At 71.7% G+C, this 53,860-nt stretch carries 58 protein-coding genes and 1 tRNA gene (1 of these 59 cut by a window edge); 17 read left to right on the forward strand and 42 right to left on the reverse strand.

The window, feature by feature from the left end; genetic code table 11:
* Positions 1-105: 105 nt before the first annotated feature.
* A complete protein-coding gene (gene holA / locus ACYVJ3_RS11460) occupies positions 106-1,077 on the reverse strand; it encodes a DNA polymerase III subunit delta (protein ID WP_460853120.1) in 972 nt (323 codons plus the stop codon).
* 96 nt (positions 1,078-1,173) lie between these two features.
* Here holA and ACYVJ3_RS11465 point away from each other — a divergent pair, with 96 nt between their 5' ends.
* Positions 1,174-1,890: a hypothetical protein gene (locus ACYVJ3_RS11465; RefSeq protein ID WP_460853121.1), complete on the forward strand. Its 717-nt coding sequence runs from the start codon at positions 1,174-1,176 to the stop codon at positions 1,888-1,890.
* A 3-nt stretch (positions 1,891-1,893) separates the two neighbouring features.
* On the opposite strand, the gene ACYVJ3_RS11470 is transcribed toward ACYVJ3_RS11465, so the two are convergent.
* The 4 genes from ACYVJ3_RS11470 to leuS form a co-directional block, all read right to left on the reverse strand.
* Positions 1,894-4,233: a DNA internalization-related competence protein ComEC/Rec2 gene (locus ACYVJ3_RS11470; RefSeq protein ID WP_460853122.1), complete on the reverse strand. Its 2,340-nt coding sequence runs from the start codon at positions 4,231-4,233 to the stop codon at positions 1,894-1,896.
* A gap of 15 nt (positions 4,234-4,248) precedes the next feature.
* On the reverse strand, positions 4,249-5,178 hold the full coding sequence (locus tag ACYVJ3_RS11475; RefSeq protein ID WP_460853123.1) for a helix-hairpin-helix domain-containing protein: 930 nt from the start codon (positions 5,176-5,178) through the stop codon (positions 4,249-4,251).
* A 117-nt stretch (positions 5,179-5,295) separates the two neighbouring features.
* Positions 5,296-6,150 (reverse strand): DegV family protein, encoded by an 855-nt coding sequence (locus ACYVJ3_RS11480; RefSeq protein ID WP_460853124.1) that lies wholly within the window; start codon positions 6,148-6,150, stop codon positions 5,296-5,298.
* A 22-nt stretch (positions 6,151-6,172) separates the two neighbouring features.
* Positions 6,173-8,593, reverse strand: a complete 2,421-nt coding sequence (leuS, locus tag ACYVJ3_RS11485) for a leucine--tRNA ligase (protein ID WP_460853125.1) — start codon at positions 8,591-8,593, stop codon at positions 6,173-6,175.
* 76 nt (positions 8,594-8,669) lie between these two features.
* Between leuS and ACYVJ3_RS11490 the strand changes: the two genes are divergently transcribed.
* Positions 8,670-9,284 carry a DedA family protein gene (locus ACYVJ3_RS11490; RefSeq protein ID WP_460853126.1) on the forward strand — a complete coding sequence of 205 codons (615 nt, stop codon included), beginning with the start codon at positions 8,670-8,672 and terminating at the stop codon, positions 9,282-9,284.
* Complete coding sequence (locus ACYVJ3_RS11495; protein ID WP_460853127.1) at positions 9,281-10,060, forward strand: SDR family NAD(P)-dependent oxidoreductase; 780 nt, start codon at positions 9,281-9,283, stop codon at positions 10,058-10,060. Before ACYVJ3_RS11490 ends, ACYVJ3_RS11495 begins: the two co-directional genes overlap by 4 nt.
* 37 nt (positions 10,061-10,097) lie before the next feature.
* Here the strand turns inward: ACYVJ3_RS11495 and ACYVJ3_RS11500 are convergent, their stop codons facing one another.
* The 12 genes from ACYVJ3_RS11500 to ACYVJ3_RS11555 form a co-directional block, all read right to left on the reverse strand.
* The gene (locus tag ACYVJ3_RS11500; protein WP_460853128.1) at positions 10,098-10,511 is read right to left on the reverse strand and encodes a cupin domain-containing protein; all 414 of its coding nucleotides are present in this window, start codon (positions 10,509-10,511) and stop codon (positions 10,098-10,100) included.
* The gene (locus ACYVJ3_RS11505) at positions 10,508-10,801 is read right to left on the reverse strand and encodes a GNAT family N-acetyltransferase (RefSeq protein ID WP_460853129.1); all 294 of its coding nucleotides are present in this window, start codon (positions 10,799-10,801) and stop codon (positions 10,508-10,510) included. The genes ACYVJ3_RS11500 and ACYVJ3_RS11505 overlap by 4 nt, the downstream gene beginning before the upstream one ends.
* Positions 10,802-10,820: 19 nt before the next feature.
* Positions 10,821-11,273 carry an RrF2 family transcriptional regulator gene (locus tag ACYVJ3_RS11510; RefSeq protein WP_460853130.1) on the reverse strand — a complete coding sequence of 151 codons (453 nt, stop codon included), beginning with the start codon at positions 11,271-11,273 and terminating at the stop codon, positions 10,821-10,823.
* 42 nt (positions 11,274-11,315) lie between these two features.
* Positions 11,316-12,800 carry a hypothetical protein gene (locus ACYVJ3_RS11515; RefSeq protein ID WP_460853131.1) on the reverse strand — a complete coding sequence of 495 codons (1,485 nt, stop codon included), beginning with the start codon at positions 12,798-12,800 and terminating at the stop codon, positions 11,316-11,318.
* On the reverse strand, positions 12,797-13,561 hold the full coding sequence (locus ACYVJ3_RS11520) for a polyprenol monophosphomannose synthase (protein ID WP_460853132.1): 765 nt from the start codon (positions 13,559-13,561) through the stop codon (positions 12,797-12,799). Before ACYVJ3_RS11520 ends, ACYVJ3_RS11515 begins: the two co-directional genes overlap by 4 nt.
* Before the next feature lie 54 nt (positions 13,562-13,615).
* The gene (locus tag ACYVJ3_RS11525) at positions 13,616-15,535 is read right to left on the reverse strand and encodes a potassium transporter Kup (protein WP_460853133.1); all 1,920 of its coding nucleotides are present in this window, start codon (positions 15,533-15,535) and stop codon (positions 13,616-13,618) included.
* Between the two features lie 11 nt (positions 15,536-15,546).
* A complete protein-coding gene (locus ACYVJ3_RS11530) occupies positions 15,547-16,134 on the reverse strand; it encodes an LOG family protein (protein ID WP_460853134.1) in 588 nt (195 codons plus the stop codon).
* A complete protein-coding gene (locus ACYVJ3_RS11535) occupies positions 16,131-17,153 on the reverse strand; it encodes a nitronate monooxygenase (RefSeq protein WP_460853135.1) in 1,023 nt (340 codons plus the stop codon). Before ACYVJ3_RS11535 ends, ACYVJ3_RS11530 begins: the two co-directional genes overlap by 4 nt.
* Positions 17,153-17,413 (reverse strand): metal-sensitive transcriptional regulator, encoded by a 261-nt coding sequence (locus ACYVJ3_RS11540; protein WP_460853136.1) that lies wholly within the window; start codon positions 17,411-17,413, stop codon positions 17,153-17,155. Before ACYVJ3_RS11540 ends, ACYVJ3_RS11535 begins: the two co-directional genes overlap by 1 nt.
* Positions 17,414-17,474: 61 nt before the next feature.
* Positions 17,475-17,819: a TfoX/Sxy family protein gene (locus tag ACYVJ3_RS11545; protein ID WP_460853137.1), complete on the reverse strand. Its 345-nt coding sequence runs from the start codon at positions 17,817-17,819 to the stop codon at positions 17,475-17,477.
* A 1-nt stretch (position 17,820) separates the two neighbouring features.
* A complete protein-coding gene (locus tag ACYVJ3_RS11550; protein ID WP_460853138.1) occupies positions 17,821-18,786 on the reverse strand; it encodes an SRPBCC domain-containing protein in 966 nt (321 codons plus the stop codon).
* Positions 18,783-19,100, reverse strand: coding sequence for an ArsR/SmtB family transcription factor (locus ACYVJ3_RS11555; RefSeq protein WP_460853139.1), 318 nt, complete (start codon positions 19,098-19,100; stop codon positions 18,783-18,785). The genes ACYVJ3_RS11550 and ACYVJ3_RS11555 overlap by 4 nt, the downstream gene beginning before the upstream one ends.
* A gap of 109 nt (positions 19,101-19,209) precedes the next feature.
* On the opposite strand from ACYVJ3_RS11555, the gene ACYVJ3_RS11560 reads away from it, so the two are divergent.
* From ACYVJ3_RS11560 to ACYVJ3_RS11580, 5 genes are all read left to right on the forward strand, one after another.
* Positions 19,210-19,812 (forward strand): TetR/AcrR family transcriptional regulator, encoded by a 603-nt coding sequence (locus ACYVJ3_RS11560; protein WP_460853140.1) that lies wholly within the window; start codon positions 19,210-19,212, stop codon positions 19,810-19,812.
* Positions 19,809-21,365 carry an acyl-CoA carboxylase subunit beta gene (locus tag ACYVJ3_RS11565; RefSeq protein WP_460853141.1) on the forward strand — a complete coding sequence of 519 codons (1,557 nt, stop codon included), beginning with the start codon at positions 19,809-19,811 and terminating at the stop codon, positions 21,363-21,365. Before ACYVJ3_RS11560 ends, ACYVJ3_RS11565 begins: the two co-directional genes overlap by 4 nt.
* Before the next feature lie 211 nt (positions 21,366-21,576).
* Positions 21,577-22,812 (forward strand): HNH endonuclease signature motif containing protein, encoded by a 1,236-nt coding sequence (locus ACYVJ3_RS11570; RefSeq protein WP_460853142.1) that lies wholly within the window; start codon positions 21,577-21,579, stop codon positions 22,810-22,812.
* A 495-nt stretch (positions 22,813-23,307) separates the two neighbouring features.
* The gene (locus tag ACYVJ3_RS11575; RefSeq protein ID WP_460853143.1) at positions 23,308-24,648 is read left to right on the forward strand and encodes a DUF4832 domain-containing protein; all 1,341 of its coding nucleotides are present in this window, start codon (positions 23,308-23,310) and stop codon (positions 24,646-24,648) included.
* A gap of 52 nt (positions 24,649-24,700) precedes the next feature.
* Positions 24,701-25,426 carry a hypothetical protein gene (locus ACYVJ3_RS11580; protein WP_460853145.1) on the forward strand — a complete coding sequence of 242 codons (726 nt, stop codon included), beginning with the start codon at positions 24,701-24,703 and terminating at the stop codon, positions 25,424-25,426.
* Between the two features lie 22 nt (positions 25,427-25,448).
* Here the strand turns inward: ACYVJ3_RS11580 and ACYVJ3_RS11585 are convergent, their stop codons facing one another.
* Genes ACYVJ3_RS11585 through ACYVJ3_RS11595 form a run of 3 tightly spaced genes read right to left on the reverse strand, consistent with a single transcriptional unit; the run spans position 25,449 to position 28,160 of the window.
* Positions 25,449-26,543, reverse strand: a complete 1,095-nt coding sequence (locus ACYVJ3_RS11585; RefSeq protein ID WP_460853146.1) for a carboxylate-amine ligase — start codon at positions 26,541-26,543, stop codon at positions 25,449-25,451.
* A gap of 28 nt (positions 26,544-26,571) precedes the next feature.
* A complete protein-coding gene (locus ACYVJ3_RS11590; protein WP_460853147.1) occupies positions 26,572-27,738 on the reverse strand; it encodes a M20 metallopeptidase family protein in 1,167 nt (388 codons plus the stop codon).
* On the reverse strand, positions 27,735-28,160 hold the full coding sequence (locus ACYVJ3_RS11595; RefSeq protein ID WP_460853148.1) for an ATP-binding cassette domain-containing protein: 426 nt from the start codon (positions 28,158-28,160) through the stop codon (positions 27,735-27,737). The genes ACYVJ3_RS11590 and ACYVJ3_RS11595 overlap by 4 nt, the downstream gene beginning before the upstream one ends.
* Positions 28,161-28,371: 211 nt before the next feature.
* Between ACYVJ3_RS11595 and ACYVJ3_RS11600 the strand changes: the two genes are divergently transcribed.
* Positions 28,372-29,142: a DNA-formamidopyrimidine glycosylase family protein gene (locus ACYVJ3_RS11600; protein WP_460853150.1), complete on the forward strand. Its 771-nt coding sequence runs from the start codon at positions 28,372-28,374 to the stop codon at positions 29,140-29,142.
* On the opposite strand, the gene ACYVJ3_RS11605 is transcribed toward ACYVJ3_RS11600, so the two are convergent.
* The 9 genes from ACYVJ3_RS11605 to ACYVJ3_RS11645 form a co-directional block, all read right to left on the reverse strand.
* A complete protein-coding gene (locus tag ACYVJ3_RS11605; RefSeq protein ID WP_460853151.1) occupies positions 29,111-29,608 on the reverse strand; it encodes a DoxX family protein in 498 nt (165 codons plus the stop codon). The two genes, ACYVJ3_RS11600 and ACYVJ3_RS11605, sit on opposite strands and share 32 nt — an antisense overlap.
* Positions 29,605-30,642, reverse strand: a complete 1,038-nt coding sequence (locus tag ACYVJ3_RS11610) for a sterol desaturase family protein (RefSeq protein WP_460853152.1) — start codon at positions 30,640-30,642, stop codon at positions 29,605-29,607. The genes ACYVJ3_RS11605 and ACYVJ3_RS11610 overlap by 4 nt, the downstream gene beginning before the upstream one ends.
* Complete coding sequence (locus ACYVJ3_RS11615; RefSeq protein ID WP_460853153.1) at positions 30,642-30,824, reverse strand: hypothetical protein; 183 nt, start codon at positions 30,822-30,824, stop codon at positions 30,642-30,644. The genes ACYVJ3_RS11610 and ACYVJ3_RS11615 overlap by 1 nt, the downstream gene beginning before the upstream one ends.
* Before the next feature lie 185 nt (positions 30,825-31,009).
* A tRNA-Ala gene (locus ACYVJ3_RS11620) sits at positions 31,010-31,082 on the reverse strand.
* Positions 31,083-31,117: 35 nt separating this feature from the next.
* A complete protein-coding gene (locus ACYVJ3_RS11625) occupies positions 31,118-31,780 on the reverse strand; it encodes a histidine phosphatase family protein (RefSeq protein WP_460853154.1) in 663 nt (220 codons plus the stop codon).
* A complete protein-coding gene (gene rsfS, locus ACYVJ3_RS11630) occupies positions 31,777-32,139 on the reverse strand; it encodes a ribosome silencing factor (RefSeq protein ID WP_460853155.1) in 363 nt (120 codons plus the stop codon). The genes ACYVJ3_RS11625 and rsfS overlap by 4 nt, the downstream gene beginning before the upstream one ends.
* Complete coding sequence (nadD, locus tag ACYVJ3_RS11635; protein WP_460853156.1) at positions 32,136-32,750, reverse strand: nicotinate-nucleotide adenylyltransferase; 615 nt, start codon at positions 32,748-32,750, stop codon at positions 32,136-32,138. Before nadD ends, rsfS begins: the two co-directional genes overlap by 4 nt.
* A gap of 140 nt (positions 32,751-32,890) precedes the next feature.
* Positions 32,891-33,361 (reverse strand): hypothetical protein, encoded by a 471-nt coding sequence (locus tag ACYVJ3_RS11640; RefSeq protein WP_460853157.1) that lies wholly within the window; start codon positions 33,359-33,361, stop codon positions 32,891-32,893.
* A complete protein-coding gene (locus ACYVJ3_RS11645; protein ID WP_460853158.1) occupies positions 33,358-34,080 on the reverse strand; it encodes a CDP-alcohol phosphatidyltransferase family protein in 723 nt (240 codons plus the stop codon). The genes ACYVJ3_RS11640 and ACYVJ3_RS11645 overlap by 4 nt, the downstream gene beginning before the upstream one ends.
* A 94-nt stretch (positions 34,081-34,174) precedes the next feature.
* Between ACYVJ3_RS11645 and ACYVJ3_RS11650 the strand changes: the two genes are divergently transcribed.
* Together ACYVJ3_RS11650 and ACYVJ3_RS11655 are read left to right on the forward strand one after the other, a co-directional pair.
* Positions 34,175-34,606 (forward strand): MarR family winged helix-turn-helix transcriptional regulator, encoded by a 432-nt coding sequence (locus tag ACYVJ3_RS11650; protein WP_460853159.1) that lies wholly within the window; start codon positions 34,175-34,177, stop codon positions 34,604-34,606.
* Positions 34,603-36,042, forward strand: a complete 1,440-nt coding sequence (locus ACYVJ3_RS11655) for an MFS transporter (RefSeq protein ID WP_460853160.1) — start codon at positions 34,603-34,605, stop codon at positions 36,040-36,042. Before ACYVJ3_RS11650 ends, ACYVJ3_RS11655 begins: the two co-directional genes overlap by 4 nt.
* 6 nt (positions 36,043-36,048) lie before the next feature.
* On the opposite strand, the gene ACYVJ3_RS11660 is transcribed toward ACYVJ3_RS11655, so the two are convergent.
* The 5 genes from ACYVJ3_RS11660 to ACYVJ3_RS11680 all read right to left on the reverse strand — a co-directional run bounded on the left by ACYVJ3_RS11660 (position 36,049) and on the right by ACYVJ3_RS11680 (position 40,570).
* Entirely contained in the window at positions 36,049-37,299 is a 1,251-nt protein-coding gene (locus ACYVJ3_RS11660; protein ID WP_460853161.1) for a glutamate-5-semialdehyde dehydrogenase, read from the reverse strand.
* Positions 37,300-37,523: 224 nt separating this feature from the next.
* Positions 37,524-38,477 (reverse strand): electron transfer flavoprotein subunit alpha/FixB family protein, encoded by a 954-nt coding sequence (locus ACYVJ3_RS11665; RefSeq protein WP_460853162.1) that lies wholly within the window; start codon positions 38,475-38,477, stop codon positions 37,524-37,526.
* A gap of 11 nt (positions 38,478-38,488) precedes the next feature.
* Complete coding sequence (locus ACYVJ3_RS11670) at positions 38,489-39,262, reverse strand: electron transfer flavoprotein subunit beta/FixA family protein (RefSeq protein ID WP_460853163.1); 774 nt, start codon at positions 39,260-39,262, stop codon at positions 38,489-38,491.
* 155 nt (positions 39,263-39,417) lie between these two features.
* Positions 39,418-39,774, reverse strand: a complete 357-nt coding sequence (locus ACYVJ3_RS11675; protein ID WP_460853164.1) for a hypothetical protein — start codon at positions 39,772-39,774, stop codon at positions 39,418-39,420.
* Positions 39,775-39,790: 16 nt separating this feature from the next.
* Positions 39,791-40,570, reverse strand: coding sequence for an enoyl-CoA hydratase/isomerase family protein (locus ACYVJ3_RS11680; protein ID WP_460853165.1), 780 nt, complete (start codon positions 40,568-40,570; stop codon positions 39,791-39,793).
* Positions 40,571-40,807: 237 nt separating this feature from the next.
* Between ACYVJ3_RS11680 and ACYVJ3_RS11685 the strand changes: the two genes are divergently transcribed.
* The 3 genes from ACYVJ3_RS11685 (at position 40,808) to ACYVJ3_RS11695 (ending at position 43,734) form a co-directional block, all read left to right on the forward strand.
* Complete coding sequence (locus tag ACYVJ3_RS11685; protein WP_460853166.1) at positions 40,808-42,013, forward strand: molybdopterin molybdotransferase MoeA; 1,206 nt, start codon at positions 40,808-40,810, stop codon at positions 42,011-42,013.
* A gap of 85 nt (positions 42,014-42,098) precedes the next feature.
* Positions 42,099-42,914: a hypothetical protein gene (locus ACYVJ3_RS11690; protein ID WP_460853168.1), complete on the forward strand. Its 816-nt coding sequence runs from the start codon at positions 42,099-42,101 to the stop codon at positions 42,912-42,914.
* Between the two features lie 37 nt (positions 42,915-42,951).
* A complete protein-coding gene (locus ACYVJ3_RS11695; protein ID WP_460853169.1) occupies positions 42,952-43,734 on the forward strand; it encodes an NUDIX domain-containing protein in 783 nt (260 codons plus the stop codon).
* Here the strand turns inward: ACYVJ3_RS11695 and ACYVJ3_RS11700 are convergent.
* Positions 43,655-44,581 carry an EamA family transporter gene (locus tag ACYVJ3_RS11700; protein ID WP_460853171.1) on the reverse strand — a complete coding sequence of 309 codons (927 nt, stop codon included), beginning with the start codon at positions 44,579-44,581 and terminating at the stop codon, positions 43,655-43,657. The two genes, ACYVJ3_RS11695 and ACYVJ3_RS11700, sit on opposite strands and share 80 nt — an antisense overlap.
* Before the next feature lie 73 nt (positions 44,582-44,654).
* Between ACYVJ3_RS11700 and ACYVJ3_RS11705 the strand changes: the two genes are divergently transcribed.
* Positions 44,655-45,545 carry a LysR family transcriptional regulator gene (locus tag ACYVJ3_RS11705; RefSeq protein WP_460853173.1) on the forward strand — a complete coding sequence of 297 codons (891 nt, stop codon included), beginning with the start codon at positions 44,655-44,657 and terminating at the stop codon, positions 45,543-45,545.
* Between the two features lie 85 nt (positions 45,546-45,630).
* On the opposite strand, the gene ACYVJ3_RS11710 is transcribed toward ACYVJ3_RS11705, so the two are convergent.
* The 6 genes from ACYVJ3_RS11710 to ACYVJ3_RS11735 all read right to left on the reverse strand — a co-directional run bounded on the left by ACYVJ3_RS11710 (position 45,631) and on the right by ACYVJ3_RS11735 (position 50,155).
* On the reverse strand, positions 45,631-46,383 hold the full coding sequence (locus ACYVJ3_RS11710) for an EI24 domain-containing protein (RefSeq protein ID WP_460853174.1): 753 nt from the start codon (positions 46,381-46,383) through the stop codon (positions 45,631-45,633).
* 11 nt (positions 46,384-46,394) lie between these two features.
* A complete protein-coding gene (locus tag ACYVJ3_RS11715; RefSeq protein WP_460853175.1) occupies positions 46,395-47,351 on the reverse strand; it encodes a co-chaperone YbbN in 957 nt (318 codons plus the stop codon).
* 27 nt (positions 47,352-47,378) lie between these two features.
* Entirely contained in the window at positions 47,379-47,900 is a 522-nt protein-coding gene (locus tag ACYVJ3_RS11720) for a PH domain-containing protein (protein WP_460853177.1), read from the reverse strand.
* A 6-nt stretch (positions 47,901-47,906) separates the two neighbouring features.
* Positions 47,907-48,080 (reverse strand): hypothetical protein, encoded by a 174-nt coding sequence (locus ACYVJ3_RS11725; protein WP_460853178.1) that lies wholly within the window; start codon positions 48,078-48,080, stop codon positions 47,907-47,909.
* 65 nt (positions 48,081-48,145) lie between these two features.
* On the reverse strand, positions 48,146-48,715 hold the full coding sequence (locus tag ACYVJ3_RS11730) for a hypothetical protein (RefSeq protein WP_460853179.1): 570 nt from the start codon (positions 48,713-48,715) through the stop codon (positions 48,146-48,148).
* Positions 48,716-48,739: 24 nt separating this feature from the next.
* On the reverse strand, positions 48,740-50,155 hold the full coding sequence (locus tag ACYVJ3_RS11735) for a M1 family metallopeptidase (protein ID WP_460853180.1): 1,416 nt from the start codon (positions 50,153-50,155) through the stop codon (positions 48,740-48,742).
* Positions 50,156-50,192: 37 nt separating this feature from the next.
* Here ACYVJ3_RS11735 and ACYVJ3_RS11740 point away from each other — a divergent pair, with 37 nt between their 5' ends.
* Together ACYVJ3_RS11740 and ACYVJ3_RS11745 are read left to right on the forward strand one after the other, a co-directional pair.
* Complete coding sequence (locus ACYVJ3_RS11740) at positions 50,193-51,119, forward strand: LOG family protein (RefSeq protein WP_460853181.1); 927 nt, start codon at positions 50,193-50,195, stop codon at positions 51,117-51,119.
* A 73-nt stretch (positions 51,120-51,192) separates the two neighbouring features.
* Complete coding sequence (locus ACYVJ3_RS11745) at positions 51,193-52,890, forward strand: TIGR03767 family metallophosphoesterase (protein ID WP_460853182.1); 1,698 nt, start codon at positions 51,193-51,195, stop codon at positions 52,888-52,890.
* 139 nt (positions 52,891-53,029) lie between these two features.
* Here ACYVJ3_RS11745 and rlmN read toward each other — a convergent pair whose 3' ends face one another.
* Positions 53,030-53,860: the 3' portion of a dual-specificity RNA methyltransferase RlmN gene (rlmN, locus tag ACYVJ3_RS11750; RefSeq protein WP_460853183.1), read on the reverse strand. The gene runs 312 nt beyond the window's last position; the window shows 831 of its 1,143 coding nt (coding positions 313-1,143); its start codon lies beyond the right edge, outside the window; its stop codon occupies positions 53,030-53,032.

The raw sequence follows: 53,860 nt of genomic DNA on the forward strand, positions 1-53,860 counted from the left end.
GCGACACCCTCACACCGTGCGGCACCACACACCACCCTCACCTCAGGTGTTGCGATGACCCCACGAATCCGCCCTGCATACCTTGGGAAACCTGCAGTCGGGCGATCAGCGCGAGCGGAGCCCGGAGATCGTCAGCACCAACCGCTCGAGGGTGTACGACGCATCGCTGGCCGCGCCCTTGATGTCGGCGTCGGCCTGGGCGACGGCGCGGATCGCGCGGCCCAGCCCCTGCTCGTTCCAGGAACGGGACTGGTCGCGGAGGGTGCGCAGCTTCCACGGCGGTACGCCGACCTCGCGGGCCAGGTCGGCATCGCGCATGCCGCGCGGGGCGCCGACGTAGCGGGCCAGGCCGCGGACGCTGCCGGCGAAGGCGGAGGTGACCAGCACGGCCGGCGTACCGCTGTCGAGGGCCCACCGGAGCTCCTCGAGCGCGACCGTGGTCCGGCCGGCGAACGCGGCATCGGCCACGGTGAACGACTTGGCCTCGGCCCGGCCGCCGAAGTAGCGACGTACCTTGTCCTCGCTGATGCGCTCCCCCGCGAAGTCGCTCGCCAGCTGGGAAGCGGCACCCGCCAGCGAGCGCAGGTCGCGGCCGATCGACTCGACCAGCACCTCGGCGGCCTCGCGATCGATGGTGCTGCCGTGGCGGCGGACCTCGGAGCTGACGAAGCCGGGGAACTCCGAGGGCTTGAGCTCCTCGGACTTGTGCTCGGTGACGGTCTTGAGCTTGCGCAGCTTGGTGAGCACGCCGCTGCCCTTCTGGCCGCCGCCGTGGACCAGGACCAGCGCGACGTCCTCGGACGGCGCGGCGGCGTACGCCAACAGGCCGTCGACGGACTCGTCGGGCAGGTTCTCCAGACCCTGGACGGTCACGCAGCGGATCGCCGAGAAGAGCGACGGCGCGGACAGCTCGCCGAGGCTGCCGACGCTCAGATCGCTCGCGATCGCATCGGAGACCTCCGCCTCGGCGTCGTAGCCGCGGATCGCCTCCCTGACCTGCTGGACAACCCGAGCGCCGAGGTACTCCTCCTTGCCGGTCACGAGGGTGATCCGGCCCAGCACCTCGTTCGCCTGCATGCCTGAACTCTGCCAGACGGGGCCGACAGCGTCCGAGATCCGTCCGGGATCGGCCGACCGGCGTAGCCCGGGGCCACGGAGCCGGGTTGGCGCAGCATGACCCTCCTCCGACGTACCCGCATCATGGTGGCCACCGCCGTGATCGCCGCAGCCGCCACCACCCCACTCATCGCGCCCGCCCACGCCGTCACCGACTCCCCCAGCCAGCACTACCTCGACGTCAGCGGGGTCCGGGTCACCAACACCGCCCGCTCGGTGACCTTCACCTTCTTCTACCGCCAGGTGTTCACGCCGGTGAACCCCAACGGGCAACAGCCCGACGGCTACCCGTGGTGGTGGGGCGGCGACGTCTTCTTCGACACCGACGCGTCCCACGCGGGCCCGGAGTACGGCGCGCTGATCAACAACCAGTGTGGCGCCGGCTACGAGCTGGGGCGTCTGGTGAAGCGCTCCTACGGTGGTACGACCTACTACGACGTCACCGACAAGTGGAAGGGCGGCTGCGGCGACGCGCACAGCTGCGTGCACACGGCCGACCTGACCGAGAGCAGCACCGGCAGCAAGCTCACCTCGATCGTGTTCCGCAAGGTCAAGGGCTGCTACACCGCTCGCCGGGTCCGGATGAGCGCGTTCCTCCGCACGGGCGCGGTCGGCTGGACCTCGTCGGACTACTCCGGCGCCCACGACGTCATCGACGCCTTCCCCCGGAGCACGATGACGCAGTGGACAGGCTGGACCGGCACCGGCCACCGCCACTTCTTCGCCGACCAGACGACAGGGTTCCAGGCCACCGCGAGCTCCGAGGCACCCTGAGGATCACCGCTCGGTGACCAGACGGGGCGAGCCGTCAGGTCCGATCACGACCGCGGTGGCGCCGTCCTGGTCGGTCCGGGCGACGGTCAGGCCGGCCCGACGGAGGGTGTCGATCGTGCTCGCTGCAGGGTGGCCGTAGTCGTTGTCCTTGCCGACCGAGATCACCGCGACCTTCGCGTGCAGCGAGGTCAGCCAGGCCGGGTCCTGGTAGCGGGACCCGTGGTGCGGGACCTTGAGGACGTCGGCGTGGAGCCCCGGATAGGTGGCGGCCAGCTGGGCCTGGCCGGGCGGTTCGACGTCGCCGGTCAGCAGCAGGCTCAGGCCGTGGGTCCGGACGAGGAGCACGACGCTGGCGTTGTTGGCGCTGCTGCCGTCGCCGGCGCCGGGGACCGGCTGCGGGAGATCGGGGTAGAGCACCTGGACGACGACGTCGGCGTAGCGCCGGGTCAGGCCGGAACGCACCATCCGGACGGGAACCCCCGCGTGGGCAGCGGCCTGCTGGACGCTCCGGACGCCGTACGGCGGGTCGAGCACCGCGGTCGTGTCGATCTCGGCGACCTGCCTGCCGTGCAGAGCGCCGGTGAGCCCGTCCACGTGGTCGGCGTGGAAGTGGGTCAGGACGAGCAGCGGGATGCGACGTACGCCGAGGTGGTCGAGGCAGGAGTCGACCAGGTGGGGGTCGGGGCCGGTGTCGACGACGATCGCGCTGTGCGGGCTGACGGCGACAGCCAGGGCGTCGCCCTGGCCGACGTCGCAGGCGGCGAAGATCCACCCCCGCGGCGGCCACGAACCCGGCAGCGACCACAGGCGACCGGGGAGGCCCACCAGGAACGCGACGGCGATCGCCGTGGCCGTCAGGGCCCAGCGACGCCGCTCGAGGAGACGGGGCAGCAGGCCCGCGGCGACCAGGCAGAGGGCGGTGAGCACGGCGAGGGCGAGCGCGCCGGCACCCCAGGTGATCGCGGCCCCGGGCAGGTCGCTCCCCCGGTGGGCCACGGCGAGCAGCCAGGCGGCACACCACGAGGCGACCGTGCCGAGCAGGTGGGCGGCCCCGGGGAGGACGAGGTCGAGGACCCCGGCGATCAGCCCCAGCACCGTGGCAGGACCGACGACGGGACCCGCGAGCAGGTTCGCCACGACCGCGACGATGCTGACCTGGCCGGAGAGCCCGGCGACGACCGGGGTGCACGCGAGCTGGGCCGCGAGCGGGATGGCGACCGCCTCGGCGAGGAACGTCGGCATCCAGCGCGCGAGCGCCCTGGTGAACGGCGGCCCGAGCACGACGATGCCGGCCGTGGCCAGGGTCGAGAGCGCGAAGCCGGCCGACCTGGCGAGGGCCGGGTCGATCAGCAGCAGGGCGACGACGGCCACACCGAGCGCGCGAAGACCACGGCGACGCCCGTCCGCGCCGAGCGCGACCAGGCCGACCGTTCCCATCGCGGCCGCGCGCAGGACCGACGGCTCGGTCCGCGCGAGAAGGACGAAGCCGACGATGCCCGCGACACCGAGGACGGTCAGCCACCTGCCGCGTACGCCGGCCCAGCGCGCCAGCGTGAGCAGGAAGCCCACGATCAAGGTCAGGTTGGTCCCGCTGACGGCCGTCAGGTGGGTCAGCCCGGTGGTCCGGAACTCCTGCTGGGTGATCGTGGTGAGCCCGGCGTCGTCGCCGTCGACCAGGCCGGCGACCAGCGCGGCCTGCTCGTCCGGCCGGTGGTCGACCGCCCTGCGGATACCGGTCCGGACGGCCGCTGCCGCCGACCACCAGGGGTCCGGGCTGCGCGCTACCTGCGGCGGCCCGGGTCCGCTGATCAGGGCAGCGGTGTCGGTGTCGTCGGCCGGACCGAGGTGGCCGCGCAACCGGAGAACCTCGCCCCAGCGGACGCTGCTCCAGCTGCCGTCGCCGAACACCACGGCGCTCGAACCGAGGCGGTAGAGCGAGCCACCGACGACCGCTGACGTCACCCGCAGCCGCACCACCACCTGGGTCTCTCGCTGCCCACCCCGCGGCGCACCACTGACGATCGCCCGCGGGTCGGAGACGACGGTGGCGACCAGGTCGGCGACCGCGTGCCGCCTGGCCAGGGCGGTCAACGGGTCGGTCGCCACCGCCCGCTCGCGCAACGCTGCCCCACCGGCGACGGTCGCCGCGACCACGAGCAGCGCGGCCGCGAAGGCCGTACGCCGGCGCCCGGCTCCCACCGCGAGCACTGCCAGCAGCACCCAGGGCAGCACGCCCCCGGCGTACACGGCCAGGGCGGCAGCCCAGGCCGCGAGGCCGAGCAGCGGCATGCGGTAGTCGTGCCGGTCGTTCTCTCCGATCTCGCGTGGGCCGTTGCGCGCCACTCCCCGACCGCCGCGTCAGACCGTGACGTGGGGGGCGAGCTTGGCCAGCGTCTTGTCGCCGATGCCGTCGACGTCGAGGAGCTGGTCGACGCTGGTGAAGCGGCCGTTCTCCGCACGCCAGTCGAGGATCGACTGCGCCGTCACCGGGCCGACGTCGGGCAGCGTCTCGAGCTGATCGACCGTGGCGGTGTTGAGGTTGACGACCGGCCAGGCCGCGCCGGTCAGCGGCATCGCTCCCGAGGCGGGCGGACCCGCCCGGCCGCCGGGGACGCCGACGACGACCTGCTCACCGTCGACCAGGACCCGGGCCAGGTTCAGCGAGGTGAGGTCGACGCCCCGGCGCGCCCCGCCAGCGGCCTTGATGGCATCGACGACCCGAGACCCGGCGGAGAGGACCACGATGCCGGGGCGGCGTACCTTCCCGACGACGTCCACGGTGACCTTGGCACCGGTTGCGCTCGGCGCAGCGCTCGGACCCGATCCGGGCGAGGTCCGCGCGACGGGCGAGAAGCCGACCAGCGGCGCCGCCGCGCCCGCGGTCGGCATCGGCTCGACCGGACCACGATCACGCAGCAACCACCAGGTCGTGCACGCGATCGCCAGCGCGGCGGCCAGGGCGATGACGGCGAGGTGCGCCGAGCCCAGGTCGCCGACGGCCGGCAGCCGGTCGCGGACCGAGAGCCCGACCGGGCGTGCGGACCGGCGAGCGGCATGGCGGCCCGGGGCGCTGATCGGGACGACGACCGGCGGTGGCTGCTCGACCGGGGGCAGGGGCGCCGCCAGGCGCGTGTGGTCCGACCACCACTCCGGCGGGATCTCGGACCCGCCGGAGTGATCGCTCGCCGACGGCGCCGCCCGACCGCCGATCGCCACGGCCAGCTGGGCCAGCCGTTGCGCGGCGCGGTCGGTGGAGTCGGCGGTGCCGGTGGTCGGTGACGAGCGCATGCCTGCACGCTAGGAAGCCGTGGCGACATCACGCCGGGCTCGCGGACGACCCTGTGGAGGACCACCGTGCGCGGCCCCGTTGTGGACAGGAACCGGCCCGTCGTGTGACGGATGGGATCAGTCGACGACCGGTGCCACGCAGACGGCGAGGAATCCCGGTCCGACGTGTGCCCCGAGCACGCCGCCGATCTCGTCGCAGCGGACCTGGCCCACGAGGCGCGACGCCATCCGCTCGCCCAGCCGCTCCGCGAGGCCCTCGGCCCGCTCGGCAGCCGCGAGGTGCATGACGTTGACCTCGACCGGCGCCTCCCCGGCCACCTCGACGGCGAGGTCCTCGAGGCGGGCGATCGCCTTGGCCGACGTGCGGACCTTGGCGATCGGCACGATCACGCCGTTCTCGATGGTGAGCAGCGGCTTGACCGCCAGCGCGCCACCGAAGAGTGCGGCCGCGGCGCCGATCCGCCCACCGCGACGCAGGTGCTCGAGGGTGTCGACGTAGATGAACGTCCGAGTCGCCTCGGCGCGCACCATCGCGGCCTTGGCGGCGTCCTCGGCCGAGCCCCCGTCGGCGAGCGCCCGGGCAGCGGCGACCAGCGCGTACGCCGTCCCGGGGCCGATCTGGCGGGTATCGACGCACGTGACCGGGATCGACGCAGCCCGCCCGGCGAACTGCGCGGACTCCAGCGTCCCGCTGACCTCACCGGAGATGTGGACCGACAGGACCGCGTCGGCACCCTCGGCCGCGAGGCGCGCGTAGGTGTCGGCGAAGAGCACCGGCGCCGGCCGCGACGTGCTGACCGGACGCTTGGCGCGCAGCGCGTCGGCGACCTTGTCGGGCGCGACCTCCGGGGCGTCGGCGTCGTACGACGTCCCGTCGATCACCACCTGCAGCGGCACCACGACGGCACCGAGCGACTCGACGCAGACGGACGAGAGCTCCGCGGTGGAGTCGGTGACGAGGGAGACGCGCACGGCTTCAGGTTACGCGCGCTGCTCAGACGACGATGTTGACGAGCTTGGGCGCCCGCACGATCACCTTGCGAACGGGGCGGCCGTCGATCGCCTTGACCACGGCCTCGTCCGCGAGCGCGAGCGCCTCGAGGTCGGCCGCGGAAATGTCCGGTGCGACCTCGAGCCGGCCCTTGACCTTGCCCTGGATCTGGACCACCGCGGTGACGGACTCCTCGACCAGCAGCGCCGGGTCGACGGTCGGCCAAGGCGCCTGGGCGACCGACGGCTCGTGGCCGAGCTGCGCCCACATCTCCTCGGCGGTGTACGGCGCGACCAGCGACAGCAGGATCGCGACGGCCTCGGTCGCCTCACGGACGGCCGGGTCCGCCGGGCCGCAGCCCGAGTCGATCGCCTTGCGCGTCGCGTTGACGAGCTCCATGGTGCGGGCGACGACCACGTTGAAGCGGTAGGACTCGACGAGCTGCTCGGCGTCGGCGATCGTCCGCGCCGTCGTACGTCGAAGCGCGGTGTCTCCCCCGTCGAAGGCGATGCCCGGCGCGGAGGTGACGTCGCCGGCCAGCCGCCAGGCGCGGGCGAGGAACTTCGCCGAGCCCTGCGGCGAGACGTCCGCCCAGTCGATGTTGTCCTCAGGCGGGCTGGCGAAGACCAGGGTCAGGCGCACGGCGTCGACGCCGAACTTGTCGATCTGCTCGCCGAGGTCGATGCCGTTGCCCAGCGACTTGGACATCTTGCGGCCGGCGTTGATGACCTTGCCCTGGGAGAGGTACGCCGAGAACGGCTCGTCCCAGTCGATCAGGCCCAGGTCGCGCAGCGCCTTGGTGAAGAACCGCGCGTAGAGCAGGTGCAGCACGGCGTGCTCGTCGCCGCCGAGGTAGAAGTCGATCGGGCCCCACGCCTTGGCCAGCGCCGGGTCGAAGGCCTGGGTGTCGTCGTTGGGCGAGAGGTAGCGGAAGAAGTACCAGGACGAGTCGACGAAGGTGTCCATGGTGTCGGTGTCGCGCTCGGCGGGACCACCGCACTTCGGGCAGCTGACCTCGACCCACTCGCGTGCGGCGCCGAGGGGCGAGGTGCCCTTGGGCTTGAGGTCGGCACCCTTGAGCTCGGGCAGCCGGACCGGGAGCTCCGCCTCGGGCACCGGCACCTCGCCGTCGACCGGGCAGTGGATGATCGGGATCGGGGCGCCCCAGTAGCGCTGGCGCGAGAGCAGCCAGTCGCGCAGGCGGAAGTTGACGGTGCCCTCGCCGTGACCGCTGGCCTCGATCTTCTCGATCGCCCTGGTGACCTCGGCGGCCTTGTCGTAGGGCTGCTCGTCGTCGTAGACCGGGACGATCGGGAGCCCGAACTTCTCCGCGAACTCGCGGTCGCGCTCGTCGTGGGCGGGGACGGCCATGATCGCGCCGGTGCCGTAGTCGGCCAGCACGTAGTCGGCGGCCCAGACCGGGATCTGCTCACCGGTCAGCGGGTTCGTGGCGGTGACGCCCAGGTCGACGCCGGTCTTGGGGCGGTCGGTGGCCAGACGATCGATGTCGGAGGCCTTGCGCACCTCGGTCAGGTAGTCGTCGAGCGCCTGCCGCTGGCCGTCGCTGACCAGCTCGGCGGCGAGCATGGCATCAGCCGCGACCACCATGAACGTCGCGCCGACCAGGGTGTCGGGACGCGTCGTGAAGACCTTGATCGGGTCGTGGCCCTCGACGTCGAACGAGACGTGCGCGCCCTCGGAGCGACCGATCCAGTTGCGCTGGGCGTTGACGACCTTGCCGATCCAGCTGTCCTGCAGGCCGTCGAGGGAGTCGTAGAGCTCCTGGGCGTACTGAGTGGTCTTGAAGTACCACTGCGTGAGCTCCTTCTTGGTCACCTCGGCACCGCAGCGCTCGCAGGTGCCGTCGGCCAGGACCTGCTCGTTGGCGAGCACGGTCTGGTCCTGCGGGCACCAGTTGACCGGGGAGTTCTTGCGGTAGGCCAGCCCGGCCTCACGCAGCTTGAGGAACAGCCACTGCGTCCACTTGTAGTACTCCGGGTCGGAGGTGTGCAGGCGCCGCGACCAGTCGAAGCTCAGGCCGTACTTCTTGAACGAGCCGAGCTGGGTCTCGATGTTGGCATAGGTGTACGCCGACGGGTGCTCGTCGCGCTTGATCGCGGCGTTCTCCGCGGGCAGCCCGAAGGAGTCCCAGCCCATCGGGTTGAGCACCTCGAAGCCGCGGAACCGCTTGTAGCGCGCGAGCACGTCGTGCAGCGCCATCACCTCGGCGTGACCCATGTGCAGGTCGCCGCTCGGGTAGGGGAACATCGTGAGCGCGTAGAACTTCGGCTTGCCCGCGAGGACCGCCGCGTCGTCGGCCTTGAACGCCTCGAGCTTCTCCCAGACCGGCAGCCACTTCTCCTCGACGCCGTGGACGTCGTACGACGCCGGCTCGGTCACCTGCTGCTCAGACTGCTCGCTCACGCGAGAAGTCTATTGGCGGGCCTTCACGTCGGATTCATCGGCGGGACCTAGCCTTCGTCTCGAGGAAAGGCTCGCGATGACCGGACTGATGGAGCACCTGCTCGCCACGCCCGCATGGGCCGTGCTGCTGGTCGTGTTCGCGCTGCCGTTCCTGGAGTCGGCGGCGTTCCTGGGGTTCGTGTTCCCGGGCGAGACCGCGGTCGTGCTCGGCGGCGTCGTGGCCGGCCAGGGCCGCATCGCGCTGGCACCCGTCATCGCCGCGGCGATCCTCGGCGCGATCGCCGGCGATGCGATCGGGTACGTCGTGGGCCGCCACTGGGGGCGCTGGATGCTGGACTCGACGCTGGGCCGGTTCATCAAGGCCCACCACATCGATCGCGCGGAGCAGGCTCTCGTACGCCGCGGCGGGTGGGCGGTCTTCCTCGGCAGGTTCACCGCGGCCCTACGGGTGATGATCCCGGGCCTCGCGGGGATGGCAGGAATGCCCTACCGCCGCTTCGCCCTGGCAAACGCCGCCGGCGGAGCGGTGTGGGCGGTGTCGATGGTGCTGATCGGATACCTGGCCGGCAACGCGTGGCACCGGATCGCGCACGACGTCTCGCTGGCGGGCATCGGCCTCGTGGTGCTCCTCGCCGCCGCACTGGTGGGTGGGCACCTGTGGCGACGACGCCGCGCTAATGTCCCGGCATGACCTCCGGCGCCCCTTCCGGCATCACTGACACGTTCCGACTCGACGGCCGCGTGGCGATCGTCACCGGCGCCTCCTCCGGCCTCGGCGTCGCCTTCGCCCAGGCCCTGGCCGAGGCGGGTGCCGATGTCGTGCTCGGCGCGCGCCGGGCGGACCGGCTCGCGTCGACCGCCGACCTCGTGACGGCGGCCGGCCGCCGCGCGGTCCGCGTCGCCACCGACGTCGCCGACCCGGACTCCTGCCAGGCGCTCGTCGACGCCGCGATGAACGAGCTCGGGCGGGTCGACGTACTCGTCAACAACGCCGGCATCGGCACCGCCGTACCGGCCACGCGGGAGACGCCCGAGCAGTTCCGCTCCGTCATCGACGTGAACCTCAACGGCTGCTACTGGATGGCCCAGGCCTGCGGCCGCGTGATGCAGCCGGGCTCCTCGATCATCAACATCTCCTCGGTCCTCGGCCTGACCACCGCCGGGCTCCCCCAGGCCGCGTACGCCGCCTCCAAGGCCGGTCTGATCGGCCTGACCCGCGACCTCGCGCAGCAGTGGACCGGCCGCAAGGGCATCCGCGTCAACGCGATCGCGCCGGGCTTCTTCGTCTCGGAGATGACCGACAGCTACCCGCGGGGCTACCTCGAGCAGCAGCAGGAGCGCATCCCGATGGGCCGCAAGGGCGACCCGCGCGAGCTGGCCGCGACCGTGGTGTTCCTCGCCGGAGACGGAGCGGGGTACATCACCGGCCAGACCCTCCCCGTCGACGGCGGGATGACCATCACCTGAGCGTCCCGTCTCACTGAGAGTGACCTATCGGTCACTCTCAGTGAGACGCGAGCTCGAAGTCCTCGAAGTCGAAGCCGGGTGAGACCAGGCAGCTGACGAGCGCGTCAGCACCGGAGGGCAGCGTCCGCTGCCAGACCCCGGCCGGCACGAGCGCCTGCGGCTCGGCGGCTGACACCGCCAGCACCTCTCCCGGCACCGGCGCGGGCCCCGACCCGCCCAGCTCCACCGAGACCGCACCGGTGTGCGCGAGCCACAGCTCGTCGGAGGAGACCCGGTGCCAGGCCGAGGACTCCCCGGCGGCGAGGAAGAAGTAGATCAACGTCGCGGTGGAGCGGACCCGGCCATCGACCAGCGTCACCGAGACGGGCGAGCGCCAGGTCTCGCGGTACCAGCCACCCTCGGGATGCGCCTCGAGACCGAGCGCACCGGCCACCGCTGGGCGAGCGCTCACCGTGGCGCGCCGGCGACGATGTCGTCGTACTCCCCCGCGTGGTTGCGCAGGAAGGCGACCACGAACGGGCAGCGCGCGACGACCAGCTTGCCCTGGGCGCGGATGTCCTCGAGCACGAAGCGCACCAGCTCGGTGGCCAGCCCGCGGCCGCCGTACGCCGGATCGACCTCGACGTGCGGCAGGACGACGTGCACGGCGTCAGGCAGGCCGTAGTCGGCCAGGCCGATGACGGCCTCGTCGTCGCGGATCTCGTAGCGGGAGAGCTCGGGCGCGTGGACGTGCGTGATCACCCCGCCATCCTGACAGGGCTCAGGCAGGAACCAAGGGAAGCAGCGGCAGCGACAGCGCGGTCCGGAGACCCTGCTGGTCCTTGACCGCGTCGGCCAGCGTCTTGGCGTCGAGGACGCTGAAGAACGCATCGAGCGCGTCGGCGAAGATCGAGCGGCCGGCGCAGTGCTCGGCCACCTGGCAGTTGCCGTCCGCGCTGAGGCACTCCACGACCGAGAAGTCGGTCTCGACCGCCCGCACGATGTCACCGATGCTCAGGCTCTCGGGGTCGACCCGGAGCTGCAGGCCGCCGGTCCGCCCGGTGAAGCTGGCCACGAAGCCCGCGTGGACCAGGCGCTGGGCGATCTTGGCGAGGTGGTGCTGCGAGAGGTCGTACGCCGCAGCGATCTCCCGAACCGTTCCGCGGTTGTCCGGCGCGATCGCCAGGAACACGAGCATGCGGAATCCGTAGTCGGAGTAGGCCGTGAGCTTCATAAAGTAGACCGTTGCAACTTTCCTGCGGGAGCTTTCGCGGACCTAACGCGCGGAGGCCCCTGGCGCTACGGCCTTGAACACATGCCACTCGCCGATCTGTGCCACATCGCGGTAGTGAGCGTGCAGGTAGACGTTGGCTGCGGTGCTGTCCACCGCCCAGGTGTCGATCTCCGTGCCGGGGACGATGATCCAGGTCGGAGGCTCCTGGCGCAGGACCTGCATGAACTCGATCAGGTGCGGGTCACGCACGCGGACGGGCAGGCTCCACAGGTGCTCGTACGGGTCGTGCAGGCCCGTCCCCTCCAGCACGTTGGACTGCCCGAACACCACGACCGCCGACTGCCCCGGGGCGTCGTGCGTGCGCAGGTACTCGGCGACCTTGTCCCCCGAGGTGCCGGGATGGCCGTAGTCGACGAACGCCGACGGCACGGCGACGACCGCGATGACGACGTACGCCGCCGCGAGCCACCGGACCCGCAGCAGGTGGGCGCGGACGACGCCGGCGACGATCAGGACGCTGCCGGGGACGGTGCCGATCAGGTAGTGCAGCCAGTAGCTGCCGCCGGCGATGACGCCGATCGCCTCCCACAGCATGATCGCCGCGGTGATCGCGCCGAGCGGGACCAGCGGGAGCCGCTCGAGGTGGTCGGCGCGTCGCCGCCACCAGATCAGGGCGCTGATGACCGCGAGGACGCCGAGGAGCCAGGCGAAGCTGCCGAAGAACGCCTCGGCCACGTGGGCCGCCCGCTCGGAGGTCGCCGCGGAGGCCTGGGTGCGGATCAGGTGCGAGGCCTCTCCGCGGAAGGTCACCACCGCGTCGAACAGGCCGCTGGGGGACGTCCCCCGCGCTGCGGCGAAGCCGAGGACCCCACCGAGGAACGCGATCGAGCCGACCCCGAAGATCGCCGCACCCTCGACGGCGGCACGAGCCTGCCGGCGCCACGCCAGCCAGATCACGCCGACACCGGCCGCGACGAAGACCTCGGCCATGTTCTGCTTGATCGAGACCGCACAGACGCCCGCCGCACTGGCCGCGAGCCACCACAGCCGACGCCGCCGCGGCCCGTCGAGGTCGGCGAGGGCGCGGAGGACGGCGTACAGGCCGAGGAGGATGAAGGGCGCGGCGAGCAGCTCGCCGTCCACCTCGTTGGCACCGAACAACGGGTCGGACAGCAGGACGGCGGGGACGGCCACAGCGAGCGGCGCGGCCCAGCGCCAGTCACTGACGAGCCGGCCGATGGCGTACGCCGCGAGGCAGGACATCAGCAGCGCGAGGATCCCGATCAGGCGCAGCGGGACCGCCCCGCCGAGCGCCGCAGCGATCTCGTAGATGCCGATCAGCACGGGCGGGCGGTCGACCCAGTAGTTGCCGTACAGCGAGGAGCCGTGGCCCCACTGGCCGCCGACGATCAGGAAGCCGGCCTCGTCCGAGGACAGCGGACGCCCGACCATCGGCAGGCGCAGCAGCGCGCCCGCGAGCGCGAGCAGGCCGGCCGCCAGGGCCGGACCCGGCCGCCAGGACGTCACCGGCGGGCGTCGACGCCGGACGGCGTCGGGTGCTCGATCCGGCCGCGGATCTCCTGCCAGCGCCAGCGCAGGATGAGCCGGGCGGCCTCCTTGGCGACGTCGCCGGTCATCTTGGAGGCGCCGGCCACGCGCTCGACGAACGTGATGGGGTGCTCGGTGATGCGCAGGCCGATCCGCTCGGCGTGCCAGGTGTTCTCCACCTGGAAGCCGTAGCCGTTGGAGTGCGTGTCCACGACCCCGGCGTCGCGGAGGGCCTGCGAGCGCCAGGCCCGGAAGCCGGCGGTGGCGTCGTGGGTCTTGAGCCGGAGCATCCCGCGGGCGTAGGTGTTCGCGCCCCACGAGATGAACTTGCGGCGCTTGGGCCAGTTCTCGGTCGCTCCGCCCGGCACGTAGCGCGAGCCGATCACCAGGTCGTGGTCGGCGAGCTTGTCGAGCATCGGGATCACCGCGGACGTCGGGTGCGAGCCGTCGGCGTCCATCTGCACGATGGCGTCGTAGCCGTCCTCGAGGGCCTTGGCGAAGCCGGCCCGGTAGGCCGCACCGAGCCCGTCCTTGGAGGTCCGGGTCAGCAGGTGGATCCGGGTGCCGTACGCCGGGTGCGCCGTGACGATGTCGCCGGTCCCGTCGGGGCTGGAGTCGTCGACGACGAGGATCTCGGGCGCGTCCGAGTCACGACCCGGGCCGAGCGCCGCGAGGCGGTCCAGCATCGGGCCGACGGAGTCGGCCTCGTTGTACGTCGGGACGACGATGACACTGCGCATGGTTGAGGATCCTGCCGGAGGCTGATGAAGGGAACCTTAAGCGTAGGGCGCAGCTCAGACATCGACGTGCGCACCCATCAGCACGGTGCGGTCGCGCGGCAGCAGGAAGTGGTCCGCGGCGTCCGACGAGATGTGCGAGGTGGCCAGGAAGAGCCGCTTGCGCCACTTCGGCATGTCGATCGCCGAGGCCTCGTCGCGAGCCGGGACCAGCTCGATCTTGGACAGGAAGTACGTCGCACCCGCCAGGTCGATCGCCCCCTCGGTCTGGTCCGCCTGCAGACGGGCCAGGGCTGCCGGCACGTCCGGCGTCTCGGTGTAGCCGAAGCGCAGCGTGACGTGGGTGATGCCGTCGTCGGCGTACCCGAGGTCGTTGAGGACGACACGGTCCTGCTCCGCGACACGCGGGATCGTCTCGATGTCGATCTTGACGATCAGCACGTTGCGGTGGCGGACGTGGTTGTGCTCGACGTTCGCGCGGAACGCCAACGGCGTCTGCGCGCCGCGGTTGAGGAAGATCGCCGTGCCGTCGACGACGGACGCGCGCGAGGGGTCCTGGAGCTCGGTGACGAAGTCGGTGAGCCGGCCCTCCATGACCGTGCGCCGCGCGGTGACCAGCTCCCGACCGCGCTGCCAGGTCATCATCACGGTGAAGCAGACCAGCGCGATGACGACCGGCAGCCAGGCACCGTGCGGGATCTTGGTCAGGTTGACCGCGAGGAAGAGCAGGTCGAGCGCCAGCAGCACCGCCACGATCGGGAACAGCACGACCTTGGGCATCCGCCAGGTGCGCGCGGCGATGTAGGCGAACAGGATCACCACGATGGTGATCGTCCCGGTGACCGCCATGCCGTACGCGCTGGCCAGCGCGAACGAGGACTCGAAGGCGAACACGAGCGTGAGCACGGCGACCAGGAGCAGCCAGTTCACGAACGGCACGTAGATCTGGCCGTGCGAGTCGTCGGAGGTGTGCACGATCCGCAGGCGGGGCAGGTAGCCGAGCTGGCCGGCCGCCTTGGCCACCGAGAACGCCCCGGTGATGACGGCCTGGGCCGCGATGACGGTCGCCGCCGTCGCCAGGACGACGAGCGCGATCCGCGCCCAGTCCGGGCAGAGCAGGAAGAAGGGCGCGCTCAGGTTCTTCGGGTCGTGCAGGATCAGCGCGCCCTGGCCGAGGTAGCTGAGCGTGCAGGCCGGGTAGACCAGGAACAGCCAGCCGACCGAGATCGGTCGGCGACCGAAGTGGCCCATGTCGGCGTACAGCGCCTCGGCACCGGTCACCGACAGCACGATCGCGCCCATCGCGAAGAAGGCGATCTCGAAGTGTCCGAACAGGAAGCCGAGGGCGTACGTCGGCAAGAGGGCTCGCAGGATGCCGGGCTCGTGCACGATCCCCGAGATCCCCAGGCCACCGAGGGTGGTGAACCACAGGATCATCACCGGGCCGAACGTCCGGCCGACCGCCTCGGTGCCGAAGCGCTGCACCAGGAAGAGCATGGTGATGATCACCGCGGTGATCGGGACGACCCACTCGGCGAAGCCGGCATCGACGGTCTTGAGGCCCTCGACCGCCGAGAGCACCGAGATCGCCGGGGTGATCATCGAGTCGCCCAGGAACAGCGAGGCACCGAAGACACCCATCGCGACCAGCACCATCAGCTTGCGGGTCCGGGACTTCTCGAACCAGCCCCGCAGCATCGAGAGCAGGGCCATGATGCCGCCCTCGCCGTGGTTGCTGATCCGCATCACCAGGAGCACGTAGGTGACGGTCAGGACCAGGGTCACCGACCAGAAGATCAGCGAGATGACGCCGTAGAGGTTGTCGGTGCTGACCGGGACCGGGTGCGCCTCCTGAGGGCTGAAGACCGTCTGGAGGGTGTAGATCGGGCTGGTGCCGATGTCGCCGAAGACGACGCCGAGCGCGCCGACGACCGCGGCGAGCCTGAGGACGTCCTTGCCCGAGGTGGGTGCGTTCACGAGGCGTGACCCTACCCAGCGCGGGCCTCGAGCCCGGCCAACGCGTCGCGGAGGGTCTCCGCCACGACGACGTCCTCCATCACGCCCGGACGCACGAACCCGGCGGCGACCAGGCCGTCGAGCGAGGCGAGGAACGGCTTCCAGAACCCGCCGACGTCGAGGAAGGCAACCGGGTCGGAGTTGAAGCCGATGTAGCGCCAGCTCCACACCTCGACGATCTCCTCGAGCGTGCCGAGCCCACCGGGAAGGGTCAGGAACGCGTCGGCGAGGTCGGCCATCATCGCCTTGCGCTCGTGCATGGTCTCGACGACGTGACACTCGGTGAGGTCGTCGCGACCCCACTCCTTCTCCACCATCGAGCGCGGGATCACCCCGATGACCTCTCCCCCGGCGTCCAGCGCGCCCTGGCTGACCGCACCCATCAGGCCGCCGCCACCGGCGCCGTACACCAGGCCGATGCCGCGCTCGGCGAGCTCCTTGCCCACGGCGTACGCCGTCTCGACGTACGCCGGGTCCGCGCCCGGTGCCGAGCCGCAGAACACGGCCAGCCGGCGGATGCTGCCCGAGGGGCCCGAAGTGTCGGTGGTGTCGGTGCTCACGCGTCGGATCCTAGGAGCGCGCGGACCACGTCGCCCGCGGGACCGGCGGGCGCGCTGCGGAACGCGGTGCCGGCCCACAGGTGGACCCGGTCGGGGTCGCCCGCGGCTGCCGCGGCCCGACGCAGGCCGCGGGTGAGGTGGTGGAGGGCGGGATAGCCGTACGGCGCCCGCGCCTCGTGGTCGGCGATGAAGGCGTTGCGCAGCCCGCGGGCCGGGCGGCCGGTGAACGCCCGGGTGATCACCGTCTCGGTGAACCGCGGGTCGGCGAGGGCCTCGCGGTGGACGGCGGAGGCACCGCTCTCGTCGGTGCGCAGCAGCAGGGTGCCGATCGCGACGGCCTCGGCACCGGCCGCGAGGAGCACGCGTACGTCGGCCGCGCCGCCCACGCCTCCGCCGGCGACGATCGGCAGGTCCACGGCAGCGGAGACATCGCGGACGACGGCATCGGTCGCGACGTCGACGATGGGACGCCGCGGGTCGTGGGTGCCGCTGTGCCCACCGGCCCGGCTCCCCTGCACGACCAGGCCGTCGGGCCGCAGCTCCGCGGCGGCCCGCGCCTCCTCGACGGTCGTGACCGTGACCAGCACACGGGTGCCGACGGCCTGCAGGGCCCGCACGTCGTCGACCGGCGGCAGGCCGAAGGTCACGGACACGACCGGCACCGGGTCGGCGACGAGTGTGTCGGCCTTCGCCCGCCAGTCGTCGTCGTCCTCGCGCGGCTCCTCCTGGGAGAGGTCGAGGCCGAACCGCTGGGCGTCGGCGGCCAGCTCGTCGGCGTACGCACGGAACGTGCCGGCGTCGATCCCGCTGGGTGCCGGGAGGAAGAGGTTCATCCCGAAGTGCTCGACGCCGAGGGCGCGCAGGGCAGCGACGTCGGCGCTCATCTGCTCGGCCGTCCGGTAGCCCGCGGCGAGGAAGCCGAACCCGCCCGCACGCGTCACGGCGGCGACGAGCTCAGGGGTCGTCGCGCCGCCCGCCATGGGCGCGGCGACGATCGGGGCACGGGTGTCCAGGAGCATCAGGCCAGCGCCAGGAAGAGCTTCTCCAGCTTCTTGGTGTCCACGCTCTCGGGACCGCCCTCGCTCAGGCACTGGTGCAGGCCTTGGGCGACGAGGGCGTAGCCACCGCGGCTGATCGCCTTGCTGACCGCGGCGAGCTGGGTGAGCGCGTCCTCGCACTCCGAGCCGTCCTCGAGCATCCGGATCACCGAGGTCAGGTGGCCGTTGGCGCGCTTGAGCCGCGTGATGAGCGGCTTGATCTGGTCGGGGTCGAGCTGCATGACATCGATGCTACATCCCCCCAGGGGGTTATACCGGAGGCGATCGAGATATCTCCGGGGACTACTTCTTCTTGACCTTCGGCGGCAGCGTCGCGACGTGCGCCGAAGCGCGGGCGACCCAGTCGCCCGCGTCGACGCCGTCGGGGAGCGTGAGGTAGCCGCCCATCGGGCGCTCCTCCGGCCCGAACGGGCCGGCGCCGAGGTCACCGAGCTCGGCGGCGTCGGCCTGGTCGAGCTTCACCCCGACCTGGGAGCCGAACAGGCCGGCGAACATGTTGCCGTTCACGAACGCGCCGAGCTGGCCGAACATCGGCTTCACCTCGACGGCCGCGGACTCCGCGGCCAGCGGGGCGATCAGGTCGCGGAACGCCTGCTTCTGCTCGTCGGTGGCCTTGGGCATCTGCATCTCAGACCGCCACCGGCGTGCGGCCCGTGAAGGCGGCGAACGCGTCGAGCACCGACATGCCGTCGCCGGCGATCTCGGCGCCGAAGGCACCGCGCTCGCGGCCACCGTTGACGATCGGCTCCGCCGCGGCCCGCACCCAGCTGACGAGCTCGTCGGACGCCTTGACCTCCTGGCCGGAGGCCTGGGCGAAGTCCCACGCGTGGACGAGGAACTCGATCGAGAGGATCATCCGGGCGACGTACGTCGGCAGGCCGCCGCCGACGACCTCCGGCTCGTCGTACGCCGCGAGCGCGGTGATCGCCTGGTCGGCCATCACCGAGACCCGGTTCTCCAGCGAGCCCTCCTCGGGGTTGGTCACGGCCGCGCCGGCCATGCCGCCGAGCGAGACCAGCGAGCCGAAGAGGTGCTCGGCGAGCTCGTGGCAGGTGAACTCCGCGCACGGCGTCTGCTTGACCCGGTCGTCGTCGGTCAGGCCGCGCAGGATCGGCTGCAGGACGGCGAGCGACGCCTCGGCGGCGACGATCGGGTCCAGGTTCTCGGGCGCCCAGGCCCACTCGTCCTGGCCGGCGTCGCCCGTCGCGGCGACCTCCTCCAGGCGCTCGAGGAAGTGGTTCCAGCCCTCCGCGTGGTGCGCGGCCTGCTCCTCGGTGAGTCCCTCGTGCACCAGCGTGACGCGGCTGCCCGCACCCGCCGGCTCGACGGTGATGGTGACGGTCGAGGCATCGGGAGCGAGATCGGCCGAGCCGTCCCAGCCCCAGCCGAACACGACGCGCTTGCCGGGCTCGACCTCCCAGAAGGTCCCGGAGGCACGGTGGCCGGGCGTGACGGTCCAGCGGTACTCGCCGCCGGCGCGGAGGTCGACGTACGCCGAGACGGCCTGCCAGCGGCGAAGGCGCTCGGGCTGCGTGACGAGGTCGAACGCCTCCTCGGCGGAGACGGGCAGCTCGACGGTCTTCGTGTAGCTCATGGGTTGTTCCTCTTCTTCTCGGCAAGCTCGTGGGCGTCGGCGACGAGCAGGTCCAGCTCGTCGGTCCAGAAACGGTTGATCTCGTCCTGCAGCTGCTGCAGGCCGGAGGGCAGGACGCGGTAGTGCCGCTCCCGCCCGACCTTGTCCGCCTCGACCAGGCCGACACCGGCGAGGAGGAGGAGGTGCTGCGAGATCGCGGAGCGGGTCACGGAGAACTCCCCCGCGATCTGGCCGACCGTGAGCGGCCCCCGAGCCAACAGCTGCAGGATGCGGCGCCGGGTCGGCTCCGCTGCAGCGCTCAGGGCGTCGGTCATGAGCAACACGTTAGTCATCACTAACGCATTTGGTCAAGCGGTCGCAGACGACGACCGCCCCCCACACAGAACCATTACGCTCGTAACGGAAATGGTCTAGGGTCGCAGCATGCCCGCCGTGCGCCGTACCCAGGAGGAGCGGCGTACGTCGAGCCGCCACGACCTGATCGCGGCGACGCTCGAGCTGATGGACGAGGTCGGGTACGGCGGCCTCGCGATCGCCGAGATCTGCCAGCGCTCCGGACGGTCGGTGGGCACCCACCTGCACCACTTCGGCACCAAGGCGGCCCTCGTCGCGGCCGCTGTCGACCAGCTCGCGGCCCAGCGGATCGCCGACATGCGCGTCGATCTCGACGAGCGCCCGCGCCAGGGCGTCGAGGCTGCGCTCGACGCGACGTGGAGCTTCTACGCCGGCCCGACGTTCGTCGTCGCGCTCGAGCTGTGGGTGCAGGCCCGCACCAATCCCGAGCTGCGCGCACACCTGCTCGAGGTGGAGGAGCGCATCGACCGCGAGGGCATGGCGCTGATGGCCCGCATCGCTCCCGAGCTGGCGGCGACCGACGACCTCACCGCTGCCCGCTTCGCGGTCGCCACGATGCGCGGCATCGCCATGCGCCGCGCGCTGTTCCCCGACGCCGACATCGACGCCGACTGGCGCGCGGTCAAGCCTCTGCTCCTCGCCGCACTCCCCCACGAGAAGGAACCTCGATGACGACCAACGACGCCCTGATCAAGTACGTCGTCGACGCCAAGGCGGCGCTGTTCGACGAGAACCGCGCCGACAAGGTCAAGAAGCAGCACGACCGCGGCAAGCTGACCGCCCGGGAGCGGGTCGCCTACCTGACCGGCGGCGACTTCCGCGAGCTCGGCGGGCTGGCCGGCCCCGGGCCCGCGCAGAACGGCGCCGCCCCGCTGGTGGCGCCCGGGGACGGCATCGTCACCGGCATCGGGTACGTCGACGGGCGACCGGTCGCCATCGCGGCGTTCGACTTCACCGTCCTCGGCGGCTCCCAGGGCGCGCAGGGCAACCTCAAGCTGGGCCGGATGGCCGAGCGCGCACGGATCGACCGGATCCCGTTCGTCGCCCTGATGGACGGCGGCGGCCACCGCATGCAGGAGGCGCTCGACTCCCGGCTCGCCTCCCCCGGCGCACCGGTCATGCTCCAGCTCGGCGACCTCAACGGCTACGTCCCGACGGTGGCGGCGTTCCTCGGCCCCGGCTTCGGTGCCCCCGCCAACATGGCCGCGGGCTGCGACTTCGTGGTGATCCGTCGCGGCGCGGCCCACATCGGCATGTCCTCGGACGTCCTGGTCAAGGGCGGCACCGGCGAGGACGTCACCAACGACGACCTCGGTGACGCCGACCTCCAGGCCTCGCGCGGCATCGTCGACCTGGTCGTCGACGAGGAGCGCGAGGCGCTCGACGCGGTCCGGCTCTACCTCTCCTACCTGCCGTCCTGGGCCGACGGTGAGCCGAACACCGCCTCCGGGTCGTTCGTCCCCGGGCCGACGGCCGAGGAGATCGACACGGTCGTGCCCGCGAACAAGCGCGAGGCCTACGACGTGCGCGACGTCATCGAGGGCCTCTGCGACGACGAGTCCGTCTTCGAGATCAAGCCCGACTGGGCACGCAACATCGTCACGGCCCTCGGCCGGATCGAGGGCCGCTCGGTCGGCTTCGTCGCGAACCAGCCGAGCTTCGGGGCGGGCGCGATGGATGTCGCTGCGTGCGAGAAGGCGGCGCACTTCTACGCCGTCTGCGACACCTTCGGCGTCCCGATCATCAACCTGATCGACATGCCCGGCTTCCTGGTCGGCCTGGAGGCCGAGCGCCAGGGCCTGGCGCGACGCAGCGGCCGGCTCGCCTACGAGCTCTCGATCGCCACCGTGCCGCTGATCGTGATCACCAGCCGCAAGGCCTACGGCGCGGCGTACGTCGTCCTGGGCGGCGGCCGGTCCCTGGCCGCCGACCTCTCCATCGCCTGGCCGACCGCCGAGATCTGTGCGATCCCGGTGGAGGGCGCGGTCGACCTCGCGTTCCGCTCGGACTGGGAGAACGCGACCGACCCGCAGGCCCGACGCACCGAGCTGATCGAGCTGTTCAGCGCCAACATCGACCCGCTGCTGGCCGCCGACAGCTTCGGCATCGACGACATCCTGCTGCCGTCCGAGACCCGTGCGGCGATCGCGGAGACCCTGCGCCGGGTGCCGCGTCGCAAGCCGTCGCGCGTCCCCGACCGCCGCCGCACCATCTCGCCCATCTGACTCCTGGTCGGTGTTCTGAGTCGGCAGCTGGCGGCCGCCTCCTTCGTTGGTTGAGTAGCCCGAGCCGCTAGGCGAGGGCGTATCGAAACCAATTCCGCCGACAGCGAAAAGTGCCTCTGACCAGCAGGTTTGGTCGAATCTTGCATTGAAGAATCGTTCGAACACATGTATGATGAAGGCACGAATCAAGCCTCATCTCTCGGGAGTCACCATGACCGCAGCATCGGTGTCAGAACACCCGATGCTGCGTGCCGTGAACACCTCCCGCCGAGCCTTCGCCGACGTCGCTTCAGTCGAGCCCGTCTACATGACACCGGGCGACAAGGCCACGGCGTTGCGAGGGCTGGCGGCGTTGAAAGCCCAGGTCGAAGAGGCCGAGATGCGGCTCCTTGCCGCCGCCGGTGACCTCGCTCAGGACACCGGTGCCCGCGACGCAGGCCAGTGGCTGGCACACGAGGCGCACCTCGACCCGCGCACCTGCCACAGCGAGCTCAAGCTCGCCCAAGCGATCGACGAGAAGTGCTCCCAGGTCGCGGCGAGCATGCGTGCTGGCGCGGTCAACCGCGCGCAGGCCCAAGTGATCGTCACCGCACTGGAGAAGCTGCCCCCGGAGATCGACCAGGTCACCCGCCGTCGTGCCGAGAAGCACCTCGTCGAGTTGGCCGGCCAGTTCGGTCCGCGTGAGCTGCGGACCCTGGGCGACCGGATCCTTTCGGTGGTCGCCCCCGACATCGCCGACGAGGCCGACGCCCGCGCGTTGGAGCGCGAGGAACGCTCCGCGCGGATCAAGACCTCGATCCGGTTCAAGCGCCTCGGCGACGGGATCACCCGGATCGTCGGCCAGGTCCCTGACGCGGTGGCAGCGCGCCTCGAGACCTACCTGGATGCGTTCTCCTCGCCGCGGGTCTCGACTGGTGAGCGCCTCCCGCGGAGTCGTCGTCTTGGCCAAGCGTTCTGTGCGTTGTTGGAGCACCTCGACCCCAAGAAGCTCCCGGATCACGGCGGCGACGCCACGACCGTGATGGTGACGATCCCGCTCGAGGACCTGCGTCGCGATCTCGCCACCGCTGGGATCATCGGCTCCTTGGAGGGCGATCTCCAGATCACCGCTGACGAAGCCCGGCGCCTGGCCTGCACCGCCAAGATCATCCCCGTCGTCCTCGGCGGCAAGGGCGAGATCCTCGACCTGGGCAGGGCCCAGCGGCTCTTCAACGCCTCCCAGCGCAAGGCCCTCCGCTTGCGCGACAAGCAGTGCCGGGCCGAAGGCTGTTCGATCCCCGCCACCTGGTGCGAAGCACATCATTCACATCCATGGTCAGCCGGCGGGAAGACCGACCTCGCCGACGGCGTGCTCCTCTGCTCCCACCATCACCAGGTCGCCCACGACCCCCACATGACCCACGAGCTCACCTCGACAGGCGCCTGGCGATTCCACCGACGTCCCTAGACATCGTGTGGATCTGGAGCCACCACGTGGCCACGAATCCACACGATGTGGCCGCATCGCATCGTGCCGACACCCGCGCCACCATCACCACGTCGCCCACGACCCCGCGTTACCCACCGGCGCTTGGCGATTCCACCGCCGGCCCTAGACCGAGACCGTGGAGTCCCAGAGCCACCTGGTGACCACCAGACTCCACGATGTCGAGCCGAACCCAACGAACGCACCGATGTGGCCGCCGAAGGCGGCCGCATCGCGTCGGCGCGAGCGAAGCGAGCCGCCGACAACCGCGCCACCAGCGCGCCGCCAGGGACCCGCAGTCAAGGATCGCGAAGCGACCGCGCAGCGGCGCCGAAGGCGTCCTTGACGGCGGGGAGCGGCGCGCTACGCGCGGCCGCCACACCGACCACGAAGCCCACGGCCAGCGCCACCAGGTGACCAGACGGTCCGGCCGATCGGACGTACCGCCGGACGCGATCGCGCGAGAGGGTTGAGGGCATGAGGAGGACCCTCGTCGGCGTGCTGCTGGCTGCGCTCGCCCTGCTCGTGCCGGCGACCCCCGCCGACGCCTCGAACTCGGTCACCTTCCGCCCCCGGCCGATCCCGCTCAGCTCCGCGGAGATCGCCAACACCGGCCGCGGCCAGGTCCGCTGGCAGGGCCAGGCCACCCAGCCTGCCGGCTGGCCGAGCCGCGACGTCTACTACCGCGACCAGGTCTACTGGGGCCGCCTCGAGCGGACCCCCGGCGCCTACGACTTCTCCCCGCTCGATGCCGGTCTGGCCGACGCGGCCTCGACCGGTGGCCGGCCCTCCTTCCGGGTGATGGCCTGGTGTCCCGGCTGCTGGATGGAGAGCCACCCGACCACCGACGGCAAGCCGCCAGCCACCCCGACCTGGCTGCCGAAGCAGCCCCTCGCGATGGCGTCGCCGCCGCCGGCCTGGAACAGCCCGGGCTTCCTGTCGGCCTGGCGCCGGCTGATGACCGCGCTCGGTCGCCGCTACGACTCCGACCCGCGACTCGGCACCGTCGACGTCGGCGGGTACGGCGCCTTCGGCGAGTGGCACACCGACGGCATCGGCTCCAAGATCACCGTCGCCAACGCGCGACAGGTGGTGAGCGCGGTCCTCGACGCGTTCCCCCACCACCAGGTGCTGATCAACACCATGGTGCCGGCGTACGTCGTCCCGGCCCTGCGGATGAGTCCGCGGGTCGGCGTGCGCCAGGACTGCCTGGGCTCGACCGGCTTCCCGTGGACCTTCGATGCCTACCCGATCATCCGCGACCGGTGGCGGACCGCCCCGGTCGTCACCGAGTGGTGCCACGACGCCGGGCAGACCACGAGCCAGCGCGGCCTCGCGCAGGTGCCGAAGTACCACGTGTCCGTGGTCTCCAGCGGCAACGCACCATGGACCTACCAGCAGATGACCAGCGCCCAGCGCGACTCCTGGCGAGCGGCGTCCGAGCGCGCCGGCTTCCGCTACCGGATCGCATCGGTGACCACAGCGCCGCGGTGGCGGAGCGGGGTGGCCACGCCGGTGACGGTGCGGCTGGCCAACACCGGCTCCGCCCCGACGTACGACGCCTGGCGGCTGCGCCTCCGCCTCCTGCGCCCCGACGGCAGCATCGCCGCGAGCAGGGCGTTCCCCGGTGACCTGCGCCGCCTGCTGCCCGGCACCTCGACCCGCACTGCCCAGGTGCGCTTCGAGGTCCCGGCCGGTCGCTACCGGATCGCTCTCGCGGTCACCTCGACCCTCCCCGGCATCGCGCCGATGGCGCTCGCTACCCGCGGCCGGACGGCCGACGGGAGCTACCCGGTCGGCAGCATCTCGATCGGCTGACCGAGTACCTCGACCCATGTGCGCGGCCCACGGCACTGGCTAGGTTCGCGCCATGCGTCCGCGCCTGCTGCCCCTCGCCGCCGTCCTGCTCCTCACCTCTTGCTCGGCCGGACACCGGCCGACGGGTACCGCCGACACCGACCGGCAGGCCCACGTGCTCGGCCTCGCGATCGCCTACCCGCGCCAGCAGGACGCGGCGGGGCTGGCACGCGCGGCGCTGGCGGCCAACGACACCGTCGCCGTGCTCGAGGCGACCGACGTGGCGCCGTCGCAGTCCCGGCTCGTCATCCGGATCCACGTGCCCACGCAGCCACCGGCCAACGAATTCGAGCGGTCGACCCCGGCGTACGACGCCTGCTACCGGCTGACCTACCAGATGCCGTCGTCCTCGCTCGACGGCGAGCCGGATCGGGTCGACTGCCCAGCCGGCGCCATCCCGATGACGCCGCCGCCCGCTCCCCCGGTGCCGCACCTGCCGCGCGACGCGGACGCACGCATGCGCATGGTGCTGCGCGACCTGCCCCCGGCGCCCTCGCTCGCTCGCGTCCGCCACGCGCTCCGGGTCGCGTTCCCCTCGGTGGCGACCGTCGACGCGGCGATCGAGGGTGACCGCGTCGCCGCTGCGGTCGGGGTGTCCTCGTTCGGCCACGCCGAGTGCGAGATCGGTCTGCGGACCGGCACGCACGTCGGCGCCGGGCCGATGACCGGACCACAGCTGGAGCCCGGCGAGGCGGGATGCGAGGCCGACCTCGCCCTCCACCCGGTCGTCACCCACTGAGCCCGCACGACCGGTAGCGGCGTCAGGCCGTGGTCCGCTCCGCGACCGCCTCGACCACGGCCGTGAGGCCGCCGTCGGCGTACGCCGCCCGCTGCAGGCGCGCTCCGTTACCCTGCTCGAGGATCCGCTGCAGCCCGTCGCGGACGAGGTCGGTGTCGCCGGCGGCAGAGAGGTCCGGCGTGACCAGGTCGAGCACCCGATCGAGCAGGCGGTCGGCCGGCACGAGGCGCGCCTCGACCGGGTCGAACAGGTCGTCGTCGAGCCCGAAGCGCGCCGCCCGCCACCGGGCCGCGCGCAGGAGCTCACCGCGGAGTGCGGGCATCGGCCGCCCGTCCTCTGCCTCCCGTGAGGCCGCTGTGACCAGCGCTCGGACGAGCGCGGCGAGCACGGGCGCATCCGCGGCGTCGGCGCACACATCGGCCACCCGGACCTCGACGGTCGGGTAGCGCGCCGAGAGCCGCGCGTCGAAGTAGATCATCCCCTCGTCGAGGGCGGCGCCGCTCGCGATGAGGTCGGCCCGAGAGCGCTCGTAGGCCTCGAGGGAGCCGAACGCCTCGGGTGCGCCGGCGGTGGGCCACTGCCCCCACAGGATCGATCGGTAGCTGGCGTAGTCGGTGTCCTCGCCGGCCAGGTACGGCGAGTTCGCGCTGGCGGCGACCAGCAGCGGCAGCCACGCGCGGATCCGGTCGAGCACCGCGACTCCCTCGTCGGGCGACGCGACGCTGACGTGGACGTGCATGCCGCAGGTCAGCTGGATGCGCGCCAGACGGCCGTACACCTCGCTCATCCGCTGGTAGCGCCGGTCGGCCGTCGTCCGGGTGTCCTGGTCCAGCGGGCTGGTCCCTGACGCGACGAGTCGTACGCCGTGCGCCGCTGCGGCCGTCGCGAGCCCCGACCGCCGCGCGCGCAGATCCTTCTCCAGGGCCGCCATGTCGTGGTGCGGCGCCGTGCCGATCTCTGCCTGCTCCTGCTGGAGCTCGTGCTCGAACTGGCCGTCCGCGAGCCGCTCCGCGGTCGCGACGACCTGGTCGCCGACGGACGCCAGGTACGGCGTACCGCTCCGAACGAGGAGGAACTCCTCCTCGACGCCGACGGTGCGCTGATGAGGATCGCTCATGCGGCCCGGTTCCCCGAAGCCGGCCGGTTCACTCCCCACCGGAGGCCGCGTCGACGGCGCCGAGGTAGCCGGCGAGCATCGCGAGGGCGACGTCGCCGACGGTCCGGTCCGGCGGTGCGAACCCGGGCTGGTGCAGGCCGGAGCCGTCGTCGGGCAGGCCGACGAACATCATCAGGCTCTGCGCCACCCCGCCGTAGTAGGAGAAGTCGTCGGCGCCGCACGAGCGCAGCGAGGACGCCACGTCGAAGCCCAGCCCGACCAGGCGCGGGTGGGTCGCCATCGTCAGCAGCGGCTCGTTCACGAGCACCGGCTCGCCCTCGTGGACCACCACCTTGCCCGTGCAGCCCAGGCCGGCGGCGACGTGCTCGACGATGGAGCGGAGCTCGTCGTGGGCGCGCTGGCGGTCCTCCTCCTCGAGCACGCGCAGCGTGGCCTCGGCCCGCGCGACGTCGGGGATGACGTTGTGGGTGGACCCGGCGTGCACCGAGCCGATCGTCAGCACGGTCGCGTGCAGCGGGTCCATCCGGCGGCTCACCAGCTCCTGCAGCGCCACGATCACCTGGGCCATCGCCGCGACCGGGTCGCGGGTGAGGTGGGGGTACCCGCCATGGCCGCCTTGGCCGCTGACCGTGATCTCGACGTGGTCGGCGGCCGCGTTGACCGCTCCCGGCGTGGCCGCGACGCAGCCGGCGTCGAGCAACGGCTGGACGTGGGCACCGACGACGGCGCACGGGTCGTGGTGCTGGAACTCCTCGGTGGCGACGATGTCGCGTGCACCGGACGGCGGGTGCTCCTCGCGGGGCTGCAGGATCGCCAGCAGCGGCAACGGGAGGTCCTCGACGCGCGCGGCCGCACGCGCCAGCGCGGTGAGCGCGGCGAGGTGCACGTCGTGGCCGCAGGCGTGCATGAAGCCGTCGGGTCCGGGCAGGGCGTCCAGCTCGGCTCGTACGCCGACGCACGGACCGTCCTGCCTGCCGATCCGGATCAGTCGGCCGGTGCCTGCCACCGGCTGCCCGTCGCCGGCACCGATGGCAGCCGCCACCCGCTCCGCCGTACGCCACTCCTCGCCGGAGGGCTCGGGGTCGGCGTGGATCGTGTGGCGGAGCTCGACGGCGGCGGGCAGCTCGGCCTCCAGTGCCTCCCGGAGCTCGCCGAGCGCCGCCGTGCGTGCGTGATGGTCCAGGGAGCTGGTCATCCTTGGGCGGTATCCAGCCGCCCGGGGATCATTCGCGCAGCAGCCCGTCGGCGTCCAGCCGCAGCACGCGCGCGGGCGCGAGCCGACGTACGAAGTCGTCGTCGTGGCTGACGACCAGCACCGCTCCGCCGTACGCCGACAGCGCCTCGACCAGGTGCGTGACCGAGCAGCTCGGCGATGGTCGCGCCGACGTCGAGGGTCAGGGTCTGCGGCAGGTGGCCGACCTCGCCGTCGGTCGTGATCGAGCCACCGGTGGGACGCAGGAGGCCGGCGACGAGCCGCAGCAGCGTGGACTTGCCGGCCCCGTTGTCACCGACGAGGCCGGTGCGGCCGGTGGAGAAGGTGGCGTCGAGGTGCGACAGCGCGACGCTGCCGTCGGGCCACTCGAAGGACAGGTCGAGCAGGGTGATCGGGTGGGGCATGGCGTGCTCCGGTTCGGTTCGGCGTGGGTACGCCGACGCTCCGAGCCGTGCGGCTCGAGGAGGTCAGCGCGGGGAGATCGGCGCGGAACCGGTGAAGCCAGTCAAGAGACACCTCGTGCTCGGGGATGCGACCCTGCCATTCTCCCTCGCGCCGGCGAGCCGGCCAACCGGATTTTCGAGTCGTCCGCTGGGCGCGCGGCAGACTGGCAGCGTGCCCGAGGGTGACAACGTCTACCGCGACGCGCGGCGGCTCGACGCCGCCCTGCGCGGCAAGGCGCTGACGCGCTGCGACATCCGGGTGCCGGCGTACGCGACCGTCGACCTGTCGGGGCGCGCCGTCGACGAGGTCGTCAGCCGCGGCAAGCACCTGCTGCTCCGGATCGGTGACGCCACGATCCACACCCACCTCAAGATGGAGGGCCGGTGGGACGTCCACCGTCCGGGCGAGCGGTGGCGCGGCCCGGGCTGGCAGGCGCGGATCGTGCTCGCCACGGCCGACGTCGAGGCGGTCGGCCTCCAGCTCGGCCTGGTCGAGGTCGTGCGCCGCAACGACGAGGACCGTGCCGTGGGGCACCTCGGCCCCGACCTGCTCGGTCCCGCCTGGGATCCGGCCTTGGCCGCCGCCCACCTCGCCCGCTCCCCCGAGCGCGCGATCGGCCAAGCGCTGCTCGACCAGCGCAACCTGGCCGGCATCGGCAACATCTACCGCGCGGAGATCTGCTTCCTCCTCGGCGTGCTGCCGACCCGGCCGGCCGGCGAGGTCGACCTCGACGCCGCCGTCGACCTGGCGCATCGGCTCCTCGTGGCCAACAAGGACCGCCCGCGTCGGCGTACGACCGGCACGCAGGTGCGCGACGACCTGTGGGTCTACGGCCGCAGGGGCCCCTGCCTGCGGTGCGGTACGCCGATCCGGCGAGCACAGGACGCAGGGGCGACCGGGCAGGAGCGGATCACGTGGTGGTGCCCGCGCTGCCAGACCTGATCCGGACGATCTGCGCGTCGAGGCTGAACCGACCGGCACCGATGAGCGTCACAGCGAGCGCCGCGGCCGCGACCGCCAGGTTGAGCTGGTAGCCGGTCCCCGTGGTGGGGTCGAGGCCCTCCGACCCGGTGACGGTGAGCACCGCCATCACCATGTCGCCGACCAGCGCCAGGCCTGCCAGTCGGGTGAGGAGGCCGAGCGCCATCGCGATGCCGCCGCCGAGCTCGATCGATCCGGCCATCACGGCGAAGAGCTCGCCCGGGTGGAGGTGCGCCCCCTGCGCCATGAAGCGCGCCGTCTGGTGCAGGCCGTGCGTGCCGCCGGTTCCGGGGAACGCACCGAACAGCTTCGACGCGCCGTAGTAGACGAAGATCCACGCGAGGACGAGCCGCATCACCAGGACGGCGAGGTCCACGGCCGTGCCTCCCCGCGTCGTCCCGAGCAGCAGAGCGGTCCACCTCTTCATGACCGTTCCTCCGGGGCGGGACTCGTCGCCGACTCCTTGACGGACGGCAGCGTCACGGGTTCGCTCATCGGCCGGAACGGTCCGAGCAGCTGTGCCAGGAAGGCCCCGACGTGGGACCCCTGCTGCTCGACGCGGAGGGGTCGCTGCGCGAGCCCGGTGTCTGCTCGGATGGTCTCGGGAGTCGGGAAGATCGCCCGATGCGTGAGCTGGTCCCAGATCGTCAGCGTGAAGCCGAGGTTGACGTCCTGTGCGCCGACCGCCCGGTGGTGGATGCGGTGGTAGTTGGGGCTGACGAAGACGCGGTCCAGCGGCCCGAAGCCGAGGTTGGTGTTGGAGTGCGCGAAGGCGACGGCCCCGCCGTACGCGACGAGCAGCAGCGTCGGGAGGGCGCCGTTGGCGAGCAGCACCAGCGCCGGGACCACCGCGAGCAGGTACGAGACGTGGATCAGCGGGTGGGTGCGGAACACGGTCAGGACGTTCATGTCCTCCTGCGAGTGGTGGAGCTCGTGGAAGCGCCACAGCACCCGGACCCGGTGGTTGGCCAGGTGCACCAGCCAGTTGAAGAAGTCCATGCCCACCAGGATCACCAGGATGACGGCCCACCGCGGCACCACGCTCGACTGCGGCAGGACGACCCACGGAGCGACCTGCCGCACCACGTCCGCGAACGCCAGGGTCAGCGCCGTCACGAGAGGTACGACGAGCACGACGTACAGCGCCGCGAACAGCAGGTCGTGGCGGTGGCCGCGGGCCAGCAGTGGCCGCTCCTGCGCGGGACGGACCCGCTCGGCGACGAGGAACAGCACGATCAGGACCGATGCCAGCGGACCGATCGCCTCGGCGCGGAGGTCCGTCATCGAGCCGGCGAACGCCGCCCCACCCCAGTCGGTCGCCCAGCCGAGCCCGACCAGGATCAGGGCGACGGCCGCGACCAGCAGGGCCGGGACGTAGACGATCGACGACAGCCGACGCCGGGCCGGCCGTGCGCCGGCTCGACCTGCGGTCGTCGGTCGCAGCAGCTGCGTCGACGCCATCAGAACGCCGCGCCGCCGCCCGCCGGGGCCGACGTCGTCGGGGACGTGCCGCCGGAAGGCGGGGTCGTGCCGCCGGGCGAGTTGTCCTTGGCGGTCGAGCCGCCGCAGCCGCTGGCCAGCGCCATCACGGCAGCAGCCGTCGCCGCACCCACACCCACTCTGCGTGCAAAGGTCGTTGACATGTGAACCTCACCTCCGGTGACGAGGCCCCGGGCGGGCGCCTCACCAAGGACACGTCGACGCCTCGGAAATGGTTCATCGACTCCCGCACGCCCGGACCGCCGTCTCGCTCCAAGCCGCACCGGTCCCACCCGCGGCAACGCGCAGAAGGCCGGATCCTGATCGGATCCGGCCTTCTGAATTTCGGTGGAGGTGAGGGGACTCGAACCCCTGACCCCCTGCATGCCATGCAGGTGCGCTACCAGCTGCGCCACACCCCCGGGGTCATCGCTCCGTGGAGCAACGGATACGAATATTAGCGAACATCCGAAGGGTGGGTGAAATCGGGGTCCTCGATGGCTGGCGAGGGCGCCGGGAGGTTGTAGGCCGACATCGCCCAGCGCCCGTTCTCACGCTCGATCAGCTCGACGCGCGCGCAGTTCGTGAGCGCGCGCAGGTCGCTCGCGTACGCCGGCGGCCAGCCGAGGAACGCGACCAGGCCGGTGCGGATCGCGGCGCCGTGCGCCACGGCGACACCGAGCTCGCCGGGCGCCACGGCATCGACCAGCTCACCCAGGCAGGCGACGAAGCGCTTCGCGACCGCTTCGGGAGCCTCGATCTCGGCGACCTGGTCCCACTCCCCCGACCGGAAGTGCGCGAACCCGACCGGGTCGCGCTCGGCGTACTCCTGGTGGGTCAGCCCCTCGACGGCGCCGAGGGTGTACTCCCGCAGCCGCTCGTCGAGGACCGGCGTCAACCCGCAGGCCGCACCCACGGCCTCCGCTGTACGCCGGGCACGCGAGAGGTCCGAGGACCAGAGGACCGACGGCGACAGGGAGGCGATCACCGGAGCGACCGCCGCAGCCTGCGCGAGCCCGACCCCGTCGAGGTGGGAGTCCATCTGCCCCTGGATGCGCTGCGTGGCGTTCCAGTCGGTCTGCCCGTGGCGCAGCAGGACGAGCTTGCGAGGCGCGCTCACAGGTCCTCGGGCAGCTCGATCACGGGGCAGTCGCGCCACAGGCGCTCGAGGGCGTAGAACTCGCGCTCCTCCTCGTGCTGGACGTGGATCACGACGTCGCCGAAGTCGAGCAGCACCCAGCGGGCGTCGCGCTCACCCTCGCGACGGATCGGCTTGACGCCGGCCTCGCGGAGCTGGTCCTCGACCTCCTCGACGATCGCCTTGACCTGGCGATCGTTGGCGCCGGAGGCGATCAGGAACGCATCGGTGATCGCCAGCTGCTCGCTGACGTCGAAGGCCCGGATGTTCGTGGCGAGCTTGGCGGAGGCCGCGCGTGCCGCGACCCGGATGAGGTCGACGGAGAAGTCGTTGGCGGTCATTCGTCTCCTGGGTAGAGGCCGTGCTTGTCGATGTAGGTCACCACGCCGTCGGGAACGAGGTACCAGATGGGCTGGCCGGCGGTCTGACGCGTGCGGCAGTCCGTGGACGAGATCGCGAGCGCCGGCACCTCGAGCAGCGTGATCTTGTCCATCGGGAGCGCGGCGAGCGTCTCCTCGGACAGCTCGGCGCCGGGCCGGGTGCAGCCGACGAAGTGCGCGAGCTCGAACAGCTCGGCCACGTCACGCCACGTGACGATGGTGGCCAGCGCGTCGGCACCGGTGATGAAGTAGAGGTCCGCGTCGGGGCGCTCGGCGCGCAGGTCGCGCAACGTGTCGATCGTGTACGTCGGACCGGGCCGGTCGATGTCGACGCGCGAGACCGTGAAGCGCGGGTTGGCCGCGGTGGCGATCACCGTCATCAGGTAGCGGTGCTCAGCCGGCGACACCGCGCGGTCGGCCTTCTGCCAGGGCCGACCCGTGGGGACGAAGACGACCTCGTCGAGGTCGAACCAGCCCTGCGCCTCCGAGGCGGCGACGAGGTGGCCGTGGTGGATCGGGTCGAAGGTGCCACCCATGACGCCGATGCGGCGCCGGGGCAACGCCTCGACCATCGGATCAGGTGTGATCGCGACCGCCACCGAAGGCGATCAGCATGGCCAGCAGGAAGAGCAGGACCGCGAGGAATCCCCCACCGACGACGTACGGGTTGATCTCGAGCGCGAACATGCGCGGATCCTATCGAACCTCGGGCTCAGGTGAGCCAGTGGACCGCATCGACACCCATGAAGAACAGGGTGAAGCGGATCGTGCGGCCCACCAGCACCGTCGGGATGAAGACCCAGATCCGCATCCGCAGGAAGCCCGCGACCGCCGACATGGCGAGCAGCGGCGGGATGCCGACCGAGGCGGCGATGAACATGATGGCGGCGGCGTACCAGGGGCGGCCCTGCATGCGCGTGGTCCAGCGCTCGTACGCCGCGGCGACCTTCGGCTTGCTGAGCTTCTTCTGCACCCAGGGCAGCTCCGAGCCGCGGAGCGCGAGCTGGTACCAGATGATCTTGCCGATCGTGGCGCCCACACCGGCGGCGAAGCCGAGCCACATCGCGCGGCCGAGACCGGTGTCCGCGGATCCCGCGCCGAGGATGTAGACCTCGATCGGGAGGAACGGGAGGAGCGCCGAGGCCAGGCTGAAGACGCACGTCGTCAGCCAGAGCCAGATCATGCCGACGCGGTCCCGTCGACGACACCGTCGACGACCTTGCCGGAGTAGCGCGCAGCGACCTCGGGCGGGAGGTACGCCGGCACGGGCCGGTCGGGGATCGGCAGACCGAGGTCGAAGAGCCACTTCATCGACACGCACTTCACCACGAGCAGGCCGACGGCGATGATCGTGCCGAGCCACCACCAGCCGGTGAAGAGCAGGATCACGGCGAAGGCGCCGGAGTTCGCGCCCTTGCCGATGCGCGACCAGTTCCAGAGGTAGATCCGCTTGTCGATCACCCAGAAGTAGTTGGGGCTGCGGATCGGCCAGGACCAGAACGCCAGCGACAGGAACATGTCGATGACCATGAACTCGAACAGGTAGATCCCGATCGGGATCGCGATGAGCGTCATGTGGCCGTGATCGAAGAGCCAGCCCTTCGGCTCCAGCCAGATCAGGCCGACGTACAGCGCACCGCACGCGAGCCGGTCGCACATCATGTCGACGACGGCCCCGATGCGGGTCTCGCAGTCGAACCACCGCGCCCACTCACCATCGAGGCTGTCGCCGATCCAGTGCGAGACCAGCCCGACCCACATCCACGTCAGGGAGCGCTCGTGGGCGGCGTACAGCGCGATCGCCAGCGTGATGACGATCCGCACGAAGGTGATGATGGTGGCACCGGTGAAGAGCCGTTCGGTCGCCGGATCGGCCATGATCCGATCGTGGGTGCCTGCCATGGGGCGCAACCTATCGTGCGGCTGGGAACAGCCGGTGAACCTCCCTCGCGAAGACGGCTTCCGCTCCGTTTGGTTGTACGCATACAATCATTGCATGCGTACAACTAGCTCGGATCCGATCGCCGTCTGGATGGGGGTGATGGGCTTGGTCATGGACCACAAGCTGCTCGCCCAGTCGCTGCTGCAGGAGGCGTCCGGGATGCCCTGGAGCCGCTACCGCGCCCTGCGCCGGGTGGAGGACCGTGACCTGACCCAGCGCGAGCTCGCCGCGGCGATGCACATCGACGCGCCCGCCATCTCCGGCATCGTGGGCGACCTGGTCGAGCGTGGGTACGTCGTACGCGTCACCCACCCGCAGGACGCGCGGATGAAGGTGGTGACGATCACCGACGCCGGCCGCGAGCTGATGGAACGGCTCCGCACCCTGCCCGACGTCGTGCCCGCACCCGTCGCCACGCTGACCGCCGCCGAGCGGCGCGAGCTGGCGCGGCTGGTCGACAAGATGCGCGCGGCGGCCGAGGCGTGAGCGCCGCGGCCACCTCCCCCGCGCACACCGGGCGCGACCGCCGGATGGGCGTGCTGGCGATCTGCTGCCTGAGCCTGTTCATCGTCGGCGTGGATGCGACCGGCGTGAACCTGGCACTCCCCTCGATCCGCCGCGACCTGGGCGCCGACGGCAGCCAGCTGCAGTGGGTCATCGACGCCTACACCCTGGTGCTGGCCAGCCTGCTGATGCTCGCGGGATCGACCGGCGACCGCCTCGGTCGCCGCCGGGTCTTCCAGGTCGGGTTGGTGCTGTTCGGCCTCGGGTCGCTGCTCTGCTCGGCCGCGCAGACACCGGGCTTCCTCATCGCGGCCCGCATGCTCCAGGCCGCCGGCGGGTCGATGCTCAACCCGGTCGCGATGTCGATCATCACCAACACCTTCCGCGAGCCCAAGGAGCGCGCCCAGGCCATCGGGCTGTGGGGAGCGACGGTCGGGCTCAGCATGGCTCTCGGTCCGGTGCTCGGCGGCGTGCTCGTCGACGGCATCGGCTGGCGCGCGATCTTCTGGCTCAACATCCCCGTCGTCGTCGCGGCGGTGGCCCTGACCGCGCTGTTCGTCCCGGAGTCGCGCGCCGACCGGGTACGCCGGCTCGACCCGGTCGCCCAGGTGCTCGTCGTCGTCCTGCTGGCCAGCCTCACCTACGGGATCATCGAGGGACGCTCGCTCGGGTGGGACTCGGCAACGGTGCTGGCATGCTTCGCGGTCGCGGCCGGCACGCTCGCGACCCTGGTGGGCTACGAGCTCCGGCGTACCGAACCGCTGCTCGACCCGCGCTTCTTCGCCAGCATCCCGTTCAGCGGGGCCGTGCTGAGCGCGATCCTCGGCTTCTGCGCGATGGGCGGCTTCCTCTTCCTCAACACCCTCTACCTGCAGGACGTCCGCGGCCTGTCACCGCTGCGGGCCGGCCTGATGACGCTGCCGATGGCCGGGGCGACCGCGATCATGTCGCCGATCTCCGGCCGGATCGTCGGCGCCGTCGGTCCTCGGTTGCCGATGCTCGTGGCCGGAGGCGGCATCGCCCTGAGCGGCGCGATGCTGCTGCACGTCGAGAACGGCACGTCCTACGTCTACCTCGGCCTCGCCTACCTGGCCTTCGGCATCGGGTTCGGCATGCTCAACGCCCCCATCACCAACGCCGCCGTGTCCGGGATGCCGCGCGCCCAGGCCGGCGTCGCCGCGGCCATCGCGTCTACCAGCCGCCAGGTCGGCATGTCGCTCGGCGTCGCGGTGCTGCCCACCGTCGCCTACGCGCGGCTGCGCGGGCCGGCGTCGAGCGGGCTCGCCGAGGCCTCCCACGCGGCGTGGTGGCTGGTGCTCGGCTGCGGCCTCGCCGTGGCCGCGCTCGCCCTCGTGACCACCAGTGCGGCGGCGATCCGCAGTCGCGACCGCGCCGCCGCCGAGCTCGGCGAGGCCTGACCCGGACTAGCGGATCTGACCGTCGCCCACCACGACGTACTTGGTCGAGGTCATCTCGGGCAGGCCCATCGGCCCGCGAGCGTGCAGCTTCTGGGTGCTGATGCCGATCTCGGCGCCGAAGCCGAACTCGCCGCCGTCGGTGAAGCGCGTGCTGGCGTTGACCATCACGGCGGCCGAGTCGACGGCGGCGGTGAACCGGCGCGCGGCGCGCTGGTCCTCGGTGACGATCGCGTCCGTGTGGCCGCTGGAGAAGCGGCGGATGTGCGCGATGGCGGCGTCGACGTCGGGGACGACGCGCGCGGACATGTCGAGCGAGAGGTACTCGCAGGCGTAGTCGTCGTCGGTGGCCGGCTCGACGCCGTCGTACGCCGCGAACGCCTCGTCGCCGTGCAGGGTGACGCCGGCGTCCTGCAGGGCCGTCACGACGCGCGGGAGGAACGTGTCGGCGATCGCCTCGTGCACCAGCAACGACTCGGCGGAGTTGCAGACGCTGGTGCGGTGGCTCTTGGAGTTGAGGACGATGGCGAGCGCCTTGTCGAGGTCGGCCCCGGCGTCGACGTACACGTGGCAGTTGCCGACGCCCGTCTCGATGACGGGCACGATCGACTCGGTGACGACGGCGTTGATCAGGCCGGCGCCGCCGCGCGGGATCAGCACGTCGACCAGGCCGCGGGCCTGCATCAGCGCCTTGACCGAGTCGTGGCTCTCCGCGGAGACCAGCTGGATCACGTCGGCCGGGAGGCCGGCACCCACGACGGCGTCGCGGAGCACGGAGACGATGGCGGCGTTGGAGCTGGCCGCGCTGCCGGAGCCGCGCAGCAGCACGGCGTTGCCGGACTTGAGGCAGATACCGGCGGCGTCGGCGGTCACGTTGGGCCGCGCCTCGTAGATCATCCCGACCACGCCGAACGGCACCCGCAGCTGGCGCAGCTCGAGACCGTTGGCCAGGGTCGAGCCGCGCACGACCTCGCCCACCGGGTCGGCCAGGCCCGCGACGTCCTCGAGGCCCACGGCCATCCCGTCGACGCGCTCGTCGGTCAGGCGGAGCCGGTCGATGATGTTCGGCGGCGTACCGCCCGCCTCGGCCCGAGCGACGTCCTCGGCGTTGGCTGCGAGGATCGCCGGCGTCTGCTCACGCAGCGCGGACGCCATGGCGTGCAGCGCACGGTCCTTGACCGCGCGGGTGGCCAGCGCCAGCTCGTGGCTCGCCTCCCGGGCGCGGAGGGCGGTCGTGCGGACGTCCTGCTCGATGCTCACCGGTCAAGGGTACGGCTCCGTACGCGCTGCCCTCCATGCGCGTTCTCATGCTCGGCGACAGCCAGCTGGCCGACCGGAAAGCGGACCAATCGGGTCGGTCGGCGACGGGCCCAGGCGGGGAAGTCGCCTGCAGGCCGCGATCGGTCCGCTTTTCGGACCGAACGACGAGGCGCCCCGCCCTCGGTGAGGAGGACGGGGCGCCACTGGCCGCTCGGGCCGAGCAATCAGCCCTTGCGGGCCAGGATGCCTTCGGTGACCTTCGGCAGGACCGTGTGCAGGTCGCCCACGACGCCGAAGTCGACCAGCTCGAACATCGGGGCCTCTTCGTCCTTGTTGACGGCCACGATGGTCTTGGAGGTCTGCATGCCGGCACGGTGCTGGATGGCACCGGAGATGCCGTTGGCGACGTACAGCTGCGGCGAGACCGTCTTGCCGGTCTGGCCGACCTGGAACGTGTGCGGCTTCCAGCCCGAGTCGACGGCGGCACGCGAGGCGCCGACCGCGGCACCGAGCGCGTCGGCGAGAGCTTCGACGGCGGTGAAGTCACCACCGGTGCCACGGCCACCGGAGACCACGATGGCGGCCTCGGTGAGCTCGGGGCGACCGGTCGCCTGCCGCGGCTGCGAGGCCACGATCTGGGCGGTCTTGGCAGCGTCGGAGATCGCCACGGAGACGTTCTCGACGGTGCCGGCGCCGGCACCCTCCTCCGGAGCGGCCGAGTTGGGCTTGACCGTGATGATCGGGGTGCCCTTGGTGACCTTGGCCTTGACCGTGAAGTTGCCGGCGAAGACCGACTGGGTGGTCGTGCCGTCGGCCTCGACGTCGATGGCGTCGGTGATCAGGCCGGAGCCGAGCTTGATCGCGAGGCGACCCGCGACCTCCTTGCCCTCGGCGGAGGACGGGATCAGGATCGCGGCGGGCGAGGCCGTGCCGGCGATCTGCGCGAGCACCTCGGCCTTGGGAGCCACGAGGTAGCCCTTGACCTCGGCGTCGTCGACGACGTACACCTTCTCGGCGCCGTAGCCCTTGACGGCCTCAGCAGCGGCAGCAGCCTTGTCGGCCCCGCCGATGAAGACGGCCGAGGGCTCGCCGAGGCGCTTGGCGATGGCGAGGAGCTCGTACGTCGGCTTCTTGACCGCACCGTCGACGTGGTCGACGAGTACCAGAACTTCAGACATGTTCAGACTCCTCAGATGAACTTCTTGGAGGCGAGGAACTCGACCAGCGCCGTGGCGCCGGAGCCGTCCTCGTCCTTCACGATCTCGCCGGCGGTGCGCGGCGGGCGGGCGGCCGTCTCGGTGACCTCGGTCCACGCGACGGACAGGCCGACCTCGGACGCGTCGACACCCAGGTCGGCGAGCGAGTAGGTCTCCAGCGGCTTCTTCTTGGCCGCCATGATGCCCTTGAAGGACGGGTAGCGGGCCTCGCCGGACTGGTCGGTGACCGAGAGGACCAGCGGCATGGTGCCACCGATGACCTCGGTCGCGGCGTCGCCGTCGCGCTTGATGCGGACCTGGTCGCCCTGGGACTCGATCACAGCGGCCTGGGTGACCTGCGGGAGGTTCAGGCGCTCGGCGAGCATCGCGGGCATGACCGACATCATCGAGTCGGTGCCGGCGAGGCCGGTGATCACCAGGTCGGGGGTGCCGACCTTCTCGATGGCCTTGGCCAGCACGAGCGAGGTCGCGATGGCGTCGGAGCCGGCGATCGCGTCGTCGACGACATGGACGGCCGAGTCGGCACCCATCTGCAGGGCCTTGCGCACGGCGGCCTCGGCGGCCTGCGGGCCGACGGTGAGCGCGATGACGTTGACCTCCTCGTCCGCGCGCTTCTCCTTGAGCTGGAGGGCCTGCTCGACGGCGTACTCGTCGAGCTCCGAGAGGAGCCCATCGACGCCGACACGGTCAACGGTGTTGTCCGACTCGAACCGCCGGTCGGCGGTCGCGTCCGGAACGTACTTCACACAGACAACGATGTTCATGGTTGTGGCCGCAAGGCCCCTTCCTACTTGTAGGACAGCGTTGGGCAGGCTACCGCCCGTGCTGGAACGGCGCGAACGGTCCCACGGTGGGATCGGTCACGCCGGACTGCTTTGGTCGGCGATCTGACCGGGTCTGGTCAGGGCCGGATGATGCGTTCGAGGGTGCGCCCGATGACCATGTAGACGACCGACGCGACGCCGTAGTTGGCGAGCGCGGTCTTGGTCAGCGCGTTCGGAGGCTTGGCCTTCCAGATCGGCTGGTTCAGGTCGAACCAGCCGAGGTCGGTCGCTTTCGCGAGGTTGCGGATCGAGTGGATCAGGGAGTTGTCGGCGTTGGCGTTGAGCGCGTAGCTGAACGCGGCGGCCGCCAGGACGAGGGCGATCGCCAGGCAGATCAGCCAGACGGCGCGGGCGGCGTACGCCCGGACCTTGGTGACATCGACCGCCGGGCGCCTCGCCTCCGGCGCCCGGGTCTTGTCCTGTTCCTCGCTCATGGCCACAGTCTGTCAGTCACTTGCCCGTGAAGGTGGCCTTGCCGGGGCCGTTGGCGACGAACGACTGCATGCCGATCTTGGCGTCCTCGGTGGCGAAGATCGAGGAGAAGTGGCGCCGCTCGATGAACAGGCCCGTCTCCAGGTCGGTCTCGATGCCCTGGTCGACGGACTCCTTGATGGCCCGCAGGGCGTACGCCGCGGCGCCGGAGAACTGCTTCGCCCACGCGACGGCCTCGGAGTAGACGTCGGCGGCCGGGAGCACCCGGTCGACCAGGCCGATCGAGAGCGCCTCGTCGGCCTTGACGAACCGGCCGGTGAACAGCAGCTCCTTGGCCTTGGCCGGGCCGACCAGCCGCGGGAGCCGCTGGGTGCCGCCGGCACCGGGGATGATGCCGAGCAGGACCTCGGGCTGGCCGAGGACGGCGTCCTCGGCGGCGAAGCGCACGTCGGCGGCCATCGCCAGCTCGCAGCCGCCGCCCAGCGCGTAGCCGTTGATCGCGGCGACGACCGGCTTGGGGATGCGGGCGATGGCGGTGACCGCGCCCTGGAGCGCGTCGACCCGGTCCACCATCGCGGTGTACGGGATCTCCTCCATCTCCTTGACGTCGTTGCCCGCGGCGAAGACGCGCTCGCCACCCCACACGACGACGGCGCGCACGTCGGCGCGGGCCGTGGCCTCCGCGGCGATCTCGGTCAGCTCATCCTGAACCTGCAGGCTGATCGCGTTCATCTTCGGACGGTCCAGTCGGATCGTCCCTACCCCGTCGGCCACTTCCAGCCGGACGAACTCGGTCATCGGAACCCTTCCTCGGTCCTTCGGTCGTGCGTCGCCGCACATCAGAGCCCGCATTCTGCCGTGAGCCGGCGCCGTCCGCACCAGGCACCCGACGATTGATCGCCACGAGCTCGGTGCGTGCGCGACCGTAACGCTTCCGGAGGCGACACGTTGTGCCCGTCAAGCAGTGGGTGGGACGGATCATGGGGGCCGGCTCACCCACAGCTCTTTTTCGGGCCGCCTCACTAGGGTTGGGGCGTGTCGTTGGTCCCCGTCGCCGAGCATCAGGCCGCTGTCGCATCGCTCCTCGCCTCGTCGTCACGCCCGCCGCGGCCGGTCCCGATCGTCGAGGCGGTCGGCCGGGTCCTGGCATCGGCGGTGCTCGCACCCGAGGCCCTGCCCGCGTTCGCCAACTCCGCGATGGACGGGTACGCCGTCCGTGCCGCCGATGTCGCGTCCGCCTCTCCGTCGAACCCCGTGGTGCTGCCCGTGGCGGGTGACATCCCCGCGGGTGCGGCGCGTTCGGTGCTCGCGCCCGGGACCGCCCTGCGGATCATGACGGGCGCGCCCGTGCCCGAGGGTGCGGATGCGATCGTCGAGATCGAGGTGACCGACGGTGGGACGACATCGGTGTCGATCCTCGAGCCGCGCGAGTCCGGGCGGTTCATCCGCGCCGCCGGGAGCGACGTACGGGCGGGAGCCGAGGTGCTCGCCGCCGGGACCGTCATCGGGCCGGCGCAGGTCGGGCTGCTCGCCGCGCTCGGCATCACCTCGGTCTCCTGCGTGCACCGCCCGCGCGTGCTGGTGCTGTCGACCGGGTCGGAGCTGGCCGACTCCCCCGCCGCGGGAAGCGGCCAGATCCGTGACGCCAACGGGCCGATGCTGTGCGCCGCCGTGGTCGAAGCCGGCGCGATCGCCGTACGGGCGCCCAGCTCGGCCGACGACGTCGCGTCCTTCCTCGCCTCGCTGGACGCCCATCTCGACGGGATCGACCTGGTCCTGACCTCCGGTGGCGTGAGCATGGGGGCGTACGAGGTGGTCAAGGACGCCTTCGGCCCCCGTGGCGTCACCTTCACCAAGGTCGCGATGCAGCCCGGCATGCCCCAGGGCCTCGGGACGTACGCCGGGGTGCCCGTCGTCTGCCTGCCCGGCAACCCGGTCAGCTCACTGGTGTCCTTCGAGGTGTTCGTGCGCCCGGCCCTGCGGGCGCTGGCCGGTCTGCCGGCCGTCCGCCCGGTGGTCGCGGCGACCCTGACCACTCCCCTGACCTCGCCGGCCGGCAAGCGCCAGCTGCGCCGAGGCCGCCTCGACCGCGTCGCCGCGTCCGTCGAGGCCTGGGGGCCGGCCGGGTCCGGTTTCCTCGGCTGGGCCGCAGGTGCCGACTGCCTGATCGACGTGCCTGCCGAGGTGAGCGAGCTGCCCGCCGGTGCGCCCGTCGACGTCTGGGACCTGACGCTGGGCTGAGGCCCGGTCCAGACCACCGGGGAACCGTCGGACAAGTTTCTGCGTCGGACCTGTCATTCGTCCCCGGATGCAGGAGCCTGTTCCCATGCACGCTGTTCGTCGCACCCTCGTCGCCACCGTCCTCGCGGTCGGCCTCACCGGCGGTGCCGGTCAGGTGCTCGCCGCCGCGTCCGCAGAGGACAGCTCCACGGCCGTTGCTCCCGTTGCCCCGGACACCACACCGGCGGACACTCCGACCGACGTGCCTTCGGACGTGCCCACGGACGAGCCGACCGACGTGGCTACGGACGACCCGACCGACGAGCCCACCGACGTGCCCTCGGACGACCCGACCGACGACCCGACCGACCTACCCACGGACGACCCGACCGACGACCCGACGGACAGCCCCTCCGAGGGCGAGTGCTACCTCGACGACGGCGGAGCCCAGACCATCACGAGTGCCACCGGCACGGCCGGCGATGACGCCACCACCGAGGAACCGGTCGACACCGCGACCGACCCCGGCAGCGACCCGACGGACGGCGCCACGGTCGTGGTCTGCGCCTACCCGATGACGATGAACGGCGGAGCGGAGGGTGCCGCCTCGGGCACCGCCGTCCCCGACAGCGCGATCCCTGCCGGTGCGCCCCGCGCACCGAGCACCCACGCACCGGTTCCGGTCGCCGCGCCCGCGCCCGCCGACGCCGTCGTACGCACGCCGCGGCACCACACGATCACGGTCCCGACCCGCATCCGATCGGGCCTGACGAGCAAGCAGCCGGACTCCCAGCGGACGGCCGCCGCCCGGCCGGCTGCGCTGGACGTGGCACGCACCGACGACGGCATGCTGCTCGCGCTGCTCGGGGGCGCCCTCGCCCTCGCCGTGGCGAGCGCGATCGCGTGGCGCCGCCGTGCCTGAGCCTGGGAACCGCCGCACCCGCCACTAGGGTGGAGCCGTGAGCGAGTCGGGAGTCGAGCACGAGACCGTCGATGAGGGTGTGGCCCGCATCGTGTGGCGCCCGGAGCTCACCGAGCGCGGTTGGCAGGCCGCCGTCGACGTCGTACGCCGGCAGGTGGCCGACGCGCTGACCGACCACCATCGCGTGGAGCTGAAGGTGCCCGCCGACGACGAACGGGCCGCCCGCGTGGCGACCTGGTCGGGCCTGCGGCGCGAGGGGGTCGAGCGTCGGCGTACCGGTGACCTGATCGTGTTCGCCCGCCTCGCCGACGACCTGTCCGCCCAGGAGCCGGGCGGCTTCCGGGCGATCCTCAACTCGTTCCTCCCACGCAAGCGCGGCATCAGCCAGATGCTGATCCTCGACCACTCGGCGTCCGCCGACGAGCCGCGGGTGCTGTTGTGCGAGCTGACCTACAAGACCGACTGGGACCTGCCCGGCGGAGTGATCGAGATCGGCGAGTCCCCTCAGGTCGGAGTGGGACGTGAGGTCGAGGAGGAGCTCGCGCTCGCCATCGAGCCGGGACGGCTGCTGCTCACCGACTGGCTGCCCCCGTGGGGCGGCTGGGACGACGCGCTCTGCCTGGTCTTCGACGGCGGCCGGCACCCCGCCTCGATCGTCGACCAGATCCGCCCGCAGGCGCGCGAGATCAAGCAAGCCGCGTTCCTCACGCTCGCCGAGATCGACGAGCGCGCCGCGGACTTCACCGCGCGACGGATCCGGACGGCACTGGCCGCACTGGCAGCGGACGGCCCTCGCTACGCGGAGTCCGGTCGACCCTGACGCGCCGCATCGTCACCAGCACTCCAACGATCAGCAACGCACCGCCGACGAGCTCGGCCGCGTTGGGTCGCTCGCCCAGGGCGAGCCACGCGGAGCCGATGGAGACCGGCGGGACGAGGAGGACCCACGGCACCACGGCTGCGGGAGGGTTGCGCGAGAGCAGCCCGTTGAAGACGGCGTAGCCGAACAGCGAGGCCAGTCCCGCGGTGAACAGCGTCGACAACGCGGCCTTCCAGCCGAACGCGTGGGCCGCGGTCGACAGCGTGCCAGGACCGTCGAGGACGACGGCGAGGAGCAGCAGCGGCAGGGGTACGACGAGCGCCGACCACACCGTGAGCGCGAGCCCGCCCTTGGCGCCCGAGGCGCGGGAGACCACGTTCCCGATCGCCCACATCAGCGCAGCCGTCAGGCAGAGGCAGAGCGCCAGGGCGGGGACGTGGCCGCCCCGGCCGAGGCCGACGACCAGCAACCCGACCACGCCGAGGACGACCCCGGCCGACTGCGCCGGGGTCGGGCGCTCGCGGAGGACCACCGCAGCGATCAGGATCGTCAGCACGACCTGCGCCTGCAGCACCAGCCCGGCCAGCCCGGCGGGCATGCCGCTGTCCATCGCGACGTAGAGGAACGCGAACTGTCCCAACGACATGAACGCACCGACGCCGAGGATGGTGCGCCAGGGCAGGTCGGGCTTCGGGATCACGAAGACCGCCGGGAACAGGACGAGGACGAAGCGGGCGGTGAGGAACACCAGCGGAGGGACGTCGCCCATGCCCCAGTCGATGACGACGAAGTTGAAGCCCCAGATGCACGCGACCAGCGCGGCGAGGAGACAGTCGCGGCGGCTCATGTGCTCCATGGTTCCGGCGAAGACCTTGAAGCACCAGCGAATTGATCTGCACCAGACCTTGTAGCATCGCTACATGATCGATCTGGACGCCCTCGCCGCTCTTCGAGCGGTCGCCACGCACGGCTCGGTGAGCGCCGCCGCGGAGGCCACCGGCTTCACGCCCAGCGCCGTCTCGCAGCAGGTCAAGCGGCTCGAGCGCCAGGTCGGCGTACCTCTCCTGGAGCGGGTGGGACGGGGCGTGATGCTCACCAGCCAGGGCTCCCACCTGGTCGACGCCGGGAGGCGGGTCCTGGCCGACCTCGAGGAGCTGGAGTCCGAGCTCCAGGCCAGCGTGGGCCGGGTCGCGGGCAGGGTCCGGCTCGCCTGCTTCTCGACCGCCGTGCGCGGGCTGGTCGCTCCCGTCGTACGCCGCCTCCGCGACGCCCACCCCGGCCTCGACCTCGTCATCGACGAACGCGAGCCGTGGGACACCGTCGACCTGGTCGCCGGCGGTCAGGCCGAGATCGGCATCGTGCACCGCTGGGGCGGCGTACCGCTCGACATCCCCGAGCACGTCGTCGCGCACCCGCTCGAGCGCGACCTGGCTGACCTGATCGTCCCGCACGACCACCCGCTCGCGAGCCGCAAGCGGGTCACGCCGCACGACCTCGTCGACGTCGAGTGGATCGCGACGCCCGAGGGCACGATCTGCCGTCAGTGGCTGCACCGGATGTACGACGGCACCGGTCGCCCACCGCGCATCGCGCACGTCTCCGCCGAGTTCGAGTCACACCTCGCCCTCGTCGCGGCCGGCCTCGGCGTCGCCCTGATCCCACGCCTCGGCCGCGCGGCCCTCTGGTCCGACGTCGTCGCCGTCGAGGTCCGCGATCCCCAGCCGATCCGGCTCATCGACGCGCTGCACCGGCGCACGATGTCCGACAGCCCGGCGGTTCAGGCCGTGCTGGCGGCGTTCGGCTCGGTCTGAGGCCCGTGTTCCGAGGCCCGTGTAACTACGTGTTCTGACCACTACCCGGGTGGTCTGTCACCCGGGTAGTGGTCAGAACACGTAGTTACACGGCCGAGCCGTCGAGGGCCTCACGGGCGAGGTACGTCGCCCCGGCGACCGCACCAGGCATCACCAGCACCGCGCCGCCGGGTACCAGGAAGCAGAGCTGGACGGCGGTGCCGAAGCCGATCATCGCGCCACGGCGGGCCCGCAGGACCTCGGACCGCGCACGACGGTCGAGCCCGCGCGCCTCGAGGCCGCGGGAGACCAGCTCGCCGGCGAGCAGCCGGCCCGAGACCACGACGCCCAGCACCGCTCCGATCACGGCGCCGAGCACCGGCAGCAGCCCGATCACGAACACCGCGACCGAGCAGACCAGGCCGACCCCGACCAGGAACAGGCCGTCGAGCGCCCCCCGGAACCAGCCGACGCCACGCTCGGGGACCTCTCCCCCGATCTCGTGCTCGACGGCCAGCCAGATCCGCTCGTAGAACGGGTCGCCGACGGCCAGGGCCAGGCCGGTGAACGAGACGAACGCCAGCACCAGGGCACCGACGACGACCACGATCTCGATCAGCACCCGCACGAACGAGCGCAGCCCGGAGGCCCACCCGTCGAGGAAGGGCGTGGCCCAGGTGACGACGTCGTCGACGTACACCGCCAGGCTGACGAACGCCGCGAGCAGCACGGCGCCGACGAGCAGTGCCGGCACCAGCCCGAGCAGCATCAGGCGCGGGTTGCGCCGCCACAGGCCCTGGCCCCGCAGCAGCAGGCGTACGCCGTGCCAGAACCCGCCGACCGCACCCACTGCCCCCATGGTCTGCTGGCTCAGAAGAGCGCGGACGCGAGCGCCTGGCGACCGGCGAGGACCCTCGGGTCGTCGTTGCCGACCGCGGCGAACAGGCCGAGGAGGTGCTGGCGGGCCTTGTCGCGGTCCTTGTCGGACGTGCGCGCGATCAGGTCGACGAGGCGGCGGAAGGCATCCTCGACGTGGCCGCCGAGCATGTCCAGGTCGGCGACCAAGGTCTGCGCGTCGATGTCGTCGCGGTTCTCGGCGGCCGCCTGACGGGCGGTGTTGAGGTCGACGCCCTGGGTGCGCTGCAGGACCTTGGCCATCGCCAGGCCGGCGGCGGCCTCGTGGTCGGCCGGGTTGGCGTCGACCAGCTTCTGGTACTCCGCGACCGCGGCGTCGATGTCGCCCGCGGCCAGTGCGTCCTGGGCAGGCGCGTAGCGCGGGTCGACGTACGGCTCCTCGCCGTCGGCAGCCTCGCCGGCGGCGCTCTGCGGCTGGTGCCGACCGGTCAGGCCCTGTGCGGTGAGCTGCTGGGCGAGCTGGTTGAACATCGCGCGGATGTCGTCGATCGGCGCGGCACCGGGGATCGGCTGGGTCGCCGGCTGGCCCTCGACCAGGACCAGCATCAGGGGCACCTGCTGCACCTGGAGCGCCTGCGCGAGCTGGGGGTTGGTGTCGACGTCGACCGTGGCGACCAGGAAGCGGCCGTCGTACTCGTCGGACACCTGGGCGACGTCGGCGGCGAACGCGCCGCTGGTCGGCACCTGGCTGGTCGAGTAGAAGACCAGCACCACTGGCGCGGTCATCGAGGACTCGAGCACGGTCTGGACGTTCTCGGGCGTGACCGCCACGGAGTACGCCGACCCGCTCGGCCCGCCTGCGGCCGCCGGGGCGGAGGAACCGCCGGTCGGTGCGGAGGACGGGGCCGGTGCGGCGCGCTTGAGCGCGGACAGGTCGATCGCGCCGGGACGGGAGAACGGCTGCTGCGTCATGGCAGCAATCCTAGAGAGCGGCGCGGCTCAAGAAACGCGAGGGCCGCGGAGTCCTGCACGTTGGACGACGCGCTGGATGGTGAGGTCGCGCTCGTCGGGGCGGGCGACGTACCTGATGTCACGCAGCCCCTGCTCCTGGGCGGCGGACTCGAAGACGAAGTGGCCGTAGCCGAGGATCCGGCCGAGCAGCGGCTTGGTGACGGTGATGTCGAGGATCCGGCTCAGCGGCATCGTGGCGAGCTGCGAGGTGAGCACGCCGTGCACCCGGAAGACCCGCATGTTGGTGATGACGAACCGGTCGCGCTTCTCGCGCACCGCACCCCACGCGGCGTGCACGAACAGGGCGAACGCGACGAACAGCAGGAACCAGGCGACCTCGACGCTGACCGTCCAGCTCCACACGAGCACCACCGTGCCGAGGAACGCCTCGATGCCGGGGCGGACGTAGGCGACCCAGTGGTGGGCGACCTCGTCGACGATCACCTCGTCCTCGTCGCGCAGGAGGTGCTTGCCTATCTGCGGGTCGACGAGCGCTGCGACGACGCCCACGTCAGGTCAGCTCTTGAGCGCGCCGACGAAGCTGATCACGCCGGTGAACAGCTGGGTCGCGAGGTCCCAGCCCTTCGTGCCGGCATCCTTCGCGGTGACCGCCAGGCCGTTGGGGTCGGTGAACATCCAGAACCCGAGGAAAACGACGATGACGACACCGATCAGCTTCTTGGCGTCCATGGGGGCATTCTTAACAGAAGTCACTCCCGTCACGTGGGAGGCGCTCCGCCCACGTTCGGGTGGAGTCAGAGCGTGGCGACGCGTACGTCGACGCGTGGCATCCGATCCCTGCAGAACGGCTCCGCGGTGTACAGCGAGCTGACGCCGACGATCGTGAACGTGGCGCCGACCCCGGCCTTCCTCAGGTCGGCCGCGTGCACGGCGACCCGGACCCGCATGTCGACGACGTCGTACGCGCTGCCGGCCAGCGCGACCGGGGTGCTGGTCCAGTGTCCCCGGAAGGACGCCTGCCGGTTGACGAGGGTGACCGTGCCGTCGGGCGCCGAGCGGACGTAGAGCTGCGAGCCGTCATGCAGGTGCACGATCCACGCGGCCTCGGGTGAGCCGGCCGTCAGCCTGCGGATCTGGAAGGAGAGGTGGACGACGTCGGAGCGGGCCGGACGGAACAGGACGTGGAAGCCTCGCAGATCGATCGCAGCGCGTTGCGCGGCGGTCGCGCTCTGGCACTCCGTCAGGTCGCGGGCCGGGTCGGACCACGTCCGATCGACCCGCACGGCCGCGTGCGCGGGTGCGATGGTGCCGACGAACAGTGCGGCCGTCGCGAGAGCTGCTGCGATGGTCTTCCTGATGCTCATGCCGTTCCCCTGCCCGATCGCGAGCTAACCCAAACCGTTGGCGCGCGTGGGCGCCGGCGGCACCGAGCCGGAGAGCCAGGAGTCGAAGAAGGCGCCGAGCCGCTGACCCGAGATCCGGTGCGCCAGTCCGATGAAGGCCGTGGTGCTGCCGTTGCCACCCCGGTGCTGCGCGGCCCAGGCGCGCAGGACCCGTCGGAAGTCGCTCGCACCGATGCGAACCCGCAGGGCGGCCAGCGCCATCCCGCCCCGCACGTAGATGGCCTCGTCCCAGATGTGCGCGGCCCGCGGGTTGCGCAGCGAGAGCTGCCAGAAGCGCGCGTCACGGGAGTAGGACGCGTAGGCGTTGTGCAGCCACTTCCGCGTGGTGATGCCGCCGTGCGCCTCGTTGTAGCGGTGCTCCATGTAGGTCGCGAAGCCCTCGTTGAGCCAGATGTCGCGCCAGCGGCGGATCGACACCGAGTCCCCGAACCACTGGTGGGCGAGCTCGTGGACCTCGGTCGTGCCGTCGATGAAGGAGTACGTCGGGCGCGACTGGTTCTCCAGCGCGAAGCCGATCGGGAGCGACGTCACCACGCCGCCCGTCGTGGCGAACGGATAGGTGCCCAGCTCGTGCTGCAGCCAGTCGGTGACGGCGCCGCTGCGCGCCAGGACGTGCTGCGCCCACGTGAAGGCATCGCCGCCCAGGTGGCGCGAGACCGCCGTGATCACCGGGATGCCCGAGGCGCTGCGGGTGCGACGTACGGCGAAGTCGCCGACGGCGAAGAAGGCGAGGTACGTCGCCATCGGCTGGTCCATCCGCCACCGCGTCGTCGCCTGGGCGCCGGAGACCGTCCGTGACACCTGCACGCCGTTGCCGAGCACCTGCTTGCCGGCGTCGGTGGTGATGGCGATGGAGAAGGTGGCCTTGTCGGCGGGATGGTCGTTGGACGGGAACCACCACGGCGCCATGTGCGGCTCGTTCATCGCCACGACCTCGGAGCCGTCGGCCAGCCAGTTGCTCTCACCGGCGTACGTCGGCCGGGTCGGGTCGCCGGCGTACGTGACCGTCGTGGTGAACACCGTGCCCGCCGCGATCGGCCGGCTCGGGGTGATCACGAGCTCGTGGCTGCTCGGCTTGCTGAACCGCGCCGCGACGCCGCCGACCTCGACCGACGTCACCGGCAGCAGCAGGTCCAGGTGGAAGGAGGACAGCGCCTCCTTCGAGCGGATCGTGAGCGTCGTGGTGCCGGAGAGGTGCGCAGGCGAGAAGGCGTAGGTGTCGTGGACGTCGTAGTGCTCGACGTCGATCCCGCCGTTGCCGTCGAGTGGGAAGTACGGGTCGCCGATGCCGGCCGACCCGGCGACCGCCGATCCTCCGAGGGCCGCGCCCGATCCGGGTAGCACCAGCACCGCCGCGAGCATCGCCACCACCACCATCCGTGCACGAGCCCCAAGACGCATGCCGCCGAATCTACGCGAGCGTGGCTACGCTCGCCGCGTGAGGAAGACCCGGAGCCACCGCCTCCACGTCCACGCCCCCACGCCCGCCGACCACGAGCGGGCGGCAGCGCTCGGCGCACCGGTCGACTGTCGTCGTACGTCGCTCTACACCGCCGACGAGCTCTACGACGTGACGCCGTACGCCGACAGCCTCGACGGCCGGGTCTACGCCTGGTCACGGCTCCCGATGGACACCGATGCAGGCCTGGCCACGGTGCTGCACGACAGCGCGATCGACACCGCGCTCAACGCCTGGATCGACGGACGCTCGCTGGTCGGCGTGATGGGCGGTCACGCGGTCGAGCGCGGGCAGCCGGCGTACGACCGGACAGCCCACCTCGGGCACCTGCTCGGCGCCTCGCACGCCGTGGTGACCGGTGGCGGTCCCGGCGCGATGGAGGCCGCGAACCTCGGCGCCCGGCTGGCGCAGCTGCCGGACGACGCGGTCGTCGAGGCGTGCCGGCTGCTGGCCGGCGTACCCTCCTTCCGGCCGTCGATCGACGCGTGGGTGGAGAGCTCCCGGCAGGTGCTGGAGAAGTTCCCGGGCGAGAACGCCTCCCTCGGCGTACCGACGTGGTTCTACGGCCACGAACCGCCCAACCTGTTCGCCACCGCGATCGCGAAGTACTTCCGCAACGCCCTGCGCGAGGCGATCCTGCTGCAGATCTGCGGGGCCGGGATCGTGTTCATGGAGGGCGCCGGCGGCACCGTCCAGGAGATCTTCCAGGACGCGTGCGAGAACTACTACGCGGCCGAGGGGAACGTCGCGCCGATGGTGCTCGTCGGCCGCCGCTACTGGACCGAGACCCTGCCCGCCTGGCCGTTGCTGCAGGCTCTGGCGAAGGGGCGCGCGATGGAGCCGCACATCCACCTCGTCGAGACGGTGGAGGAGGCCGCCGACCGGCTGGCCACGCGCCCCGTCTGACGCCCACGGCGAACCGTCTTCACGTTCTCACGAAACCGTGGACGGCGGGCGGGCCGTGTGGTCGTATTCATCTGTGCAGATCAACCGCCGCTCCCTCTTCCGCGCGGGGGCCGCCGCCGGCGCTCTCGCCGCCGCCGCACGCATCTCCGGACCCGGCCTCGCGCAGGCCGCGGTCATCGGTACGACGACCCTGAGCCGGTCCTACGGCCTCGGCGCGCCCAACGCCAAGGGCTACCGCAAGGTCGTCGCCCTGCCCGGCGAGGCCCGGATCATCCGCACCGACCTCGGCATCGCCGCCGGCGCGTCCCGCGCCACCGGTCGTACGCCGCTGCTGTCCTTCGTGCAGCTGTCCGACGTCCACGTGGTCGACCACCAGTCCCCCGGCCGCGTCGAGTGGACCGACCGGTACGTCACGCCCGGGCTGCTTTCCTCGGCGTACCGACCGCAGGAGATGCTCACCGCGCAGGTCGCGGACGCGATGGTGCAGGCCGTCAACGCGCAGCGGGTCGGGCCGGTGACGGGTCTGCCGTTCACGTTCGCGATCGAGACCGGCGACAACTCCGACAACTGCCAGTACAACGAGGTCCGCTGGAACATCGACATCCTCGACGGCGGCACGATCCGGTCCGACTCCGGCGCGCCGACCCGCTACGAGGGCGTCATGGACGGCAACGCCACCTACTACGACACCCACTACTGGCACCCCGAGGGCGTGCCGCTGGGCAAGAAGGCCGACCAGTACAAGGCCGACCACGGATTCCCGACGGTGCCGGGGCTGCTCGCCGCGGCGCGGCGCCCGTTCACGGCACCGGGCCTGGACGTCCCCTGGTACACCTGCTTCGGCAACCACGACGGCCTGACCCAGGGCAACTTCCCGCACACCGTGCCGCTGTCCGCGCTCGGCACCGGCTCCCTCAAGGTGATCTCGCCGCCCACCGGGCTCTCGGACACCGACATCGAGAACGCCGTGACCACGCTGGACCTCACCGGCCTGCTCGGCGCACTCACCGTGTCGCCGTACGTCCGAGCGGTCACGCCCGACCCGAAGCGGCGCACGGTCTCGCGCGCCCAGATCGTCGCCGAGCACTTCACCACCACCGGCGTCCCGGTCGGGCACGGCTTCACCGCGACGAACAAGGCCGCCGGGACGGCGTACTACTCCTTCGACCAGGGCCGGTTCCGCCACGTCGTGATGGACACCGTCAACCCCAACGGGTACGACGACGGCTCGATCGACGGCAACCAGCTGGCGTGGCTGAAGGCGACCGTCGAGGGCGCGGCCGGCAAGGCGGTCATCGTCTACAGCCACCACACCGCCGACACGATGACGAACCCGCTCGTCGCGACCGGTGGCGACCTGGCGATCCCGCGCGTGCTGGGGCCCGAGGTCGTGACCTACCTGCTCTCGCAGCCGCGGGTCATCGCGTGGGTCAACGGCCACACCCACAAGAACCAGATCTTCGTGCACGCCCGCACCGACGGCAGCGGCGGCTTCTGGGAGATCAACACCGCCTCCCACTGCGACTACCCGCAGCAGGCCCGCATCATCGAGGTCACCGACAACCACGACGGCACCCTGTCGATCTTCACCACGATCCTGGACCACGCCGGACCGGCGTCGTACGCCGGCAACCTGTCCAACAGCCTGGCGCTCGCCAGCCTGTCGCGGGAGCTGTCGGCCAACGACCCGCAGGCGAACCTCGCGGCCGCCTCCGGCCCGGCCAACGCCCGCAACACCGAGCTGCTGGTTGGCCGGCCGGCCGACTTCTAGGTCGTCCGCAGGGGCACCATCAGGCCACGTGGTCGGACCGACGTACCAAACCAAGGATCGAGGCGGCCCGCCCGCTCAGGCGAGTACGCCCGATCGCACTTTGGTACGTCCATCGGAGCGGCGTCGGCTGCCGACCGGGCTACTCGCTGGCCGCGAGCTGCCCGCAGGCGGCGTCGATGTCACTGCCCCGGGTGTCGCGGAGCGTCGTCGCGATGCCGGCCCGGTTGAGGCGACGTACGAACTCGTCCATGTCCTCCTCGCGCGAGCGGGTGAACTGCGAGCCGGGGATGTCGTTGAGCGGGATCGGGTTGATGTGCACCCAGCTGGTGCCGCGACCGTTGGCCGAGAGGACCTCGGCAAGCAGGTCGGCGCGCCAGGCCTGGTCGTTGATGTCGCGCATCATGGCGTACTCGATCGAGACGCGACGACCGGTCTTCTCGAAGTACTCGTACGCCGCCGCGACGGTCTCCTCGACCGAGAACCGGGTGTTGATCGGGACCAGCTCGTTGCGCAGCTCGTCATCGGGCGCGTGCAGCGAGAGAGCCAGCGTGACCGGGACGCCCTCGTCGGCCAGCTGCTTGATCCGCGGGACCAGGCCGACCGTGGAGACGGTCACGTGCCGCGCGGAGAGGCCGAGGCCGGCGGGTGCGGGATCGGTCAGGCGGCGTACGGCGGCGACGGTCGCCTTGTAGTTGGCGAGCGGCTCCCCCATGCCCATGAACACGACGTTGGAGAGGCGACCGGGGCCGCCGGCGACCTCACCGGACGCCATCGCACGAGCGCCGACGACGACCTGGTGCACGATCTCGGCGGTCGACATGTTGCGCTGCAGCCCACCCGCGCCGGTCGCGCAGAACGGGCAGGCCATGCCGCAGCCGGCCTGCGAGGAGATGCAGATCGTGGCGCGGTCCTTGTAGCGCATCAGCACCGACTCGACGAGCGAGCCGTCGAAGAGCTTCCACAGCGTCTT

The sequence above is a fragment of the Nocardioides montaniterrae genome, assembly GCF_054782655.1.

What these genes read in the sequence shown, in the direction of transcription:
- ACYVJ3_RS11705 (WP_460853173.1), top strand. Translation starts at nt 44,655, where the DNA reads ATGATCGATCTGGACGCCCTCGCCGCTCTTCGAGCGGTCGCCACGCAC.
- ACYVJ3_RS11495 (WP_460853127.1), top strand. Translation starts at nt 9,281, where the DNA reads ATGACCTCCGGCGCCCCTTCCGGCATCACTGACACGTTCCGACTCGAC.
- ACYVJ3_RS11715 (WP_460853175.1), bottom strand. Translation starts at nt 47,351, where the DNA reads ATGACGCAGCAGCCGTTCTCCCGTCCCGGCGCGATCGACCTGTCCGCG.
- ACYVJ3_RS11545 (WP_460853137.1), bottom strand. Translation starts at nt 17,819, where the DNA reads ATGCAGATGCCCAAGGCCACCGACGAGCAGAAGCAGGCGTTCCGCGAC.
- ACYVJ3_RS11570 (WP_460853142.1), top strand. Translation starts at nt 21,577, where the DNA reads ATGACCGCAGCATCGGTGTCAGAACACCCGATGCTGCGTGCCGTGAAC.
- ACYVJ3_RS11585 (WP_460853146.1), bottom strand. Translation starts at nt 26,543, where the DNA reads ATGAGCGATCCTCATCAGCGCACCGTCGGCGTCGAGGAGGAGTTCCTC.
- ACYVJ3_RS11615 (WP_460853153.1), bottom strand. Translation starts at nt 30,824, where the DNA reads ATGTCAACGACCTTTGCACGCAGAGTGGGTGTGGGTGCGGCGACGGCT.
- ACYVJ3_RS11645 (WP_460853158.1), bottom strand. Translation starts at nt 34,080, where the DNA reads ATGGCAGGCACCCACGATCGGATCATGGCCGATCCGGCGACCGAACGG.
- ACYVJ3_RS11735 (WP_460853180.1), bottom strand. Translation starts at nt 50,155, where the DNA reads ATGCGTCTTGGGGCTCGTGCACGGATGGTGGTGGTGGCGATGCTCGCG.
- ACYVJ3_RS11730 (WP_460853179.1), bottom strand. Translation starts at nt 48,715, where the DNA reads ATGAGCATCAGGAAGACCATCGCAGCAGCTCTCGCGACGGCCGCACTG.
- ACYVJ3_RS11475 (WP_460853123.1), bottom strand. Translation starts at nt 5,178, where the DNA reads ATGCGCTCGTCACCGACCACCGGCACCGCCGACTCCACCGACCGCGCC.
- ACYVJ3_RS11535 (WP_460853135.1), bottom strand. Translation starts at nt 17,153, where the DNA reads ATGCTCCTGGACACCCGTGCCCCGATCGTCGCCGCGCCCATGGCGGGC.
- ACYVJ3_RS11605 (WP_460853151.1), bottom strand. Translation starts at nt 29,608, where the DNA reads ATGAAGAGGTGGACCGCTCTGCTGCTCGGGACGACGCGGGGAGGCACG.
- ACYVJ3_RS11665 (WP_460853162.1), bottom strand. Translation starts at nt 38,477, where the DNA reads ATGTCTGAAGTTCTGGTACTCGTCGACCACGTCGACGGTGCGGTCAAG.
- ACYVJ3_RS11675 (WP_460853164.1), bottom strand. Translation starts at nt 39,774, where the DNA reads ATGAGCGAGGAACAGGACAAGACCCGGGCGCCGGAGGCGAGGCGCCCG.
- ACYVJ3_RS11725 (WP_460853178.1), bottom strand. Translation starts at nt 48,080, where the DNA reads ATGGACGCCAAGAAGCTGATCGGTGTCGTCATCGTCGTTTTCCTCGGG.
- ACYVJ3_RS11520 (WP_460853132.1), bottom strand. Translation starts at nt 13,561, where the DNA reads ATGCGCAGTGTCATCGTCGTCCCGACGTACAACGAGGCCGACTCCGTC.
- ACYVJ3_RS11610 (WP_460853152.1), bottom strand. Translation starts at nt 30,642, where the DNA reads ATGGCGTCGACGCAGCTGCTGCGACCGACGACCGCAGGTCGAGCCGGC.
- rsfS (WP_460853155.1), bottom strand. Translation starts at nt 32,139, where the DNA reads ATGACCGCCAACGACTTCTCCGTCGACCTCATCCGGGTCGCGGCACGC.
- ACYVJ3_RS11575 (WP_460853143.1), top strand. Translation starts at nt 23,308, where the DNA reads ATGAGGAGGACCCTCGTCGGCGTGCTGCTGGCTGCGCTCGCCCTGCTC.
- ACYVJ3_RS11710 (WP_460853174.1), bottom strand. Translation starts at nt 46,383, where the DNA reads ATGGGGGCAGTGGGTGCGGTCGGCGGGTTCTGGCACGGCGTACGCCTG.
- ACYVJ3_RS11680 (WP_460853165.1), bottom strand. Translation starts at nt 40,570, where the DNA reads ATGACCGAGTTCGTCCGGCTGGAAGTGGCCGACGGGGTAGGGACGATC.
- ACYVJ3_RS11465 (WP_460853121.1), top strand. Translation starts at nt 1,174, where the DNA reads ATGACCCTCCTCCGACGTACCCGCATCATGGTGGCCACCGCCGTGATC.
- ACYVJ3_RS11565 (WP_460853141.1), top strand. Translation starts at nt 19,809, where the DNA reads ATGACGACCAACGACGCCCTGATCAAGTACGTCGTCGACGCCAAGGCG.
- ACYVJ3_RS11580 (WP_460853145.1), top strand. Translation starts at nt 24,701, where the DNA reads ATGCGTCCGCGCCTGCTGCCCCTCGCCGCCGTCCTGCTCCTCACCTCT.
- ACYVJ3_RS11540 (WP_460853136.1), bottom strand. Translation starts at nt 17,413, where the DNA reads ATGCAGCTCGACCCCGACCAGATCAAGCCGCTCATCACGCGGCTCAAG.
- ACYVJ3_RS11555 (WP_460853139.1), bottom strand. Translation starts at nt 19,100, where the DNA reads ATGACCGACGCCCTGAGCGCTGCAGCGGAGCCGACCCGGCGCCGCATC.
- ACYVJ3_RS11590 (WP_460853147.1), bottom strand. Translation starts at nt 27,738, where the DNA reads ATGACCAGCTCCCTGGACCATCACGCACGCACGGCGGCGCTCGGCGAG.
- ACYVJ3_RS11490 (WP_460853126.1), top strand. Translation starts at nt 8,670, where the DNA reads ATGACCGGACTGATGGAGCACCTGCTCGCCACGCCCGCATGGGCCGTG.
- ACYVJ3_RS11550 (WP_460853138.1), bottom strand. Translation starts at nt 18,786, where the DNA reads ATGAGCTACACGAAGACCGTCGAGCTGCCCGTCTCCGCCGAGGAGGCG.
- ACYVJ3_RS11640 (WP_460853157.1), bottom strand. Translation starts at nt 33,361, where the DNA reads ATGATCTGGCTCTGGCTGACGACGTGCGTCTTCAGCCTGGCCTCGGCG.
- ACYVJ3_RS11650 (WP_460853159.1), top strand. Translation starts at nt 34,175, where the DNA reads ATGCGTACAACTAGCTCGGATCCGATCGCCGTCTGGATGGGGGTGATG.
- ACYVJ3_RS11510 (WP_460853130.1), bottom strand. Translation starts at nt 11,273, where the DNA reads ATGAAGCTCACGGCCTACTCCGACTACGGATTCCGCATGCTCGTGTTC.
- nadD (WP_460853156.1), bottom strand. Translation starts at nt 32,750, where the DNA reads ATGGTCGAGGCGTTGCCCCGGCGCCGCATCGGCGTCATGGGTGGCACC.
- ACYVJ3_RS11700 (WP_460853171.1), bottom strand. Translation starts at nt 44,581, where the DNA reads ATGAGCCGCCGCGACTGTCTCCTCGCCGCGCTGGTCGCGTGCATCTGG.
- holA (WP_460853120.1), bottom strand. Translation starts at nt 1,077, where the DNA reads ATGCAGGCGAACGAGGTGCTGGGCCGGATCACCCTCGTGACCGGCAAG.
- ACYVJ3_RS11595 (WP_460853148.1), bottom strand. Translation starts at nt 28,160, where the DNA reads ATGCCCCACCCGATCACCCTGCTCGACCTGTCCTTCGAGTGGCCCGAC.
- ACYVJ3_RS11560 (WP_460853140.1), top strand. Translation starts at nt 19,210, where the DNA reads ATGCCCGCCGTGCGCCGTACCCAGGAGGAGCGGCGTACGTCGAGCCGC.
- ACYVJ3_RS11690 (WP_460853168.1), top strand. Translation starts at nt 42,099, where the DNA reads ATGCACGCTGTTCGTCGCACCCTCGTCGCCACCGTCCTCGCGGTCGGC.